The 57,671-nt window shown below is 65.8% G+C and carries 41 protein-coding genes and 1 pseudogene (1 of these 42 cut by a window edge); 25 read left to right on the top strand and 17 right to left on the bottom strand.

Features of this window, described 5'->3' with window-relative positions; genetic code table 11:
• Positions 1-98 precede the first annotated feature (98 nt).
• The 5 genes and pseudogenes from J8F10_RS41120 (at position 99) to J8F10_RS39070 (ending at position 1,589) form a co-directional block, all read left to right on the top strand.
• Positions 99-446 carry a transposase-like zinc-binding domain-containing protein gene (locus J8F10_RS41120; protein ID WP_449267461.1) on the top strand — a complete coding sequence of 116 codons (348 nt, stop codon included), beginning with the start codon at positions 99-101 and terminating at the stop codon, positions 444-446.
• Positions 362-658, top strand: coding sequence for an IS1 family transposase (locus J8F10_RS41115; RefSeq protein WP_449267460.1), 297 nt, complete (start codon positions 362-364; stop codon positions 656-658). The genes J8F10_RS41120 and J8F10_RS41115 overlap by 85 nt, the downstream gene beginning before the upstream one ends.
• A gap of 114 nt (positions 659-772) precedes the next feature.
• A pseudogene (locus J8F10_RS40865) lies at positions 773-859 on the top strand (transposase); the annotation flags it as partial.
• A 74-nt stretch (positions 860-933) separates the two neighbouring features.
• Entirely contained in the window at positions 934-1,086 is a 153-nt protein-coding gene (locus tag J8F10_RS39075) for a hypothetical protein (RefSeq protein ID WP_246523452.1), read from the top strand.
• Positions 1,087-1,394: 308 nt separating this feature from the next.
• Positions 1,395-1,589: a transposase gene (locus J8F10_RS39070; protein WP_246522963.1), complete on the top strand. Its 195-nt coding sequence runs from the start codon at positions 1,395-1,397 to the stop codon at positions 1,587-1,589.
• A 355-nt stretch (positions 1,590-1,944) separates the two neighbouring features.
• Here the strand turns inward: J8F10_RS39070 and J8F10_RS19810 are convergent, their stop codons facing one another.
• Entirely contained in the window at positions 1,945-2,391 is a 447-nt protein-coding gene (locus J8F10_RS19810) for a hypothetical protein (protein WP_210656605.1), read from the bottom strand.
• 81 nt (positions 2,392-2,472) lie between these two features.
• On the opposite strand from J8F10_RS19810, the gene J8F10_RS19805 reads away from it, so the two are divergent.
• A complete protein-coding gene (locus J8F10_RS19805) occupies positions 2,473-3,303 on the top strand; it encodes a metallophosphoesterase (protein ID WP_246524361.1) in 831 nt (276 codons plus the stop codon).
• Positions 3,304-3,305: 2 nt separating this feature from the next.
• On the opposite strand, the gene J8F10_RS19800 is transcribed toward J8F10_RS19805, so the two are convergent.
• The 3 genes from J8F10_RS19800 to J8F10_RS19790 all read right to left on the bottom strand — a co-directional run bounded on the left by J8F10_RS19800 (position 3,306) and on the right by J8F10_RS19790 (position 5,100).
• Positions 3,306-3,833 carry a hypothetical protein gene (locus J8F10_RS19800; protein ID WP_210656601.1) on the bottom strand — a complete coding sequence of 176 codons (528 nt, stop codon included), beginning with the start codon at positions 3,831-3,833 and terminating at the stop codon, positions 3,306-3,308.
• A 135-nt stretch (positions 3,834-3,968) separates the two neighbouring features.
• Positions 3,969-4,496, bottom strand: coding sequence for a hypothetical protein (locus J8F10_RS19795; RefSeq protein ID WP_210656599.1), 528 nt, complete (start codon positions 4,494-4,496; stop codon positions 3,969-3,971).
• Between the two features lie 79 nt (positions 4,497-4,575).
• A complete protein-coding gene (locus J8F10_RS19790) occupies positions 4,576-5,100 on the bottom strand; it encodes a hypothetical protein (protein ID WP_210656597.1) in 525 nt (174 codons plus the stop codon).
• Between the two features lie 164 nt (positions 5,101-5,264).
• Between J8F10_RS19790 and J8F10_RS19785 the strand changes: the two genes are divergently transcribed.
• On the top strand, positions 5,265-6,530 hold the full coding sequence (locus J8F10_RS19785) for an MFS transporter (protein ID WP_210656595.1): 1,266 nt from the start codon (positions 5,265-5,267) through the stop codon (positions 6,528-6,530).
• 10 nt (positions 6,531-6,540) lie between these two features.
• Here the strand turns inward: J8F10_RS19785 and J8F10_RS19780 are convergent, their stop codons facing one another.
• The gene (locus J8F10_RS19780; protein ID WP_210656593.1) at positions 6,541-7,578 is read right to left on the bottom strand and encodes a GGDEF domain-containing response regulator; all 1,038 of its coding nucleotides are present in this window, start codon (positions 7,576-7,578) and stop codon (positions 6,541-6,543) included.
• Between the two features lie 598 nt (positions 7,579-8,176).
• Here J8F10_RS19780 and J8F10_RS19775 point away from each other — a divergent pair.
• Positions 8,177-9,184, top strand: coding sequence for a sigma-70 family RNA polymerase sigma factor (locus J8F10_RS19775; RefSeq protein WP_052559479.1), 1,008 nt, complete (start codon positions 8,177-8,179; stop codon positions 9,182-9,184).
• 77 nt (positions 9,185-9,261) lie between these two features.
• Complete coding sequence (locus J8F10_RS19770) at positions 9,262-10,143, top strand: GNAT family N-acetyltransferase (RefSeq protein WP_210656591.1); 882 nt, start codon at positions 9,262-9,264, stop codon at positions 10,141-10,143.
• 96 nt (positions 10,144-10,239) lie between these two features.
• On the opposite strand, the gene J8F10_RS19765 is transcribed toward J8F10_RS19770, so the two are convergent.
• Both J8F10_RS19765 and J8F10_RS19760 read right to left on the bottom strand, forming a co-directional pair.
• The gene (locus J8F10_RS19765) at positions 10,240-10,764 is read right to left on the bottom strand and encodes a hypothetical protein (RefSeq protein WP_210656589.1); all 525 of its coding nucleotides are present in this window, start codon (positions 10,762-10,764) and stop codon (positions 10,240-10,242) included.
• The gene (locus tag J8F10_RS19760) at positions 10,761-11,474 is read right to left on the bottom strand and encodes a (5-formylfuran-3-yl)methyl phosphate synthase (RefSeq protein ID WP_210656587.1); all 714 of its coding nucleotides are present in this window, start codon (positions 11,472-11,474) and stop codon (positions 10,761-10,763) included. The genes J8F10_RS19765 and J8F10_RS19760 overlap by 4 nt, the downstream gene beginning before the upstream one ends.
• Positions 11,475-12,087: 613 nt before the next feature.
• On the opposite strand from J8F10_RS19760, the gene J8F10_RS19755 reads away from it, so the two are divergent.
• From J8F10_RS19755 to J8F10_RS19740, 4 genes are all read left to right on the top strand, one after another.
• Complete coding sequence (locus J8F10_RS19755) at positions 12,088-15,729, top strand: tubulin-like doman-containing protein (RefSeq protein ID WP_210656585.1); 3,642 nt, start codon at positions 12,088-12,090, stop codon at positions 15,727-15,729.
• A 378-nt stretch (positions 15,730-16,107) separates the two neighbouring features.
• Positions 16,108-16,680: a Panacea domain-containing protein gene (locus J8F10_RS19750; protein WP_210656583.1), complete on the top strand. Its 573-nt coding sequence runs from the start codon at positions 16,108-16,110 to the stop codon at positions 16,678-16,680.
• Between the two features lie 284 nt (positions 16,681-16,964).
• Complete coding sequence (locus J8F10_RS19745; protein ID WP_210656581.1) at positions 16,965-17,396, top strand: helix-turn-helix domain-containing protein; 432 nt, start codon at positions 16,965-16,967, stop codon at positions 17,394-17,396.
• Between the two features lie 224 nt (positions 17,397-17,620).
• Positions 17,621-17,935 carry a transposase gene (locus J8F10_RS19740; protein WP_210656579.1) on the top strand — a complete coding sequence of 105 codons (315 nt, stop codon included), beginning with the start codon at positions 17,621-17,623 and terminating at the stop codon, positions 17,933-17,935.
• Between the two features lie 177 nt (positions 17,936-18,112).
• Here the strand turns inward: J8F10_RS19740 and J8F10_RS19735 are convergent, their stop codons facing one another.
• Positions 18,113-18,916, bottom strand: coding sequence for an IS1 family transposase (locus tag J8F10_RS19735; RefSeq protein WP_210656577.1), 804 nt, complete (start codon positions 18,914-18,916; stop codon positions 18,113-18,115).
• Positions 18,917-19,032: 116 nt separating this feature from the next.
• On the opposite strand from J8F10_RS19735, the gene J8F10_RS19730 reads away from it, so the two are divergent.
• The 3 genes from J8F10_RS19730 to J8F10_RS19720 all read left to right on the top strand — a co-directional run bounded on the left by J8F10_RS19730 (position 19,033) and on the right by J8F10_RS19720 (position 21,148).
• On the top strand, positions 19,033-19,302 hold the full coding sequence (locus J8F10_RS19730; RefSeq protein WP_210656575.1) for a hypothetical protein: 270 nt from the start codon (positions 19,033-19,035) through the stop codon (positions 19,300-19,302).
• A 225-nt stretch (positions 19,303-19,527) separates the two neighbouring features.
• Positions 19,528-20,832, top strand: coding sequence for a DUF1015 domain-containing protein (locus tag J8F10_RS19725; RefSeq protein ID WP_210656573.1), 1,305 nt, complete (start codon positions 19,528-19,530; stop codon positions 20,830-20,832).
• 4 nt (positions 20,833-20,836) lie between these two features.
• Entirely contained in the window at positions 20,837-21,148 is a 312-nt protein-coding gene (locus J8F10_RS19720) for a zinc-ribbon domain-containing protein (RefSeq protein WP_210656571.1), read from the top strand.
• Positions 21,149-21,345: 197 nt separating this feature from the next.
• Here the strand turns inward: J8F10_RS19720 and J8F10_RS19715 are convergent, their stop codons facing one another.
• Positions 21,346-21,855 (bottom strand): hypothetical protein, encoded by a 510-nt coding sequence (locus J8F10_RS19715; protein WP_210656569.1) that lies wholly within the window; start codon positions 21,853-21,855, stop codon positions 21,346-21,348.
• A 139-nt stretch (positions 21,856-21,994) separates the two neighbouring features.
• Complete coding sequence (locus tag J8F10_RS19710; RefSeq protein WP_210656567.1) at positions 21,995-23,935, bottom strand: serine/threonine-protein kinase; 1,941 nt, start codon at positions 23,933-23,935, stop codon at positions 21,995-21,997.
• Between the two features lie 230 nt (positions 23,936-24,165).
• On the opposite strand from J8F10_RS19710, the gene J8F10_RS19705 reads away from it, so the two are divergent.
• Entirely contained in the window at positions 24,166-25,767 is a 1,602-nt protein-coding gene (locus J8F10_RS19705) for a sigma-70 family RNA polymerase sigma factor (RefSeq protein WP_210656565.1), read from the top strand.
• 92 nt (positions 25,768-25,859) lie between these two features.
• On the opposite strand, the gene J8F10_RS19700 is transcribed toward J8F10_RS19705, so the two are convergent.
• The 4 genes from J8F10_RS19700 to J8F10_RS19685 form a co-directional block, all read right to left on the bottom strand.
• A complete protein-coding gene (locus J8F10_RS19700) occupies positions 25,860-28,622 on the bottom strand; it encodes a cyclic nucleotide-binding domain-containing protein (protein ID WP_210656563.1) in 2,763 nt (920 codons plus the stop codon).
• A gap of 187 nt (positions 28,623-28,809) precedes the next feature.
• The gene (locus tag J8F10_RS19695; protein WP_261363205.1) at positions 28,810-30,906 is read right to left on the bottom strand and encodes an NAD(P)H-dependent oxidoreductase subunit E; all 2,097 of its coding nucleotides are present in this window, start codon (positions 30,904-30,906) and stop codon (positions 28,810-28,812) included.
• Positions 30,907-31,048: 142 nt separating this feature from the next.
• Entirely contained in the window at positions 31,049-32,677 is a 1,629-nt protein-coding gene (locus J8F10_RS19690) for a cytochrome c3 family protein (RefSeq protein ID WP_210656560.1), read from the bottom strand.
• 111 nt (positions 32,678-32,788) lie between these two features.
• The gene (locus J8F10_RS19685) at positions 32,789-33,670 is read right to left on the bottom strand and encodes a hypothetical protein (RefSeq protein WP_210656558.1); all 882 of its coding nucleotides are present in this window, start codon (positions 33,668-33,670) and stop codon (positions 32,789-32,791) included.
• Between the two features lie 662 nt (positions 33,671-34,332).
• Between J8F10_RS19685 and J8F10_RS19680 the strand changes: the two genes are divergently transcribed.
• From J8F10_RS19680 to J8F10_RS19670, 3 genes are read left to right on the top strand one after another with little or no spacing between them, the layout of a single operon-like run.
• Entirely contained in the window at positions 34,333-35,802 is a 1,470-nt protein-coding gene (locus J8F10_RS19680; protein ID WP_210656556.1) for a multiheme c-type cytochrome, read from the top strand.
• Between the two features lie 20 nt (positions 35,803-35,822).
• Entirely contained in the window at positions 35,823-37,370 is a 1,548-nt protein-coding gene (locus J8F10_RS19675) for a multiheme c-type cytochrome (protein WP_210656554.1), read from the top strand.
• Positions 37,370-39,145 (top strand): multiheme c-type cytochrome, encoded by a 1,776-nt coding sequence (locus tag J8F10_RS19670; protein ID WP_210656552.1) that lies wholly within the window; start codon positions 37,370-37,372, stop codon positions 39,143-39,145. The genes J8F10_RS19675 and J8F10_RS19670 overlap by 1 nt, the downstream gene beginning before the upstream one ends.
• Positions 39,146-39,215: 70 nt before the next feature.
• On the opposite strand, the gene J8F10_RS19665 is transcribed toward J8F10_RS19670, so the two are convergent.
• The 3 genes from J8F10_RS19665 to sppA all read right to left on the bottom strand — a co-directional run bounded on the left by J8F10_RS19665 (position 39,216) and on the right by sppA (position 44,499).
• Entirely contained in the window at positions 39,216-41,816 is a 2,601-nt protein-coding gene (locus J8F10_RS19665; protein WP_246524358.1) for a beta strand repeat-containing protein, read from the bottom strand.
• Between the two features lie 357 nt (positions 41,817-42,173).
• Entirely contained in the window at positions 42,174-43,328 is a 1,155-nt protein-coding gene (locus J8F10_RS19660) for an aromatic ring-hydroxylating oxygenase subunit alpha (protein WP_210656548.1), read from the bottom strand.
• Between the two features lie 136 nt (positions 43,329-43,464).
• On the bottom strand, positions 43,465-44,499 hold the full coding sequence (sppA, locus tag J8F10_RS19655; protein WP_210656545.1) for a signal peptide peptidase SppA: 1,035 nt from the start codon (positions 44,497-44,499) through the stop codon (positions 43,465-43,467).
• 336 nt (positions 44,500-44,835) lie between these two features.
• Here sppA and J8F10_RS19650 point away from each other — a divergent pair, with 336 nt between their 5' ends.
• The 5 genes from J8F10_RS19650 to J8F10_RS19630 form a co-directional block, all read left to right on the top strand.
• Positions 44,836-52,404 carry a type I polyketide synthase gene (locus J8F10_RS19650; RefSeq protein ID WP_210656543.1) on the top strand — a complete coding sequence of 2,523 codons (7,569 nt, stop codon included), beginning with the start codon at positions 44,836-44,838 and terminating at the stop codon, positions 52,402-52,404.
• Between the two features lie 234 nt (positions 52,405-52,638).
• Positions 52,639-55,983 carry a polyketide synthase dehydratase domain-containing protein gene (locus tag J8F10_RS19645; RefSeq protein WP_210656540.1) on the top strand — a complete coding sequence of 1,115 codons (3,345 nt, stop codon included), beginning with the start codon at positions 52,639-52,641 and terminating at the stop codon, positions 55,981-55,983.
• Complete coding sequence (locus tag J8F10_RS19640) at positions 55,983-56,258, top strand: acyl carrier protein (RefSeq protein WP_210656539.1); 276 nt, start codon at positions 55,983-55,985, stop codon at positions 56,256-56,258. The genes J8F10_RS19645 and J8F10_RS19640 overlap by 1 nt, the downstream gene beginning before the upstream one ends.
• A gap of 386 nt (positions 56,259-56,644) precedes the next feature.
• Positions 56,645-57,481, top strand: coding sequence for an alpha/beta fold hydrolase (locus J8F10_RS19635; protein ID WP_210656537.1), 837 nt, complete (start codon positions 56,645-56,647; stop codon positions 57,479-57,481).
• Positions 57,482-57,483: 2 nt separating this feature from the next.
• A protein-coding gene (locus tag J8F10_RS19630) for an ABC transporter permease (RefSeq protein WP_210656535.1) crosses the window boundary here: on the top strand, positions 57,484-57,671 show its beginning. It continues 973 nt past the right edge of the window; 188 of the gene's 1,161 nt are visible here — the first part of the coding sequence; the start codon lies at positions 57,484-57,486; its stop codon lies off the right edge, out of view.

Below are 57,671 nucleotides of genomic sequence, written 5' to 3'. Positions count from 1 at the left end.
CAAGTATGGAGGGAAGGGCGGAGATCAGCAGGGATCAGAGGGAGATTTGGGTTTCAGCCCCGGATGGGGTGTAAGCGGGTAGTGGCCCACCGGTTGGGATTGCTCTAAAGTGTTGGGATGCTGGACGCAACACCCCTCGTCCCCCGATTCCGCCGTGCCCCCGGTGCGGTGCGACCCATGTGGTGCGCAACGGTCTCACCCACTCGGGCACTCCGGGGTTCCGGTGCCGGGGTGCGACCGGCGGTTCGTTGCGGACCCGAAGACCGGACCGGTCCCGGAGGCCACGAAGGATCTGGTGCGGCGCCTGTTGGCCGAGCATGGGAATCCGGGCCATCGCGCGGGCCGTCGGGGTGTCCCGGTCGTGGCTCCAAGGGTTCGTCAACGAGCTGTATCGACAGGAGACCCCACGAGCCGGGACCGCCCCAAAAAGTGCGGCCCGGTCGTGATCGAGGCCGACGAATTGTGGAGCTTCGTGGGTTCCAAGGGTGATGTCCATTGGGTCTGGGTAGCCCTGGACTTGGGCACCCGGCGGGTGCTCGCAATGGTTCTCGGGGACCGGTCCGCAGCCACGGCCCAACGGCTCTGGGACGCGCTCCCGCGGGGTACCGGACCGGGGTCACCGTGTACACCGACTTCCTCGCCTCGTACCGTGGCGTGATCCCACGCGCCCGGCATCGACCCGTGGGCAGGACACGGGCCTCACCGCCCACATCGAACGGTTCTGGCTTAGTGACTGTCCCATAAGGGGCAGTTGGGGTGGGTAAAATGGTTCATGAGAACCCAATCCTACCCGAGCGATGTAAGCGACGAGCAGTGGAGGTTAATCGAGCCTCACATCCCGGTCTATCCGGGCGGTCGGCCCCGCACGACCGACCTGCGGGATGTCGTCGATGCCGTGTTCTACATCTTGCACCGGGTGCCAGTGGCGCTTGCTTGCCCAAGGACTTCCCGCCCAAGTCCACGGTCTGGCGGTACTTCGACGAGTGGCGTCACAACGGTACCCTCGACACCATACACGACCTGCTCCGCAAGAAGGTCCGCACCCAGGAGAAGCCGCATGCCGCGCACCACGGCGAGCGTCGATAGCCAGTCGGTGGACACGACCTCCGGCGGCGAGCAGCGGGGCGGGACAACGCCAAGAACGTCGACGGGCGGAGCGCCACATCGTCGTGGATTCCTTGGGGTTGCTGCTGGCCGTGCTGGTGACCGCCGCGAGCGTGGACGATGCCCAAGCCGCGCAGGAACTGTTCCCCGCTTGGAGGGACAGCCGGTCGGCAAGGTGGTGCGGATGTACGCGGACAGCAAGTACCACAACTTCGCCCTCTACGCGTGGGTCGAGGACAACGCCCGGTGGGATCTGGTCATCGTGCCGCCCGAGGGGGTCGAAGGGGTGGGTGAAGCTGCCGATCCGGTGGACCGTGGAGCGCACGTTCGCGTGGCTGGGCACGTGCCGGCGGCTCACCAAGGACCGGGAGGAAAGCGTGATGTCAGCGGAGGCGTTCATCAAACTGGCCATGATCCACCTCATGCTCAACCGACTCGAACCCAAATATGCCGACCCCGAATTCCAATATCACAAAGCCGCGTGACAACCCCTTATGGGACAGTCACTTACCCTGAGACAACGATGCGCCCGACTCGTGCAAGACTCTCACGTTCTCCAAGTGCCCCAGGAACCACCTCGGCGCGCTTGTGGTATTTCATACGCCTGTACAACGAATCCCGACATTAGGGCCACTACCGTAAGCGAGTAGCCAGGGGTGGAGCGCAGCGCAACCCCTGGCGAACTGTCGCAGCGAGAAAATACCCCAAAACATGGGTTTCGCAGGAGCCCGCCAGGGGTTGCGCTACGCCTTCGTCTCCGCGTCACCCCTGGCTACCATCGGTCGCCCCATCCGGGGCTACAATTCTGTCCTCTGTCCTCTGTCCTCTGTCCTCTGTCCTCTACTCCTTATCGCCCCAAACCTGGACACCGAAACCGTTTAGGTCGATGTCTTCGCCCTTTTCGGCCTCTCCGGGTCCGCCGCGATCGACCGACAACCGCAGGTACGCCCAGAAGCTCGTTTTCTCGCCCTGCATGTCGTACCCGCTCGCGTCCGTGTCGGCTTCTAACAGCCAGCGCCAACTTCTGCGCTCGTCCTTTCCGCCGTCGGTGGCTTCCTCCTGCCAGCCCTTCAGTACGCGCGACAAATTCTGGAGCGCGGATCGCCAGCTCTTGTTCTCGGTAATGTGGAGCCGCAATTCGTCCGGCGCGGCCTCAAGAGTGATGTTGGACACCGCTTTGAGGGCATCGAACATTTTGTGCTCGATCGCGGAGCAGCGCCACGGCGACCACAAATAAAAAGTCACGCTCGGCGCTTCCATTACTAACCCGAACAGGTCCACCCGCATGGCGGCTCTCCGCGTTTCAATCGAATAACATGCCTGTGTGCAATCTAGCTCGTAACGAACACGCGGAGAAGGTGAGAGGTGATGCAATTGCCCGCCCGGGTCGGTTACCCCGTTATTGCGATCGGCGATTTGCACGGGCGCGTCGAGTGGCTCGACAAACTCGTCGCGAAGTTGCGCGCCCGACCCGAGTGGCCGGACGCGAAGCTCGTCTTCCTCGGCGACCTCGTGGACCGGCACCCCACGGTGAAGGATCTCGTGTCGCGCGTGATCGAGTTGATCGCCGAGAAGCCCGGGAGCACGTGCGTGATGGGGAACCACGACCTCGCGCTCGTGAGGGCCGCCGGGTTGGGCGGTCCGCCCGCCGCCTCGTGGGTGCGCCGGTACGCGACCAACTACGACCACAACTGGACGTTCCGCAGTTACCTGGGGCGCACGGCGGACTACATGCCGCAAGGGAAGTGGGAGCAGGAACTCGCCGAACTCAGGGCCGCGATGCCGGAGGAGCACCGGGCGTTCCTCGCGAATTTGCCCTGGGTCGCAGAAGCCGAGGGGCACATCTTTCTGCACAACGGGTTGTCGCCGGAACTGGACTGCCCCGCAACAGTGCAACTCGCATGTGCGCACAACAAAATCTGGGACCGTGCTGTTGTGAACCCGCGGTTCGGCACCGATACGGATCGGATGTTCAACCCGGACTACCCGGTGTGGCTCGGCGCGGACAAGCGACTCTCGGAGAAGCCGCTGCCGTTACCCGGAAAGGTGCAAGTGAGCGGGCACATCAAGCTCGACGCGCCCGACGCGAACGGCGTCCGCATCCGCATCGACACGAGCGGCGGCGTGCGCGAGCCGCTCACCGCGTGTGTCCTCACCGGCCCGGGCGCGGAGCCGGTGTTCGTGTTCAGCAACGGGTGACCTCAACGCAAACCGGCTCCCGCGAAACCGATCAACAGGAGCGGAATGGCTATAACAATGGCGATCGCGAACATGATTAGGTATTGGAACAGTACCACCAAGCAGGCACGCGGGAACGTGGTCGGCAGCATCTGGGTCAGGACACTGGCAGCAATCAGGAAACCAAGTACGATTTGAACCCCTTGTATTAGCAGCATGGCCCCTTGGTTGTTGGCCAGTCCCCCGGCTCCCGCGACTCCGCTGAGCACGAGGCCGCCGACAAACCCCGCGAGCGCGTTCACGAGCACGATCACCACGGCTCGGTTGAAGGTCGGTGCCGGGATCGCTGTTTTCGTGTTTCGCTTCCGTGGCCGCTGGGGGTCCTCGTCCTCCCAGTCGTCTTCGTAGTCATCGTACCGGCTGGGCGGCACCGGCAAGCACTTGTTCGTGATCGCGACCGCCGCCATAAGAAGGGCGGCCCCGATCAGTAAGCCGATGGGGATCGCAAAAACCAAAACAACGCAAATTAAACCGAGGGCGGCTTCAGCCACGGTGGTCTCCAAACGGAATGTCAGGCCAAAGTTGGTACGGAGGGGCGCTGATTAATCATTTGATATGCACGAGACTGTAAGGTTCCACTGGTTCTGAGCAAGAGTCGGTCCGGGTTCCGCGTTGGCATTCGTGCGTCACGGCCCAACTGCGCTCCAGGCGAGGAGCACCGCGACGCCGGCGATGAGCGCGATGACGAGTGTGGCCGCGTAGTTCAGGAACGCGACCAGTGCCGCGCGCCTGAGCGTGGTCGGCAGGAGGCTCGTGAGGAGCGCCGTGAGAGCCAAATACGACGCGGGCAGGCAGAAGAATATCAGCGCGAAGGGAACCCATTCGTCCGGCCCGCCGAGGTCGTCGAACACGGAATACTTGATGAATACCACAAACCCGTAGCAGCAGACGTCGACGATTCCCGTGAGAAAAGTGGTGAGCATCCCGGTCGCGAACCCCGGCTCGGGGATCACGCGGTCCGGGTGCGTTCGCGCTTTCGGGGCCGGTTCGTCCGAGTCCCAATCGTCCCACTGACCGAACGTGTCGGGCGGCTTCACCGGGCCGATGATGCGATTGGCAAACGACACCGCCAATCGCAGGATGACCGCGCCGATCAACAAGCCCACGAGCACCCCGATCAGCACGCCCCCGCACCCGAGTAACTCCACGCCCATTTGCGGCCTCGCTGCGCGACAGAACGAATGGCGCATCGTACCCGGTGCGCTGCGCGCGGGCTATCGGATTCGAGCGCTCCTATTCTTCGCCGGCCAGACCCTTGATGAACGCGACGAGGCCGAGAATGAACAAGATCGGCGGGTAAAAGAAGATCCAGTCGTTCATGAGGCCGGCGATGAACCAGACGACGGCGATCAGCATCGCCAGAAGTCCACCGGCCACCCCTCCGGTGGCAACTCGGCGCTCGATCCTGAAATTGTCGTGTTGTGGCGGGCGATTTGATGACCCCCGCTTGAACTTCTTTCTCTTCTTTTGGGGCCGTTCTTCTTCCTCGTCGTCTTCGTCGCGGCGCGACTTCGCCACACTGTAGCCGCGCCGGTCGTCCTCGTCGTCCTCGATTCGGGACGCCACCGGTCTTGCGACCGGTCGGGCCTTCGGTGCGGGCGCGGGTGGTTCGGCCGGGTCTTCGACAATCTCGAACTGTGGTTCCGCTTCGGGCGCGGTACAGACGGCGTCGCACACGGGGCACTTCACCCGGCGCCCGGCGTGCTCGTCCGCGACGCGGAGAACTTTTCCACACGCGCAATCGAAGGTTATGGGCATGACGGCTTCCGATGGAACGCAGTAACGCGGGAGTGCTCAACAGTTGAACCCGTGGTGCGCGAAAATGCAAGCGCGGTCGGGCGCCGGGGCGCATCCCGGCGCGCGTTGTTCCGGGTGTGGTTGATACAACACCCGTGGGGACGCGGGTGCTAGCGGGAGATGTGATGCTCGGTTCGGTGCCAGGACGGCTCGCCGCGATGATGTTCCTGCAATACTTCGGGCTGGCGGCGCTGATCGTTCCGCTCACCCGGTACCTCCAAACTGCGGCGGGCGCGGGCGGACTGGGGTTCAAGCCCACGCACGTCGGCTACATCTACATGACGTTCTGCATCGGCGCGATCGTGGCGCCGATGGTCGTGGGGCTGCTCGCGGACCGCTGGTTCGCCGTGGACCGGGTGATCGCGGCCGCGCACACGCTGATGGCAATCCTGATGGGCGGCGCCGCGGTGTGGTGCGACACCTACGACGGCGCCACGGCGAATCCCGACGACGCGGTCTGGCCGCTGTTCGTACTCGTGCTCGGCTACGCGATCGGCACGCAAATCACACTCACCCTCGCCGTCGTTATCAGCTTTCGCAACCTGCCCGACGGGGACGGATCGTTCTGGTACGTGCGGCTCGTCGGCACGGTCGGTTGGGTCTTCGCGGGAATCGCGACGGGCTGGGTCATGAACCCGATCTCGCCGCAGCCGCTGTACCTGTCGGCGGTCACCTCGGGCGTGCTGGCGGCGTTCGCGCTGGCGCTGCCGCACACGCCGCCCAAGGGCCACGGGCGCCCGATCCGCGAGGTGATCGGGCTGCCCGCGCTCAAGATGCTCCGCGACCGATCGTTCGTGGTGTTCGCGGGCATCCTGCTGCTGTGCAACATGATGAACCAGTTCTACGGTCTGTTCGTTTCGCCGTACTTGAAGGATCTCGGTGTAGAAGTCGACCTCGGCGCATACGGGCGGCTCGCGCCGGAAGTGATTATGACGCTGGCGCAGGTGTGCGAGGTCGGGTGCATGGCGGCGACTCCGTGGCTCCTGCGCCGGTTCGCACTGAAGCACCTCATGTTACTCGGGCTGGCCGGTTTAGTTTTGCGCAACGCCCTTTTGTACATCGCGAACGTACCAGCGGTGGTGGCGGTAGCGCTCCCGATGCACGGGTGGGGGTACGCCTTCTATGGGCTGCTCGGCTCGTACTTCGTGGACCGCGAGGCGCCGCCGCACCTCCGCGCCGGTGCGCAGTCGTTGGTCACGTTCCTGGGCAGCGGCCCGGCCGTGCTGGTGGGTAACATCCTCGCGGGAAACGTGGTGCAGGCGAACCGAGTTGAGAACGCGACCAACTGGTCGGTGGTGTGGGTCGTGCCGCTCGTGGGATACGTCGTTGCGCTGGTGGTGTTCGCCGTTCTGTTCCGCGAACCGCCGGCAGGGGCGGAAGACGAGGAATGAGGGGCACTCGTTACGGCGCCATCGGGGGCAGAATGAGGCGGATCACGGCGCGGTTCCGGCCGGACTCCTTTGCTTCTTTCAGCGACTGCGCGGCGACCTCGCGGAGTTGCTCGTAGCCCGCGGACGTACTGGCCTCTGCGACCGCCACGCCAATGCTCACCGTCATGCGGATCGTGTTGCCCAGGTACACGGTCTGTGCGGCCTCGACGCTCGTCCGCAGGCGCTCCGCGAGAACCTCGGCCCCATCGACGTCCGTTCCCGGGGCGAGCACCATGAACTCTTCGCCGCCCACGCGCCCGAGCGAGTCGGTGGTGCGGATCGACGACTGCAGAATACCCGCGAGCCACACGAGCACCTGGTCGCCGGCGATCTGCGAATAGTCCTTGTTCACGCGCCCGAAGTGGTCCGCGTCGATCCAGAGGACCGCAATCGGGCCGGGGAGTCGCGTGCGGCGCTGCAGCTCTTTACGCGCGATCGCGTCAATCGCGCGCCGGTTGGCCAACCCGGTCAGGGGGTCGGTCGCGGCCATTCGCTCCAGAATCGCGTTCGCCTGTTGGAGCTGTCCCAGGGCGTGTTCGAGTTCCTGGGTCCGCGTCTGGACGCGCTGCTCCAGTTCGAGGTTCAGTTTGCGCAACTCGTCCAGCAAGTGCTCGTGGCTGCGCTCAAGGAGCAGGCCCCGGGAGATGGCCCGGAGCGTTTGAATTAAGTCTTCCGAGCGCCAGGGCTTGAGTACGAGCCGGTGGACCTGGCTGTGGTTGATCGCGTCCACCGCGTCCTGCATTCGGGCGGTGCCGGTAATCAGCACGCGGGCGGTTCGCGGCGCGGTCCGGCGCACCCAATCGAGAAGGGAGAGGCCCGTTTCGTCGGGCAACTGGAGGTCCGACAGGACGATGTCCACGGACCGCTTCGAGAGGATCGCGCGCGCCTGCTCGGCGCTACAAGCAGTGATAACGTCGAAGTCGCCCCCGAGTTGGCCCGTCAGAATGGCCAGGATCGCGGGATCGTCGTCGACGGCGAGAGCCGAGCACTTGTACCGGGTCACGTTCATGAACGGCCCCGCCCCCAGCGAAGCGGAAGCTCGCGGCAGCACGCGATGCATGTTTGGAATCTAGTACACAACTGGCCGCGAGGTCGCGCCGCGATCACAACTTTAAGCGAAGAGGTAGAAAAATCCGGTCAGGCGGTCTAGTGAAGTTTGCGAACTGGTGGGGTTTCTGGGAAGTCGCGCCACAGGAAGTAATGTTATCTGAGGTTGAAAATCGAGTGAAGGTGGCTTGGAGAAAAAGTCGATTTTGTGTGTCTTGCCGCTTGATCGGCGGAGAAATACCGCCTACAATCGGCTGACAAATGGGGGCGGACCCCCGGAATACCACGCGACACGAGCCGTACTGCCGCCGGCTCGAGTGAGCACTCGCGCGAAGCTACTCGCTCGACGGAATCGCCTTCGCCCGGCTGACTTATGACTCGCCGGATCGGAACGAGACCGTTGATTCGCCGAGACTCTCAACTCGAGTCGGGGATTTTTTTTCCCCTCGCCAAAAATTAATGTGCGAGGCAATGCTGCCGCTGTGTCCCGTTTGTAAGCTCCGGCGCGAAACCCGGTAACCATCCACGAACCTCATCTGACGTAACAGGAAACGGCCACCATGAAGACTGCCAGGCGTAAGCGATCCGGTCAATCTGCGAAGGTCGATGACACCTCACTGACGACCTTTTCCTCGGACCTGCTGACGCCCGAAGAAGAACGTGAATTGCTCACGAGCTTCTGGGATTGCAAGAGCGAACTGGTGCGTGTGCTGCTCCGCCATTACCCGAACGAACTCCGCGCCGTGCGCCCGCCGCTCGAACCGTGGCCGATGGCCCAGTTCATCCGCGAGCACTGCACGGACGCCCGCTGCGACGTGATCGCCGTCCGCCGCCTCCGCGACCGCTACGTCCACTACAAGCACCGGCTCGCGAGCGCCAACATCCGCCTCGCCGCCCACGTTGCCAAGCGGTTCCGCCACCACAGTCTGGCCTACTCGGACCTCCTCCAAGAAGCGGTTTGCGGCCTGATGCAGGCCATCGATCGTTTCGACGTGAGCCACGGTACCCGGCTCGCGACTTACGCGACGTGGTGGATTCGGCAGACGCTCCAGATCGCGGTCGCCCGGCAGTCGCACCTCGTGAGCCTCAGCCCGCACCACCTTCAGGAACTCGGCCTCCTTCAACAGGAGAGCGAAGCTCTTGCTCACGGCGGCAAGCACCTGCCCAGCCCGCAAGAACTCGCCAGCCGCACCGGGAGCTCGCTCGAGCACCTCACGCACCTCCAGACCGCCACCCGCACCCCCGTCAGCCTCAACGCCGTCCTCGACGACGACAGCGATTTCAAGCTGACCGAGGCCATGCCGGACACGGGCACCCTGGTGATGCAGGAGAACAACGAGCGGCAAGAAGCGCTCGGGTTCCTGATGGAAAACCTGCGCCCCCGCGAGCGCAAGGTGCTGGACCTCCGCTTCGGGCTCACTGGTAACGGCACCCACAGCCTGCGCCAGATCGGTCATCTGCTCCGTATTTCGAAGGAGCGGGTCCGCCAGATTCAGAACCGCGCGCTGGAAAAGCTGAAGGCCAACGCCGAGCGCGTGGGCTGGGAGCCGACTCTGCTGCTGGAGTAAGTGTTCGTGCTGTGATACTCTGAAGGCCCGCCCCATCCGAGTGAAGGGGCGGGCCTCCTTCGTTTCCGGAGCGCCCCGTGAACGATTCCTCGCCCTGTCAAGTCGACGAACCGTTCCGCGTGCGGTCCATCGCGCGCGACGAGATGCGGCTCTTTTTCGAGTGGGCCAACGGCGAGGGATGGAACCCCGGGCGGTTCGACGGCCCGTGCTTCCACGACGCCGACCCCGCCGGAATGCTCGTCGCCGAGTTACACGGCGAACCGGTCGCGTCGATCTCGTGCGTGCGCTATCCGGGTGATTTCGGGTTCGTCGGTCATTACATCGTGCGGCCGGAGTTCCGCGGGCGCGGGCTGGGGTTGCGCTTGTGGACTGCGGGCCTGGCCCGGCTCGCCGGGTGCAACGTCGGCCTTGATGGGGTGCTCGATCAGGTCGCGAACTACGAACGATCGGGCTTTCGTGCCTCACACCACCACGTCCGCTACGGGGGAAGTATCAGCGGATTGCCGCTGGTAATCCCTCCCGCTCTCAAACTGGTTCGGCTCGATACGGTGTCGTTCGCGGACGTGCTCGCATACGATCGCGAGTGCTTCCCCGTGGATCGGGCCGCGTTCCTCCGAAGTTGGGTCGCGCAGCCGGAGGCCGTGGCTCTCGGGGTTCTGCGCGGTGGGGAACTGGCCGGTTTCGGGATTGCTCGCGCCGCCATCACGGGGCACAAGATCGGGCCGTTGTTTGCGGATGACGTGCAGGTGGCCGAGGTTCTTCTGTTGGGACTGGCGAAGGAAGTCGGTGGGCCGGTGGTGATCGATGCCCCCGACACCTCAGTGCAGGCTTACGCAGAACCGCTGGTCCAAGGACTCGGGATGACGGAAGTATTTCGCTGTGCGCGAATGTACACACGCGGGCGCCCCGCAATGGCGGACCACAAAGTGTTCGGGAACACGTCGCTCGAATTGGGCTGAATGGTTTTGGTGCCTGGGACCGCGGGCATCTTGCCCGTTTTTTGCTGCCAGTGCCGGAAGAGTGGGCAAGATGCCCGCGGTCCCAGGGAAGGCCGTTCATCTTACCGCCACTTGCCACTTCTCTGTGTCGAAGAAGATCGTCACAACGCCGTCCGTTGCAACCAGACCGTCCGTGGGAAGATCCGCGTGGCGCCCGATCACGACACTGATGGCGCGTGAGTAGCCGCCTTTCGGGGTGTCGCGAAATTTCGTCAGAAGTGCTTGGTCCGCGCTTACTGCGTTCGGATTCGAGAGGAACGCGAACGACACGGCCGCGAGTCGTTCGTCCGCCGCGCCGCGCTCGCCGAGTTTCCAAAACAAGAGATCGGGCGTTCGCGAGCCCGCATCCGGGTCGCCCTGAATGAGAACGTGGCCGAGTCCGCGTTGCACGGGAGCGGCTTGGTCCCAGAGCCGGCGGAACTCGTGGTAGAACTCCATCACGAACGACCGCTCGCGGACTTTCCGTGCCGCGGGCGGTTCCTCCGCTTCGCTCGGCGAATACGTCAGCCCCTGTGCCGCGGCGAACCGCGGGTGCATCAAGTTCAGTGCTTCGGCGACGAGCGCGAGGAACGGGTCGGTCACGACACCTTCACCCCCGCGAGGACTTCTTTCCACTTCTTGACGCGGGTCGCGTCGATGACGCCGTCGCGCTTGCCCGCGGCGCAGGCCGAGGTCCGCACCGCGAAATAGTCCGGCGCCACGCCCTTGAGTTGCTTCACTTGTTCCGGACGCAGCGAGCCGCCGATCACCACGGTCGTGTAAACGCGCTTCAACCCGTCCACCAAGCCGGCGATCTCTTTCGCGGTCATGAAGTCGAGGAGCGTCTTACCGTCCTTGCCCCACGTATCGAGCAGGAACGCTTTGAACCGGAACCGCTTGGCGAATTTCGCGACTTCTGCAGGCGGGACCGACTTCGCCCGCTCCCAGTCTGCGTAGGCCACCGCGACCATTTCCGTGCCGATCGGCAGTTCGCGCCGCGTGTCGAGCAGGTCTTCGCCCCATCCCGGCGTCGGGGCGTACCCCGCGAGTCCCCACTTCACGTACTGAAGCGGCAGTTCCAGGTGCCAGTGGGCCTCGGTGATGGCGTTGGGCGACCACTCGCCCAGCGCGGCACTCACGGAGACCTGCCCGTCGACTGCATCAATGACGGCGGCCACGACTTCGGCCTCGGCCGGGGCGAGCGGTCCCTTCGCGGGTTCTTTCACATCGATCAGGTCGGCTCCGCCGGCCAGTGCCGCTGCAACTTCGTCCGCCGACCGCACGCTGACCAGCAATCCGGGCGTGGTACTCATGACAGGGTGATTCCTTCCGTGAAACCAAATTCGGACTTTGAAGCGCGAAATTTGAGAGCCACACCCTCCGCCTCGTTTCGGGTCTGGTGCTTCAAATTCCGCGTCTCCGGCGTCAGCCGGTGCCGGGTGATTCCTTCCACCGTGGGGCACAAAATCCGTCCGGGGCGGACATGATACGCGATCGGGCGTGCAACTTGGAACCCGAACCCGAAAAGCCCCTCGGGGCGGAACCCGAGGGCCGTATCGCGCGGGGGCATAGATCCCTTCAGGTCCGGAGCGATCATTCGCGCCCGATCTTCGGGTTGATGGTTGAAGAATTTCGTCGCGGGGGACAAAATCGGTCCGTGTTTGTGAATCGGCCGAGTTCGGAATTGAGTTGTTTTCATGCCAGACACGAGGACCACACCCCGGGGTTACTTCACAAAAAACGCGAGATACTACACAAAAGCGGAGCGGCATTTAGATGTGGCGCGAACGAGTTCCGACTCGCCGGGCACATTTTTGCCAAACCTCACACCCTGAACTACAAACTAGTAGCCCCCCACCCCGCAATCCGTCCGCGCCGAGCGCCGGTCGGCGGTTACGGTTTGGTCATTCAAGGCGGCCCCCAGTCATGCCGGTTCGCTTGGTCAGCCAGGAAGAACTCCCACACCCGCTTAACGGGTACCGGCTGATCGAGCGCCTCGGTCGGGGCGGGTTCGGCGAAGTTTGGAAGATCGAAGCGCCGGGCGGGATGCTCAAGGCGGCCAAGTTCGTTTTCGGCGACCTCGACGCGATGGACGAGGACAGCCGCCCGGCCGAGCAGGAGCTCAAAGCGCTCGAGCGGGTGAAGCTCATCCGCCACCCGTACATCCTCACCCTCGAACAGTTCCGCATCATCGACGGCCAGCTCATTATCGTAATGGAGCTGGCCGACCGCAACCTCTGGGACCGGTTCCGCGAGTGCCGCGGACAGGGTCTGCCGGGCGTCCCGCGCGACGAGCTTCTCCGGTACATGGACGAAGCCGCCGAGGGGCTCGATCTGATGAACAACTACTATCAGATCCAGCACCTCGACGTGAAACCGCAGAACCTGTTCCTCATCTTCAACCACGTGAAGGTGGCCGACTTCGGTCTGGCGAAGGTGCTCGAAGGCGTCCGCGCGACCGTGACCGGCGGTGTCACCCCCGTGTACGCGGCCCCCGAAACGTTCGAGGGGTGGGTGTCGCGGTTCTCCGACCAGTACAGCCTCGCGATCGTGTTCCAGGAACTGCTCACCGGGCACCGGCCGTTCAACGGCGCGAACACTCGCGCGCTGCTGATGCAGCACATCAACGGCACGCCGGATCTGAGCGCTCTACCCGTCGGGGACCGGGCGGTGATCGGGCGGGGGCTTTCCAAGAAGCCGGACGACCGGTGGCCCACTTGTACGGACATGGTCCGCGCCCTGCGGACGAGCGGCTTGCCGCCCGCGCCCCCGACGCCGGTGAGCCCCTCGCGGTCCGGGCGCGCTGTGCCCGGGTCCGGCGCCCCCACGATGCCCAACCCGTCCGGGCACGCGCTCGCCGACTCGATCCAGGCCACCCGGATGGCCGGGCAGGGGCGCCCCAGCGCCGAACACGCCCCCCCGTTCCGCGAACAGACCCCGCCGCCCACGAACTTACCGCCGCTCGTCAAGCCCGGTCAGAACTACACGCCGCTCCCGGGGCTCATCCCGCCCGGGTCCGGCGCCCGGCTCGTGACCCCCAGCTCGGTGTCCACCCAGCACCCGGCCCAGACGCTCAACCGCCCCGTGATCTTCCAGACCGGGCGCATGGGGAGCATGGGTATCGCGCCGCCCGAGAAGTCCGGCGACGGCGCCCTGTTCCCCGCGCTCGTGATCGCCCTGGGCCAGACCGGGTACCGCGTCGCGGAGCAACTCAGGCGCGTGATCGCCGACCGGTACGGGTCGGCGGACCGGGTACCCAACGTGCGCATCCTGTACATCGATACGGACCCGGAAGTAGGCGCCCAACAGTCCCCGGACGTCCCCGCGGGGCTGACCGCGCGGGAAATCATTCCGGCCCGCCTGAACCGCTCGACCCACTACATGCAGCGGGACACGCTCCCGCCCGTCGAACAGTGGATGCCGACCGGCTCGCTCTACAAGCTCCCGCGCAACCCCGGCCCGGCCGCCGGCGTGCGCGCGTTCGGGCGGCTCGCGCTCTTCGATCACTACCGCACCGTCGCCCAGCGGGTGCGCCAGGAGATCGAGACGTTCCTGACCGACGACGCGCTGATGCAGGCCGATAAGATCACCAAGCTCGGGCTGCGGACCAACCGCCCCCGCGCCTACGTCGTCGCGGGGCTGGCGGGCGGTACCGGCAGCGGGATGTTCCTCGACATGGCGTACCTGGTGCGCCACGAGATGCGCCAGGTCGGGTACTTGCGGCCGGAAGTGGTCGGCATGTTCTTCGTTCCGCCGGCCGATGTGACCTCGCCGCGCTCGACGGCCCTCGCGAACACCTACGCGGCGCTCTCCGAACTGTACCACTTCCAGGCGCGGAAGACGCGGTATCAGACGGTGTTCGACAAGTCCGAGGCCCCGATCACCGACAGCGAACCGCCGTTCGCGCGAACGATGGTGTCACAGCTCCCGAAGGGGGCGGACGCCAATGCGTCGCGCCCGGTCCTCGCGTCCGCGGCGCGCGTCCTGTACCACGAACTGCTCACGCCGGCCGGCCGCGTCGCGGACGAGGGCCGGGACGTGTACCGCCACGCCTACCCGACCGATGCGCCCGCGTGCCAGACGTTCGGCCTGTTCCGCCTGAGCTGGCCGCGCCCCGAGGTGCTCGGGGCCGCGACCCGGCGGTTCGCGCAGCGCCAACTCCAGCGCTGGACCGGCAAGGACGCGGGGCACCTGCGGGAGCACATCGCCGGCTGGCTGGCGCAACAGTGGGCCGAGCGGAAACTGTCGTTCGAGTCCATCGTCGAATCGCTCCAGGAGTCCGCCCGGGCCAGCTTGCGCGAGGACCCCGAGCGCGTCTTCGATGCGTTCATCGACCCGCTGCGGACGCGCACCCCGTCCGGCGGGCGGCTGGACGCCACGTCCGCGTGCGCGGTCCTCGATCAGCTCATCAAACTGGTCGGCAAACCGGACTGTGAGAACGACCCGCAGCCGAGTTCGCTCCAGGCCGCGATGGGCATCAAGTTCGAGGAGCTGGTGAAGGAGACCGAGGGGCACGTCTCGGTGATGGCCGCGACGTTCCTGGAAGTGCCGCAGTACCGGCTGCCCGGCGCGGAAGAAGCCGTCCGGCAGATAAGCGAGAAGCTGAAGCTCCAGGTGGAAGCGCTGGAGCCGGTGCGAGTCGATCTCGACAAGGAGGTGCGCTCGATCTACGCGCGCCTGTTCCACGCGATCGGCGGGCTGGGTGGTACGGGCCTGGGCGCGATGGCGTCGCGCAAAGCGAACGCCGCGGATGTTATTGATCTGCTCCGAGTGTACGCCAAGAAGCGCCTGCAACTGCACGTTCTGGACCTCGCACTGTCCGTGTTCCGCAAGCTCGCGGGGAACGCTCCCGAGTACCTGCGCGAGATCAACTTCTGCCGGTCCACGCTGGGCGAGATGCACGCGGCCCTCACGAAGCTCGGCGCGGCGAGCAACACGGACGCCTCGCCGGGCAAGTTGATCCTCCCGGACGGGTGCAAGAACCTGGACGAGGCCGCCGACCAGTTCCTCGCCGCACTCGCCCCGGAAGACCTGCTCGCCTTCGACCAGTCGCTCCAGAAGGACATCACGCGCAAGTTCCGCGGGCTCGGGAACGTGTGCCTCAAGCCGCTCGAAAAGGGGCCGGTGTTCCGCGACATGCTGCTGAACAAGGCCCGCGAGTTCCTCGACGCGAAGCTCGACCACTCCGACGCGGCCGCGGTGTTCTTCCGCTCGCGCACGGAGAACGGGACCGCGCAGCCGCTCCTGGGCGAAGCGTTTGAAGAGGCCGCGCCGGAACTCGTGCCGAACATTTATCCGCGGCCCTACGAGATGGTGGTGCTGGCGGCTCCGCCCGGGACCGACGGCGACCGGCTGAAGGAACTCGCCAAGATCGTGCTCCCCAACACGGAGTTCGTCGGCGCGCCGCTCCCGGACGACATTTGCTTCTACCGCGAGTACCCGCAGATCACGCTAACGGACCTGCCGCAGTTGGGCGATTACGCGCGCGACGCCTACCAGCTCATGCTGGCGGCCGGCTCGCCGACCCACGCGCGCGTCGATGTTCCCTGGCAACAGCCGGTAATGTAAGGGCGGCTACACATCTGCAAAGTCCCGCGCGTGTCAACGCGCGGGGGGACAATCACTTCCAAAAAACTCAACGGCTTTGTGGGGGGCGAGATCGCGGATTGCGGCAATCGCGTTAGCTTGTTAAACTCGACGTTGTGGTAATCTGTTCATGTGGCGTGATGGTTGCTGTAAGTTCTCGCCGCCGGACAGTACCGAAAGCGGTACGGCCGGGCATACTATGATGGTGACGGAAGTTAACCGATCCCGGAGAAGGTTCCTCTACATTTGGTAAGAACTGTCGAACCTTATTTGCCGACTCTTACTCTAAACTGGGGCGGCGTGTTGGAGTTGGCACGCTCTCGATTTTGGTCGCTCTGTTGCGTTGAGCGGTGTATAGCCATGCTGACGTTTAAGTTCAAATTTCCGAAGGCGTTTCAGGCGGCGGCGGTCGTTCTGCGTGAGCACGGCGGGCGGGCAAACTTCATTCGTCTGCTCAAGCTCCTCTACATCACCGACCGAGAGTTGCTCGCCCAGACCGGGCGCACGTTGACGGGTGATGAGGCGATTGCACTGCCAAAGGGACCGGCTCTGAAAACAGTTCACAATCTCATCAACGGGCGGGGGCCGAACGACGAGCAAACCGAATGGAACGGTGCGATGCACCGGGCCGGCGACGATGTTCTCCTGGACCGGCTCGTTCCGACCGGGAAATTGACGAAGGCCGAGGAACGGAAGCTCCATGAGGTTTGCGAGCGCTTCAGGGAAACCAGCACCGAAGCCCTGTGGGAGCAGACCCACACCTACGGTGAGTGGAAGGAAGCCTACGCTGCAGAAGAGGCCAACCCGATCAACTGGGAAGTGGCGCTAGCCGATCAGGGCGCGGGCGCCTTGGTGGGAGAGGTGCGCCACATTCAGCACGAAGCGGAATTGATTGCGGCGACATTCTCGGAGCCGTCCGTTGGACGCCGGTGACAGTTTCGTGCGCAACGCGGGGAAGGACGGTCACCATCTCTGGGTGGTGATCTCCGACCCCTTCCAAGACACCAAGCAACTCCTCATCGTCAACTTATTCTCGGCGTCCCCTGAAGTGACACAAGTCGTCCTTGCGGGTCAGCGCTCGTCAGCAGAGGATAGGCCTGTCGCCGTAATCCGTATTCGGGAGGCCGATGATGCGCCCCACATATTCGTTTCCCGAGGCCGTGGTCGAAGCGATCGCGTGATCGGTATGGGCACCCGGACCCGCGCGTTCAGGAGCCATGGAGATCCTTTGGCTCAAGAGCAAGAACCAGACCCACGGGTGCATCGCCGAGCTGGCCAATGTGTCGCGGTCCACGGTCCAGCGGGTGCTGCGGATCTTCGCGGTCAAAGGTCTGGACGGCGTCCGGTCGTTCGGTTGGAAAGGCCAGCCCAGCGCCCTGACGCCGCACCGGGCCACGATCGAAGAGGAGTTCCGCGCGTCCGCCGCACACGGCTCGACGCGCGCGCGGCGGATCGAGGAGCGGACCGGCGTCCGACGGAAGCCATCACGGGTCCGTAAGTTCCTGAAGGACGACCTGGGGATGAAGTGCCTGAAGGTGGCCCCAATCCCGGTCCCACCGAAGAAGACCGTCGTGGAACACGCCCGAACGCAGGCGGACTTTTTAAAAGGCGGAACTGGAACCGAAGCTGGCGCAGGCTCGGGGCGGTAACCGGACCGTGTATTTCGTAGACGCGTCGCACTTCGTGTTGGCGTCGTTCCTGGGGTGGGTGTGGTGCTTCGTGCGGCTGTATGTGCGGGCGGCGAGTGGCCGGCAGCGGTACAACGTGCTGGGCGCGCTCAACGCGGTCACGCACGAACTGGTGACGGAGATCAACACGACCTACATCACGGCGACCTCGGTGTGCGTTGCTCCGCACGATCGCGAACCGAGGGATGCCGATACCGGTCACGTTGGTGATGGACAACGCCCGGTACCAGCGGTGCGCGTTGGTGCAGGGCGCGGCCAAGGAGTTGGGTATCGAGTTGCTGTTCCTGCCGAGTTACTCGCCCAACCTGAACCTGATCGAGCGACTGTGGAAGTTCGTCAAGATGGAAGTTCTGAACAGCCGCCACCATCAGGATCAAAAGTTTCAGGACGCCATCGACGGGTGCCTGGCTGATCTGACGACCAAACACCGCCAGAAGCTGGCCACTCTGTTGACGCACAACTTCCAGACCTGGGGCAATGTGTCACTCCTGAATGCGTAAAGCATAACAACCGTTAGGGGGGCACTATCTACGACGATCTCTCTTGTGCCTTTGATGTCGGCGAGCACGGTTGGGTAACGCACAAGTCTTTTGTTGATTATTACTACCCGAAGTTCACACTGAGGGGTACTTGACGGGGGCTCATCAGATCCGGTGCGGCAACAGCATGGCCCCAATTCACTGGTGAACTCTTGGAACGCATCCGGCGAGGGGCCGACGTAACGGAAAATCTGGTAGTGGCCCTAATGTCGGGATTCGTTGTACAGGCGTATGAAATACCACAAGGCGCCGAGGTGGTTCCTGGGGCGCGGAGAACGTGAGAGTCTTGCGCACGAGTCGGGCGCATCGTTGTCTCAGGGTAAGCCAGAACCGTTCGATGTGGGCGGTGAGGCCCGTGTCCTTGCCCCACGGGTCGATGCCGGGCGCGGGGATCACGCCACGGTACGAGGCGAGGAAGTCGGTGTACACGGTGACCCCGGTCCGGTACCCGCGCGGGAGCGCGTCCCAGAGCCGTTGGGCCGTGGCTGCGGACCGGTCCCCGAGAACCATTGCGAGCACCCGCCGGGTGCCCAAGTCCAGGGCTACCCAGACCCAATGGACATCACCCTTGGAACCCACGAAGCTCCACAATTCGTCGGCCTCGATCACGACCGGGCCGCACTTTTGGGGCGGTCCCGGCTCGTGTGGGGTCTCCTGTCGATACAGCTCGTTGACGAACCCTTGGAGCCACGACCGGGACACCCCGACGGCCCGCGCGATGGCCCGGATTCCCATGCGCTCGGCCAACAGGCGCCGCACCAGATCCTTCGTGGCCTCCGGGACCGGTCCGGTCTTCGGGTCCGCAACGAACCGCCGGTCGCACCCCGGCACCGGAACCCCGGAGTGCCCGAGTGGGTGAGACCGTTGCGCACCATGGGTCGCACCGCACCGGGGGCACGGCGGAATCGGGGACGAGGGGTGTTGCGTCCAGCATCCCAACACTTTAGAGCAATCCCAACCGGTGGGCCACTACCGAAAATCTGATCGGAGAGCATCTGCAAATTCTCAGGGATCAAGGATTAGTGTGACGAGCTTGGTAGTAGATAGTAAGTCGAAACATGCGCCAAATCTCGGGATACCCGCTGTGGGTCGGGAGCGTTGCGGACATACGCGACCTCCGCGGCGTGCTGTCCGCGGGTATCGAAGCAGTCGTTGATCTCGCGCTGAACGAGCCGGTGGCGACTGTCACGCGGGAGTTGGTGTACTGCCGGTTTCCGCTGGTCGATGGCGCGGGGAACTCGCCCTGGGTGCTGCGCGCCGCGGTGGAAGCGGTCGCCGGGTTCGTGCGTGCCGGGTTCCCACGCTCGTGTTCTGCGGTGCCGGGATGAGCCGGTCGCCAACGATCGCTGCCGCCGCACTTTCGGTCGCGGGTGATCGAATGCCGGGCGAGTGCCTGCAACTCGTTACGGGTACGGGGCCGCATGACGTTTCGGCCGGTTTATGGAACGATGTTATTACGGCACTTCGACGGGACTGATCGCGTTTCCTACCCTTCCGCGCAAGATCAGTACAATGATTTCCATTCTCTTTCGCGGGGTAGGAGCGTTTTTGCAATGGCTGATATCCGAGGGTTTCGTGGGTTCCGGTACGATTTGGGCTCCGTCGGGACGCTCTCCGATGTGGTCGCGCCGCCCTACGATGTGGTCGATCCCGCGCTCCAGCAAAAACTCTACGACAGTAGCCCGTACAACGCGATCCGCCTCGAACTCACCCGCGACGAACCGGGCGACGACGAACACACGAACAAGTACACCCGGGCCGGCAACACTCTCCGCGAATGGGTCGTCGAGAACGCCGTGCGCCAGGACACGGCGCGCGGGCTGTACGTCTACGAGCAGGAGTATACGGTCGAGGGGCAGACGTTCGTGCGCCGCGGGTTCCTGGCCCGCGTGCGCCTCGAACCGTTCGGGAGCGGGAAGATTTACCCGCACGAACAAACGATGTCCGGCCCGAAAGAGGACCGGCTGAAACTCTATCGCGCGACCGGCTTCAACCTGTCGCCGATCTTCGGCCTGTACCCGGACGACGGCACCGTGTTCGCCCCGCTGGAGCAACTCATCCGGTCCGCGCCGCCTATCGTCGCACGCGACCACCTCGGGGTGATTAACCGCCTCTGGACGGTCACCGATTCCGCGACCATCAGCAAAGTCATTGGCGCGATGGGGCCGAAGCCGGTGTACATCGCGGACGGTCACCACCGCTACGAAACCGGCCTGAAGTACCTCGAAGAACGGCGCGCGGTCGGTGAAGTGGCCGACGACGAGGCCGCGCCGAACTTCTGCTTGATGATGCTCGTCGGGATGAGCGACCCCGGCCTGCTCATTCTGCCGACGCACCGGCTCGTGAGCGGGCTGGCCGCGGACCTCACCGCGCCGCAACTGGAAGGCGTGCTCGCGGAGCACTTCGACGTCCTGGAGCGCACCGGCACGAACGCGCAGGCCGCGTGGGAACACGTGCTGATGGACGGGTCGCAGTCGACGTTCGCGTTCGGAACCGTGGCCGACGGCCTGTGGACGGTCGCGAAGCTCCGTGACAAGGACGTGATGGCGTCGCTGGCGCCGGACCAGAGCGATGACTGGCGCGGGCTGGGCGTGAGCATCCTGCACAAACTCGTGCTCGACCGCTTGCTCCGGGACAAGATCGGCGGGACGCCGGTTTGCAAGTACGTCCACCTTCTGAGCGAGGCGACCGACGCGACCGCGAAGAAGGAGTGCCAGCTCGCGTGTCTCGTACCGCCGGTGGCGATGAGCCACGTCGAGCAGATCTCGGAGCACGGCGAGAAGATGCCGCCGAAGTCCACGTACTTCTACCCGAAGTTGCTCACCGGGCTGGTGTTCAACTCGCTCAAGAAGGATTGATGCCGTGGCCCGCACGCGACCCGGTGCGCCGGATGAGGACGAAGACGACGAGTTCGACGGCGACGACTACGACGCCGATACCGACTACGACCCGGAAGACCCGGAGACCTATCCGGCCGGGTTGTACGTCGATGACTCGCGCGCGTTCGTACCGTGCCCGCACTGTCGCGCCGAGATCGACGACGAATCGGAACAGTGCCCGAAGTGCGGGATGTTCATCTCCCGGGAAGATGCACCGAGCGGCCCGAAGTCGCCGGTGTGGATCGTGCTAATGGTGCTCGCCCTGCTCGCGGTGCTGGCAATGACCCTGGGCTGAGCCGGGCGTTTCAGATCGCCGTTTGTCAAATCGCAATCCGAGTCCGGGATGCAAAATGCGCAAAAGATGATTAGCGAGCCCTCACCGCGTTACGAAAATCGGTAGTGCCGGCGAAATCGTGGTGTCGGTTCTGGGGCTAAATACCTCCCGCCAAATGGAGCGGTGGTAACAGAATGAATGGCTCAACTCACCCGCATCTACTTCCGCACGGGATTCGAGGCGTGCACGGTGAGATGACGGCGGTAGTGAAAACCATCGTTCGCAATCATCAGAGGGCCCTCAATGCCCAACTCCTTCGGTGGAGTGACCACTCCATCAAACTCTCCGTACTCATGCACGTAGTAATCGATTTTTTCACCTGCCTTCGGTTCTTTCACGTCCTTCGGTGCGCGCAGGAACTCGAAGACAACCGGCTTCGCCAACTCCTTGCCGTTCACCGCCACGATTCGCAGCAGGGTCTTGCCGGCATCAGCCTTCGCTCCCGTAGTGCTCCCGTCGAGTGCCTCTCCAGTGACGCGAACAACTGTTCCCAGCGGCACACCGAGATGCCCAACCGGTAGCTGATCTTCGAGCGAAGCGACCGAGACCGGCGTTACATCCATGCGAGGCTTGGCTGGTGCTGATGGGTGCGCCCAAGAGAGCATGACCGAACCCGCGGCTGCGATCGGCAGAACCAACCGCCATCCGATATACGTGTTGGTCTTCATGACAACGCTTTGCCTCCCTTCTCCGAACTCCTGATTAGCTCGACCAAGCTATCATCCCCGAACACTGCGGTCTTTGCAATCTAACGCGGGAGTGGTGGAACACTTCTCCATTTGGCGAGATATTTAGAGGTGCTGCCGTTCACCACGTCCAATCGACGCGGTAGACGTGGTTCGCTTTCGGGCTGGGGATCTCCCAGTACAGCCAGCTCTTGTCCTCGGCCGCGACGGTGATGAGCGGGCCGGTGTACGGCTGCGGGGCTTCGCGCTTCGTCGGGTCGTCGCTTTTCGTCGGCGCGTAGAGGAACTTGTGCTCGCGGAACGGGTGGTCCTCGGGGAACAGCATCAGCATGGAGGCTTTCACCGAGCCCTCGTAGCCGATCACGCCGAACCACTGCTCGTCGGGCGACTGGAGCGAGTTCCAGTAAGTGCTGGTGTACCGCAGTGTAAATTCCTGTTTCACTGGGACGTCGCGCACGTCGAACACGAGGTGCCGCACCTTCATCGCCTGTTGGCCCACGAACCCGGGCCGCTCCGTGCTGAACGCGCGGACCTTTTTGGGTGTCGGCAGTATCGCCCGGTTCACCACGTCGCGGCCCGTCGTTCGCGTTTCGATGCGCAGTTCGTCGGCCGGAGCGATCTTCATCATCTCGCGCCGGGTGGAGTACAGCACCGCGCACTCGTCCTTCGGGTCGTTCGGGTCCACGTGCCGCCACCCGCGCATGTCGATGACCCGCTCGTCCTTGAACACGTTGAACCGCGAGTAGTCCGTCGGCGGCAGTTCGGCCAGCGCCCCCATCTTGTGCGGGGACGTGCGGTCCGGTTTGGGGGCCGACATGCGGAGCGCGTTGACCTGATTGGTCACCTCTTGGCGCAAGAGCACGAGCGCGGCGTCCGCTTCCTTCTCCTTTTCCGAATCGTCGCTCGGCGCGGGCCGCCGGTCCAGTGGCGACGGCAGGAGCCAGGCCGCGAGGACCAATCCGAGGAGTACGCCGACGACCGCGACCGGGCGCCACCACCGGTGGGCCAGTTTTCGGCCCGCGTACCACACTCCGGTGCGCGGACCGAGGAGCGCTTCGCCGTTGAGGTACCGCTGGAGGTCGTCGGCCAGCGCCGCGGCGCTCGCGTACCGTTCGTGCGGCTCCTTTGCCAGACACTTCTGGCAGATCAGGTCGAGATCGCGGGGCACGCCGGGCGCGCGGCGCGCGGCCAGTTCCGGTTCCTCGCTAATCACCTGCCGGATCACGGACCACGCATCGCTGCCCTTGAACGGCACGGACCCGCACAGGCACTCGTACAGGATGACGCCCAGCGCGTACACGTCGGACGCGGGGCCGATGTTCTTCGTCTCGCCCTTCGCCTGTTCCGGCGACATGTACGCCGGGGTGCCCATTACGGCGCCCGTCTGCGTGAGTTCGGCACCGTCGCGCTTCGCCAGCCCGAAGTCCATCACCTTCGGCTCGCCCCACGCTTCTGTCGTGGCGCCCCGCGAATCGAGGAGCACGTTGTGTGGCTTGAGGTCGCGGTGAACGATACCCCTATCGTGTGCGGCCTGCACGCCGCGTGCGATCTTGGCAACGAGTTCGGCGGCGGCTCGCGGGGCCATTTTCCCGGATGCGCGAAGGCGCTGGGCGAGGCTCCCGCCGTCCAGACACTCCATCGCCATGTACGGGCACCCGTGCGCCTCGCCGCTATCGAAGATCTGAATCACGTTCGCGTGGTGGATGTCGGCGACCGCCTGGGCCTCGGTGACGAACCGGGCGATGTCGCGCGCGTCGGCGTGTCCGCTGTTCAGAACCATCTTGAGCGCGACAATGCGGTTCAGCTTGAGGTGCCGGGCCTTGTAGACGACGCCCATGCCCCCGCGCCCGAGTTCGCCGATGATCTCGTACCCCGCAACGGCGCTACCTAAACTCGGCGGCGCGATTGCCGCGGCCGTGCGCTGGATCTGGTCGGGCGTCTGCGCGAGCGTCTCGGCGTGCGGCACAGACTCGGCACTGCCGGTCGCCGTGCCCGCGGCCGTGAGGGTCGGGTCACCGGGAGGCGCGAAGGCGCGCGGGGCGTGTTGAGTCTCGTCACTCATAAAGTCGATACGCGGGGGACAGAGGCACTAAATGCCAGTCTACCTTATTCGTGCGGGGCAGGGTGCGAACTCACCCGAGATGGCGGAACTTATTTCACGAGAACTGTTTAAGCGAAGTCGCGGCCGGGGGAATCTTGAATCTGACAACGCGCCACAAAAAAGCTGTGTGCGGTGCGACTTCCACCGGACACTACATCGGTGAAAGTGGGTACTCGTCTGGGGCTTCAGCCATGACCGTTCGGACCGCACGCTTACTGGATCACCTCAACCGTTTATCGACTTCGATGGATTTGGAGGCGCTGAGCGACAGCGCCTTGTTGACTCGCTTCGCCCGGCAGCGCGACCACAGCGCGTTTACAACGCTGGTCGCGCGACACGGGTCGATGGTTTACAACGTCTGCTACCGTCAACTCGGGAACGTCCACGCGGCCGAGGATGCGTTTCAGGCCACGTTTTTGGTGCTGGCCCGCAAAGCCGGTTCGCTGCGCTGCAACTCTCTGGTGGCTTGGCTCCACGGCGTTGCTGTGCGCGTCGCCCGCAATGCTCGGCGGACCGCCCAACGCCATCCCGTTCGTAAAGAAGCTCTCACCGCCGACGAGGTACCCGGCTCCCACACCGATCCGCTTTCCCGACTGAGTGTTCGCGAACTACTTCAGGCGCTGGAGGAAGAGGTCCGGCGCCTACCGCAAGTCTACCGACTCGCGGTGGTGCTGTGCTGTTTCGAGGGCCTCAGCCAGGAAGAAGCGGCGCACCGGCTCGGCTGGAGCGTCGGTTCAGTGAAGGGGCGGCTCGAGCGCGGCCGGACCCGATTGCGCGAATTATTGACGCGCCGCGGGTTGGCCCCGGTGGTGGTCGCGACCGTTCTGCACACCACGCGGAACGAACTTTCGGCCGCTCTGACGGCACGCACAGTCAAAGTCGCCCTGGCCTTCCGGGAATCGGAGTCCCCGCACCAAGCCGTTGCGTCCGGCGAAGTTTTGCGCCTGGCCCAACACGCTTTGAAAGGAATGACCATGTTCAAATGGAAATTGGCCCTGGCCCTGGCCCTGTTCCTGAGTATCACCGCGCTCGGCGCCTTCGCGCCGCGGGACGGTCAGGACAAGGAAGGTGCTGACAAGAAGCCGGCGCCGGTCGCGGTGGCCGTGGACCTGAACGACGGCTCGCGGGTAGTGGGGAAGTCGGACAGTCTCAAAGAACTGCGGCTGCTCGCGAGTTTCGGCGAGGTGCGCATCCCGGTCGAACAGGTCGCGTCCGTGCAGTTCAAAGACGATCGGGGCACGGCTGCGGTCCGGTTCCACAACGGCGATCAGTTGACCGGAACCCTCGATCTGAAGGCGCTCGGCGATCTGAAGGTGGTAACCGCGCTGGGCGAGACCACGGTGCCGCTGAAACTCGTGACGCAGTACAAGATGGAAGCCCCGTCCAGCCGGGCGACCGCTTCGGCACGGGCCAGTAGCACCGGCGACGAGGCCGACGGCCCGAGCAACCCCTTCGCGTCGCTCGACAAAGTGAGCCGCTGGAATTCGGGCGGCTACGCGCCGGGCTGGATCGAGGCGGACCTAGGCACCTCGCGGAAATTGGACCGCATCACGTTGGTGGCCAGCCAGACTCCCAAGGGAGAAACGGTCCACGAGGTCTGGGTGTCCGATGTGCCGATTGGTAAAGATCGTGCGAAAGCCAAACTGGTCCACACGTTCGTAGGAGAGACGGATAACCTGCAAGAACTGAAGTACACGTTTACCCCGGGTCTCACCGCGCGATACGTACAAATTCACACGACGGAATCCCCGAGTTGGGTGGGGTGGGCCAACATCGATTTGCAGGTCCGGTAGCAACGGGCAGAGTTGGAGAACGCGAGATGGCGGGCCGGGCGCGCCATTCCGTGCGCCCCGATCTCATTTACGACGTTCGCAAAGAGCGCGGTTCAATCGTGCGTGTCGAGCCGGTGAAGGATCTCGTCGAGCAGCGCGGGGCCGGTCTTGCGGTAGGCGGCCTCGTGCGGGCACGCCTGCACGCAGTACGGCTCGTCGCCGTTGCACAGGTCGCAGTTCACCGCGCGCCGGGCCGCGGTCATGTGCGGGTTGCCGCCGGGGATTTCGGCCGCGGCCGGGTTCGGGGTACCGCGGGGCACCATGTGAATCGCCCCGTAGGGGCAGTTCCGCTCGCACAGCCCGCACCCGATGCAGTGGTTCTCGATGACCACTTCCAGGTGGTTACCGCGCCGGTGGATCGCGTCCACCGGGCACCCCTCCATGCAGTACGGCTTGTGGCACGACCGGCACGAGGTCGCCACCAGGAAGTCGCCGAACCGCAGCCCCTCGCGCAGCAGGCGCGCGTTGCCGTCGTGGGAGTCGGCGCAGGCGCGAGTACATTCGTCGCACCGGGTGCAGCTCTTCAGGTCGAGCACCAGCAACTTTTGCCCCTGGTACAACCCCTGGCGGACGTAGTCGCGTAGCACTGCGGGCGGCGGGGCCTTCTCGACCCCCGGCACCGCGGGGCGCGGCGCGGTCTTCATGCCCTCTTTCAGTGCCGGGAACCGGTCGCACAGTTTGCGGAACACGGGACCGGGCACGCGCACGACCTCCACCGGGTCGAGCGCGGCGATGGTCGCGGTGCGGATGCCGGGGCGCTCGGACAGGAGGCCCGCCTCGCCGAAACCGTCTCCGACGGACAGGATTCGGAGCACCTGTTCGCCGCCGCCGGCCGTGGTGAAAACGCGCACGGTGCCGAGCCGGATGATGTAGAACGCCGCGGCCGTGTCGCCCTCGGCGATGATCGTTTCGCCGGCCGCGACGCGCCCGAACTGCACCCCTTCGGTGAGCAGGAACGTGACCGCCTGTTGGCGCTCCATCGTGTCGAGCAACTGGAAGAGGCGCCCGCTCTGCACGCCCGTCTGGATCGCGCGCAGGGTGTACATTTCCTGAATGTCTTCCCGCGCGGACGCGGCCCGCTGCATCATGTCGAGCATGTTGCGCGTGATTTCGTACACGACAACTGGCGCGGATTTCGTGGGGTGCGGGGTGGCGGTCGGCCAGCCGTTTTCGTCGGCCCCGAGCACGAGTTCGCGGTTGTCATCCTCCGCGACGCCGATCACGCTCGCGACGCGCGGGCGCTGGGTGACGCACGTCATTTCCCCCAGAACCAGTTCGTTGCCCATCGCGACCTTCACTAGGTCGCCGTACCCGGCCGCCTTCGTGTTACTGGGCTTCTTGCCGAACAAGCTCGCGAAGAACCCGGGCTTCTGTGTCGCCACCGCGCCGCGGACGTAGATCTCGAACGTGCCGGACCCTTGCAGCAGGAACGCGGTGCTCCCGTACTCGCCCTCCTCGCACAGCACTTTCTTTTCGCCCGGGGCGATCTCCCACTTGCGGACCGCGCCCTCGTTCCACTTCAGGTACGAGTACGGGATCGAGCGGAACGGGAACACGACCCGCGGGCCGCGCGTCGGGCTCTCGTAGAGCAGCCACACCTGCAGCATCTCGTCGGCGGTGAGGAACCCGGACGATTTGGGGAACGACGTGTTCGGGTTCACCGGGATCTGTTCCGGCGAGTCCTCCCACGCCCGCGGGCGCACGCGGCGCCGGAGCGAGAGCGCCCCGGTCGGGCAACTGTTCATGCACTCGCCGCACTGCACGCAGGTGGAGTCGCGCATGATCGAGTCGAGGTCGAAGCTGATGCGCGTGCCGTACCCCTTACCGGTGTGCCCGATCACCTTGAACGGCTTCACCTCCGAGCACGCGCGCACGCACCGGTCGCACAGGATGCACCGGTCGTGGTCCACCACCACGGTGCGCGACGAGTACGGGTAGTTGTCGTCGATCAGCGCGTTCCACTCTTCCCACGCGGGGCGCAGGTCGGAGCGCTCTTCGTTCAGTTCTTTGGCTTCGAGCGTCGGGAGCAGCGGGAGTTCGATGCGCCGGGACTTGGGAATCGCTTCCTGGGCGGTGTTGCGGCTGGGCAGTTCCGGGGCGCGCCGGAGGCTCTCGCGCACCTTGAGTTCCACCTCGTCGTCGTGGACCTCGATCACGCCGAGGGACCGTGCGACCGTACTCAGTTCGTCTTCGTACCGGCGGGTGGGAGTGAGCGGTTCGTGGCAGTGGTCCGCCACCAGGAATTCGGCGAGCATCCGAATGGACGAGTTCACGTCGCCCGCGGCGCGCTCGACCACTTTTTCCTCGGCCGTCGTCCGCTTCTCCGGGTTGTACCCCTCGAGCCCGGCGCGCGTGGTCACCACCATGTTCGTTTCGACGCGGTGCTGGCACGCGGGCACCAGTTTGCGCCCGGCCGTCAACTTGCCGCGCTTCATGCTGCTGATGTGGACCGAGCACATGCGGCACACGGCCACCGGCGCGACGTGGCGCTGGTGGCACAGCACCGGGATGCGGGTCTTCAGTTCCTCGTCGGACCACGCGCCCTGTTCGACGAGCGCGGCCGCGGCATCGTAGATGGTCGTGGTGCGCGGGATCTCCTTACCGTCCGGGTCGCGGAGCACGTTGCCCTGCGAGTCGGTCTTCGGGACCGCGCGCGGCACCTCGACCGCGTACCCGTCGATGACGATGGTCACTAGGTCGTTGAACCGGTCGCGCGTCTCCTTTTCGCGGCGCACGAGGACGTCGTTGTCGTCGCGGGCGAAGAGGGATTCCTCTTCACGGCCGAGAGAGATGTCGGGATCGGCGAAGTCGGGCATGGTGGAAACTCACGCGAGCGAGAACGAGTTCGACGATTTCGGGGCGAACAATTGTCGTGTGGGCGAGCTTAACGAGCCGCGACCGCAAGGGAGCGGGAGGCACAACAGATTGTTTGCGATCACTGTTCAAAGTCTGAGCCGCAACCGCTCCCTTGCGGTCGCGGTTCGCTAACGAGCCGCGCCACTCTCAGCCCCGCGGCTTCTTTTGGGTGTCGTCCATGAAGTACGAGAGCGCGGTGGCGAGCGGGATGGGAGCGACGTACCCCAGCCCGCAGATGGACGTTAGCTGCAGCGTCTTGGTGATTTCCTTCACGTCGGACTTGATGCGCTCGGCCTCTTCCCCGACCATCGGGCGGCCCGCGTCGCGGCGCGCGAGCAGCTCCTGGCCGATCTGCACCAGCTTCTGTGACCCGAGCCGGCACGGGATGCACTTTCCGCACGACTCGTTGCGGTAGAACTCGGTGTAGTTCACCGCCTGATCGAGCAGGTCCACGTTGCCCGCGTACACGGCGATCGCGGCCCCGAGCATCGGCTCCACCGGGAACCGCAGTGTGCCGTTCATGTGGCGGAAGAAGTTCAGGTCCAGCGGCACTTTCAGCAGGTCCAGTTCCGTTGCGCCGAGTGGTAAGTGGGTTCGGAGGAACCATGCCATGTAGTCCGCGTCCTGCGCGGAGCGCTCGCGGATCTTGGCGACCGCGTCCGCGCGCTTTTTCTCGTCGAACTTGGGGTCAACGGGGATCTTCGCGGGTAACAATCCACCGGACGGCCCGGACGCCGCAACCGCGCGGAGCGGCCCGGTGATGCCGCCGCAATACTTGTCGCCGGTGAACAGTTCGCCCAGCGTCAGGCCGACGGCCACTTCGTAAACACCGGGGCGCACCACGTCGCCGCTCACGGAGAACAGTCGGCGCCCGCCGAACTTGATCTTCGGGTCCGCGGAGAGGCGCCAGCCGCCCATCTCGTACTTGTCGCCGCCGAACAGCACGATGCCCGGCGCCCACGCGAGCGTCTCCACGTTGTTCACCACCGTGGGGCGGTCGCGTAGGCCGTTGGTGGTCAGTTCGGGCGGCCGGTTCCGCGGTTGCCCGCGGCGGTCTTCCATCGCTTCGATGAGTGCGGACTGTTCGCCGCAGATGTACCCGCCGGGGCTCTCGAACACTTCGACCGAGAAGTTGCGCCCGGAGCCGAAGATGTTCTCGCCGCACGCGCCCATTTCACGCGCCCGCTCGATCTCCTCGCGGACCGCGTGGATCTGCTCGTGGTACTCGTGGCGGATGAAGATGTAACCCGACGATCCGCCGGTCATCAGCCCCGCGAGGATCACGCCCTCCACGACGAGGTGCGGCATCCGCAACAAAATCTCGCGGTCCTTGAACGTGCCCGGTTCGCTCTCGTCGCCGTTACAAACGACGTACTTTTCCGTCCCCGACTCGCGCCACACGTCGAGCCACTTCTGGTACGCGGGCGCCCCGGCGCCGCCCATCCCGAGCAGGTTCGCGGTCTTCAGTTCCCACAGCAGCGGGTGGAACCGCTGGACGTAGTTCTCCAGATCCTTACCGCCCATGTCGCGGGGCGGGGGCACGAGCGGCCGGATCAGCTTCGACAGGTAGTCCGTGAACCGCTTGATGGCGCGGTAGTCGCGGGGCCAGCGCTGGCGCCCGTACACGTCGAGCGACCAACCGGCCGCGGGCAGGGGAGGGTGGGCGCTGTCGCCGTCGGCCGGGGGCGTCGAGTACCCGCGGTTCGAGTTCGTGTGCGGGGGGTATTCGGCGTCCGGGTCGGGTGCGGGCGGGTCGCGGTCCTCGGACAGCGCGCGGAGCACCTCTTCCAGATCCTGCCCCGGGCGGTTCGCGTACACCCAGGCGTGAACGCCCTCGGGCATGGGGCGCTTCTCGACCCACACGGCCGGCGCCCGGTCGCACCGGCCCAGGCACGACACGCCCTCGACGCACACCTTCTTCCCGGTGCGCTCCGACAGTTCGGCCGCGAGCACGGGCAGCCCGGTCTTCTCGTTCAGGAGCGCCGCCGAGCCGCGCAGGTGGCACGTCATGTCGCGGCAGACGCGCATCTCGACGTCGGGCGGGTTGGTCCGCTCGAGCTTGAACGCCGGGAAGAAGCTGCTGACCTCTTCCAACCGGTACATCGGCACGTCGATTTCGCGCGAGAGCTCCTTCAGCTCCTTGTCGGGAAGGAAGCCGAACCGGTTTTGGATGTCGCGGAGCCGCTGGACGATCATCGAAGAACCTGATGGTTGGCGCCTGGAGTTCCAGAGGACAGAGGACAGAGGACAGAGGACAGAGGACAGAATCGTGCTTTCGTGGAGTCGAGCCTACCTCTATCTGGGTCTCATGTTTTCCTGTTCTCTGTTCTCTGCCTTCTGATCGATCTCTGCCTTCTGGCCTCTGATCTCTGTTCTCTGTTCTCTGCTACTTACTGCTGCCCTTGAGCCAGTCGAACAGGTCGAGCGGCTTGCTCGCGTCCCGGGCCGGGGCGCCGCGCCCCTGGAGCGGGTGGTCGCCGTTGTGATAGCGGTGGCAGTCGGTGCAATTGTGCCGCGCGCCGCCGCCCAGAATCTCTACGTTGTCGGGCGTCTTGATCTTCGTGCCGAGCGGTGAGTGGCACGCCCGACACGTGTTAATGCCCACGATCTGCACCGGTTCGGGCTTATCCGCCTCCACCTTGGAGATGTACTCGGCGCCCGTATTCGGATGGCACGTGGCACACGTCGCGCCGCGGTGCGAGGCGTGGTTGAACTTCGCGTGCTTGAACCAAACCGTGCGGTCCGGTACCGCCGCGACGCGGGGCTTGGCCTTCGGGTCGGCGCCCGGTGTGACCGTGTGGCACTTCGCGCAACTCCCCGCGGGCTCGAAGAGTAGGCCCTCCGCGAGTCCGGCGAGCCGCTCGGCCTCTTCCCCCAGGGTGCGCGGCGCGAGGTTCTTCGGTGGCGCGTCGAGTTTACCACCGAGTTCCGGCGGCTGATTCAGTGCGGGGTGCCCGCTGTCGCTCAGCCCCTTGAGATAGCCGGCTTTTAGATCGGCAATGAGGTCCGCCGGTTGCTTGCGGTGCGGCACATCGAACCGCGGGACTTCATATTTCTTCCCGCCGGCCTCGCTCACGCCCTCATTCGCCTTCTGCGGATGGCACGAACGGCAATGCGCCTCGAAGTTGACCGGCAGGAAGTACGCGCCCTCGGCCCGCGGCGGGAGCAGGGCGCGCGTCGGGTCATCCTTCGCGAGCGTGTCCTTGAGCGAATTGAAGCCCGGGGAACCGGTGCCCGAGTCGAGCGCGTGGCATGATGCGCACTGGAGTTGCACCTTCGCGTCGGGCGCTGCGCCGGGGGCGTACCGCGCAACGGCGGCGTCACCGCCCAGTTCGCGGAGGCGCTTCGCCGTTATCGCTTCCTTGCCATCGGCGGTGTACGCCTGGCCGGGACTCATGTGAACGGCGTGGCTGAACTTCAGCGTGCGCGGGTTCGCGCTGGTATCGAGCGACCGGAACTCGGGGTGGTCCTTCACGAAGTTCGTGATCTCGTTCTGGTACGGCTTGCCCGCCTTGGACTTGGCCGAATCGTGCCACTTGCCGAGGTTCGCGTGGCACTGGTTGCAGTCTTTGTCGGCGAGCCGGACGAGCGAATTCAGCCGCCCGTTGTGGTCGTGGTGGCAGTTGGAGCAGCGGTCGTGGAACGCGCGGGCGTCCGCCGTCGCGGAGTCGTGGTGCTTGGGACCGGAGTGGCACTTTTCGCACGTCAGGTCGTGCCAGCGGTCGCGCGCCTTGAAAATGGACACCGGCCCCAGGTCGCTCAGCCCGTGCGCGACGTGGCACGCGGCGCAGTTGTCGTCGAACGAGGCGTGCGGGTTCGCGAGCGGCCCGTGCGAGTGGGAATACTGGACTCGCGCAGCAGGTTTGGCGACGTCCACTGCCGCCCACGTGCCGGCCGCGAACAGCGCCACCCAACCGAGGGCGATCTTCCCGCGGCGCAGCGCGTCAGGCCGGCGGAAGTAGCCGCGCTTCCCGGTGAACCGGTCCGACAGGTCGCGACTTGGTGAGCGAGGCATCTTGCACCCAGAAGACGGTAAACAGTGTTCGGTATTGCCAGCGCCTGCGAGAACGCTTCGTGAACCAATTTAGGCCGGGTTGCGCACCGAAAACTGATTACGGAACACGAATCACCAATATTTCAGCGCGCGGACCGCGTGGAGCACCATCAGCGCGGTCATCGCCACGGAGAGCGGGAGGTGGACGAGGAGCCAGTTGTGCAACCAGAAGTACAACCGGGCCTGGGCGTCCCACCGGCGGCGCAAGTTGGCCAGCTCCTGGAGCCGGTCGAGGTCGTTTCGGGCCTCGGGTGGCACCGCTTCGCGGAGCCGGGCGAACCGGCGCTCGGCCTCGGCCGGGGCCGTGAGCGGCGACCGCGAGTGGCTGCCCCGTTGCAGGTACGGCAGGAGCACGTCGTCCCGGAACGCTTCGAGTTCGACCGCGAGCGGGCCGCCGATGATGGGATCGACCGCTTCCGCTTCCGGGGGAACGGTGGTCAGCCCGGTCACGATGCGCCGGGCCTCGTCCGCGTGGTACTCGCCGAGCCGGTCGATCTGCGAGGCGATCGTTTCACCCGGGATGTCCGCGAGGATCTTCTGCGGGAGCCACTGCTGCATGATGAGGCCCCACACGCCACTGAACGTGACTAGCAGGAACAGCACCAGCGTAACCGTGGCGAGCGGCCCGCCGAACCCGAACCCGGCGTGGATCAGAATAATCGGCAGGCAGACCAGCCCCATCCAGATGTGGAGCCGCATCCACAGCCGCGTGCGGCCCAGGCGCCACCGGCGCCAGCGCTTGCGGAGGACGATCGCCATCTCGAAGAACACGATGGCCCCGCCCACCACCCCGCACAGCACGCCGAACCCGCTGCTCGGCAGGGGCGGCCAGTCCCACAGCGTGACCAGCGCGCCGAGCCGCGCGAGGGCCACCGCGACGAGTGTGACCCCGATGGTGGCGATCACGATGGTGGTGATGCGCCGCTGCACCGTCTTCGTCTTGCCGAGAAGCACTCGCTGCTCCGGTTAGTTCGTCGCGCCTTGGGGTTAGGTTCAGGATAGTAACCCACCGACACGGGGCGGTCAACAATTCAGAATCCGGGAAGTCGGATCAGTGACACCGGGGCGTCACTGTGATTTCGATTGCGCCGTTGGTCCCGCTACGGCCAGTACCTTAGAACCCACTTTGGCGATTTTCTCGCTCCGATTGAAGTTATTCGCGCCCGCGCCCGGTGCTCAGGCCGTAAGGTCGGACCTCGTGAGGTGGTGACTCGATCGAATCGAACTGTTTCATGGTGCGTAATCTGAAAGATCAATTGGCCGAATGGCACCCAGGGCGAGGATATTAGCCGCACGGCGGCTTTGCGTTTTGAAATCGGCGCGCGGCGTAGTGTAGAGTTGCGGTACGGCGGCCGAACGGTTTGCGGCGGGAGGCATTGATCTTCGCCCCGGAGGGGCCAGCGTTTGTAACACACGGCGGGAGCCCGTGCTGCGTCGCAGTGGCCGCAGGCCCGAAATGTTAGCAAATGTTAGTGCCGCATGCGGCACGGGTGCGGCGCGTTCGCGTTGAATGGCGCTTGCTGTTATACCCGAAAACGCCGAACATGGTGAACGCGCCGGCGGGCGCACCCGATCTCGTTGGTTTCTCAAACACTGATCCACATTCTCGGCTGACAATGAATCTCAGCGCGCGTACAGTTTTTCTCACACTCGCCGGCGTGGTCCCCGGCCTCGCGCTCGCGCTGGCCGCCGCACGGGTCGCCCCGACCGCCACAGTCAGCATTGCTGCGCCCGAACCGCGGGCGGCGAGTAGCGACAACGGAGGGGCCGGGAACCTCAATCGGCAGGCCATTGGGATGTCCGGGTGCCTCGCGGCGGCGTGTCACGGCGCGCCCGCGGGCAAGGCGCTCAACGGCGAGCGCGGGGCCGACTGCTGGCAGAGTTCGGGCAGTTGCTGGGCCGCGGCCGATCCGCATGCCGCTGCGTACAGCCTGCTGACCGACAATCCGCGGCGCCAGTTGAAGGTGACCGCCGCGAAGATCATGGCGAAGTACGCCCCCGGGAAGAAAGCCACCGAAGACGCCCGGTGCCTCGCGTGCCACACCAACCCGGCACTAGCGAGGGACGAACTGATTCCCGACGCGAACGCCCGCGTGCTCCGCGAACAGGGCGTGAGTTGCGAGGCGTGTCACGGGAACGCCGGGGCGTGGCTCCAACCGCACACCGCGTGGAAGGGGGACCGGGCGAAGGTCTACGCGGACACCGGTATGAAGCCGCTGTACGACCTGGGCGAGCGGGCGCTCGCGTGTGCCGGGTGCCACGTCGGTGCCCCGGCCGAGAACGGGCTGCCGGTTCGCGACATGAACCACGACATGATCGCTGCCGGGCACCCGCGCCTGAACTTCGACTTCGCCGAGTACCAGCGCCGGCTCCCGCAGCACTGGCAGGAGAAAGACCGCACGCAAAGTCGGTACGCGCCGATTGTCCCGAACGAAGCGAAGGTGTGGTTCGTCGGGCGCGTGGCACACGCAGAAGCCGCGTGCAAGTTACTCGAAGACCGTGCGAGGCGGTCGCGCGAGCCGAATGAACATCGGACGCCGTGGCCGGAGTTCGCCGAGTTCAACTGCGCGTCGTGCCACCACACCCTCCGCGTACCGGAGAGCGAGAAGTACGGCGACTGGCGGAAGAGCGCCGGGTACCTCGGGGATCGCCCGCCCGGTGTTCCGCCGTGGCAGACGATCTGGCCCCTAACTTCCGCGGCCGGGATCGCGAGCCCGAAGCGGGACCAGTCGCTGCTGAAGACCGTGGTTCTCGCGATGGAAACCCCGCGCCCCGCGAAGGCGGACGCCGCTGAAGGGGTCGCGAAGACTGCGGCGAAGTTGTCCGGGGACTTGCGGCGCGAACTCGTGTCGCTGCCGGGCGAGCAGGTCGAGGGGCGGGCTCGGGCGTACTTCCCTGGAAACGCGCTGGCCGTACCGGAATGGGACAGTGCGACGCAGTTGTTCTTCGGCCTCGCCGCACTGGAGTACGCACGCGGTAAGCCGAGCGATGCCGCGGTGAAGAAGTACCGCAGCGGCGTGACCGCGTTCCGCGACCAGGATTGGGACCGACTCGAAAGTGCGTTCCAAGCGATTCGCGAGAAGTGACACCTAAACGGATTTCCCGCATGGATGCGACGGACACGAACCGCGGATTTATCGTGCGTGCCGTTCCCATCATTGCGGTGGCACTCGCCGCTGTCGTCGCGGGCGTGTTCAACACGGCGCAGTCGCACCAGCCCCCGACCGCGGCGACCGCGATCGTGACACCAGCCACCAAACCTTACGGTGTCGATAAAGCCGATTTTAAGGAGACGTTCGCGTACCGTGCGAGCACGTCGTGTTCGGCCGCCGCGTGTCACGGGGGCGGCGCGGTCGGTAAGGTCGGCAGCGAGCACTCGACTTGGGCACGCGAGGCCGTTTCCGCCGAGACCAGCGATCCACACGCGAAGGCCTACAGCGTCCTCTTCAACCCGGTCTCCGTGAAGATGGGCAAGGCGCTCGGTATCAGCGCGCCGCACAAAGACGCGCGGTGCCTCGCGTGCCACGCGGTCGACAGCGCGAAGGACTCTTCGACGCGCGACCAGATTTTGTCCGAGGGGGTCGGGTGCGGCGCCTGCCACGGACCCGCGGACAAGTGGATCTCGGAGCACACGCTCCCGTCGTGGAAGGCACGCAGCAACCAGGAGAAGTGGACCGCGTTCGGGTTCGTGCCGACGAAGAACCTCGTAGCCCGCGCGCTCAACTGCGCGAGCTGCCACGTCGGGGACGGCGAGCGCGACATGAACCACGACTTCATCGCGGCCGGGCACCCGCGGCTCGCGTTCGAGCCGGCCCGGTTCCACTTTCAGCCGGATTATCGCAAGCACTGGACCGAAAAGGGCGACGGGCTCAGCTTTGAAGTCCGCACGTGGGTGATCGGGCAGGCCGCGACGCTCCGGGCGTCGGTGAACTTGCTCCACGAGCGCGCGAAGAAGGCCGACGCTCCGAACGAGAAGGCCCCGTGGCCGGAGTTCAGTGGCTATAGTTGTTACGCCTGCCACCAAACGGTCGGCGACACCGAAACGCGCGGGAGCCTGAGCGCGACTCGGCGCACTCCAGGACTGCCGGGGTGGGAGGTTTGGTCGAACGCGACGGTCGATGTGGCGGCGAAGTCTTGCGAACTCGCGTTCCCCGGGATAAGCTCGCCCGAACTGCGCGACATCAAACTGCCCGCGGTCGATGAGCTTCGCAAATTAATGGGGGCGAAACGGGCGCCCGCGCCGGCCGAGGTCGCGAAGCGGGCCAAGGCCGCCGTGGACGAACTCGACGGGTGGCTCGCGAACCTGCAAGCCGCCGAGGACCGCGGGTCGGGCACCGTTGCACGCGACGTGCCCGAGAAAATCGCGCACCGGCTCGCGGCCAATGCTCTATCTTCGGACGGGAAGACGCTCGCGGACCACGACTGGGACGCGCTGGCCGCGAACTACCTGGGGACGGCGGCCATGTACCACGCGACCGGCGGGAAGACCGGGACCGGGGCGCGGTGGCACGACCCGCTGCTCGCGATCGACAAGAACCTGCGGTTCCCGCCGATCGCGAACGGCCCGGTGAAGTTCGACCGGTTCAAACTGGACCCGATCCGAGACAGCTTCGAGTCACTGCGCACCAAGACGAGCACACCGGAGGGGAAGTGATGACGACGGGATACGCGGGTCGGACCGCTCGAGCGGTCGGGCTAGCGGGGGCGTTCGCCGGCCTCGTTTTTGGGCTCGTCGTCTCTTCCGCGCCGTCGGGCACCGCGGCCGCCGCGCACGCGCAGCCGAAGGAGAAGGAGTACGTCAAGCCCCCGGCCGGGCAGAAGACGGAACTCGTCGGCGCCTCCGTGTGTCAAAAGTGCCACCAGGAAAACGCCCCGCAGAACGTCAAAGAGTACAAGGAAACCCAGGGGTTCAAGTTCATCCGCCTTTGGGAAAATAAGGTGTGGGACATCCACGACCTGCACCGCACCGCGTACCTCAACTTGCTGACCAAGAAGACGGCGACCGAGCCCGGCGACAAGCCCAACGCGACCGCGCAGCGGATGGAGGACAAGCTCCGCAAGTACAAAACGAACCCGAAGTACGCGGACCCGAACTACACGGTCGCGTCCGATCCGTCATGTCTCGCTTGTCACGCGAGCACTAACGAGCCGCCGACCAAGGAGTCGCACAAGAACTGGAAGGCAGACTCCTTCCTGACGAGCGACGGTGTGGGGTGCGAGATGTGTCACGGGCACGGCTCGCTTTACCGCGACAAGCACCAGGAGAACAAGCTGGACAAGGCGAACGCCCCGGACGGCGCGATCCGCACCGTCGCCTGGCGCGAGTGGTCCCCGGCAGCGAAGAAAGAGTGGGGCTTGGTGAACCTCCGGTCGCACGTGGAGGCGACCAACCGCTGCGCGTCGTGCCACATCGGGAACACGGACGAGGGGCGCTTCGTCACCCACGACATGTACGCGGCCGGGCACCCGCCGCTCCCGCCGCTCGACCTCCTCGCCTACACCCGCGAGCAGCCGCGCCACTGGGGGCTGCCGTCCGAAATGCCCTACCTGACCGCGCTGGCCGAAAAGAACCCCGAGAAGGCGTTCGCCACGTTCCACGTCCGCGCCGGCGAGTCGCACGTCGCCCGGCGGTTCGCCGAGTCCTCGCTCGCCACCCTCGGCGCGACAGCGAACCTCGGCGCGCAACTCGCCGCCGACGCGAAAGCGAAAGACGACGGCCTCGATTACGCCGCGTTCGACTGCTACAGTTGCCACCACAACCTGAAGTACCCGAGCGATCGGCAAGACCGCGGGTACGTCGGGCGCCCCGGGCGCCCGCTGTACCGCCCGGCCGCGTTCGCACTCGCCCGACTCGTCCTCGACCACGCCGCCGGGATGAAGGGCGCGGACCTCAAGACCGCGGTCGCCGAACTCGACGCGGCCGAACTCGCGCTGGCCGATGCGTTCACGGCCAAGACCTACGGGGACCCGGACAAAGTGAAGGTGGCGACCACGAACATCGCCAAGTGGAGCGAGGGGGTGCGGACGAAGCTCGATGCCGTTCGGTACACGCCCGAGGAGACCAAGCGGTTGTTCGAGTTGGTCCGCGCCGCGGCGACCGACGAGAAGAAGCCGGTCGGTGACCCGGAAGTGGCACAACTCTACACTTGGGCCATCGAAACTCTGTTCATCGAATTGCAGCCGAAGGAGAAGACGGACAAGAAGGAAGAGCCGAAGGCACTGACCGAGATGCGGACCAAACTCGACGGGACGATCGTGACTCGGCTCCGCCCGAACGCGGCCTTCTACTACGAGCAGGGGATCACCGGCGGCGTCCCGGGGCCGTCCGTTGAGTCGGTCGATAACCGGCTCAAGGTGCGCATGGAAACCTTCAATTCGTTCCGCCGCGAACCATTCCGTAAGGCACTGGGAGAAATCAAGCTCCCGTAAGACGGCGCGAAAGTGCGAGGGGTGCCCGCAGACTTGGTGCGGGCACCCCTCGCGGCGTTACACCTCAGTCTCAGCTCACTACGACCGATTGCAGTGAGCCGATGGTTCCCACGTTCCCGGCGCCGTCGGTCGCTTTCGCGTTTACGGTGTAGGTGCCCGGGGGCAACCCGGCGAGTTCCCAGGTGTCGAGCGCGGTGCCTGTGTTCGTCGCGGGCAGGAACACCTCCGTCATACTGTTGAACGCGGTGCCGTCCCAGTACATCGTCGAGCCCGTATCGAATACGCTCACTTCAACACTCGTCACGCCCGTGGTGACGTCGCTCGTGGTGCCCGTGATGGTCCCGGTTACGGCGGCGGAGGCGTCGACGGAGACTAACGGGGTCGTGGCGTCGTACACGAAGTTGAACGACCCGACCGCGTTGGCGTTCCCCGCCGCATCGACCGCGGTGCTCACGGCCGCGGTGACCGTCACCTGTCCGTCGGCTGTCGGGGTAACGGTGACGGCGTAGTGCCGCGCGTCGACTGCTGCGAACGTGAACGTGCCGTTGGTCACCGTGACGTCCGCCGCGTCGAACCCGGTCACGTCTTCGCCGAAGTCGATGGTGACTACGACCGTGGAGGCGTTCGTCGGATCGGGCTGGTTCGAGGTGAACGTGGCCGCGGGTGCGGTACGGTCGGAAGTAATGGTGAATGGTGTGGAGACGTTCCCGTTCCCGCTCAGGTCGGTGACGGCACCAGAGGCGAGGGTGAACGTAACGGGGCCGTCCGCGGTCGGGACGATCTCGAAGGTGTAGGTCCGCGCGTTGGTGGACTGGAGGTTGGACGCGGTCCCGTTGGTGGTCGCACCCGTCAGGTCGCTCGCGGTGAAGTCGGTCACGTCTTCGTCGAACGTGACGGTGACGTGGATCGTGGCGGCCCCCGTCGGGTCTGTCTCGGTCGCGGTGATCGTCGCCACTGGTGGGGTCGTGTCCGCCGCCACGGTCACCGGTTGGGGCGTGGCGATCGTGGCCACGTTGCCGGCGTTGTCGGTCGCTTTCGCGTTCACAGTGTAGGTGCCGGCGGGCGCGAGGGAGTAGCTCCAGGTCGCGTAGCCGTCCGTTGTCGAGGTTTGGAGGAACACTTCCGTGGCACTATCGAACGCGGTGCCGGAGTAGTACATCCCGGTACCGTTCACGTCCAGAATGCTGATCTCCACTTTCTGCACGCCCGAGGCGCCCGTCGTGTCGCTGCTCGTTCCGGTGATCGAACCGGTGCCGGTCGCGTCCACCGACACCGCGGGCGGAGTCGTGTCGTACACGAAGCTGAGCTGGTTCGCCGCGCTCGGGTTGCTCGCCGCGTCGAGTGCGGCGCCGGCCGCGACCGCGACCGTCACGGTACCCTCCGCGGTCGGGGTCACGTCGATCGTGAAGACCCGGCCCGCGGTCACAGTTTGGAAGTTCGACTTCGTCCCGTTCGTGACGGTGACGTCGTCCGTGGTGAAGTCGGTCACGTCCTCGCTGAAGGTGATCGTCACCGTCACGAGGTTCTGGTTCGTGGGTACGGTCGGGCTGGTGCTGAAGGCGAGTGTCGGCGCCCCCGCGTCCACCGTCAGCCCGGTCGCGTTCGACGCGGTGCCGACGTTGCCGGCCGCGTCGGTGGCGGTCGCGGAGACCGCGTAAGTGCCGTCGGCGAGCGTGTCGGTTACGGTTACGCTCCAGGTAGTCCCGGACACGTCCGCGGTGTAGGTGGTGCCGTTAACGGTCACTTGCACGGTCGCCGTCGAATCATCCACGGTGCCGGTGACGGTCGGGCTCGCGCTGCTGGTCGTCACGGAATTGATCGCGAGCGCCGGCGCCACGCTGTCGAACGTGAGGACGACCGTGTTCGACGCGAGGTTCCCGTTGCCGGCCGCGTCGGTCGCGCCGTTCGCGTTGATGGTCGCCGTGACGGTGCCCTGGCCCGTGGGCGTGACTTCGAGCAGATACACCCGCGCGTCCTGTGCGGTGAACGCCGTGACGGTGCCGTTGGCCACGGTCACGTCCGACGTGTCGAACCCGGTCACGTCCTCGTCGAAGGTAACCGTCATCGCGATCGGGCTGGTGTTGGTTTGGGCCGGCGCCGTGGTGGTGATGGTGGGCGTCGGGGCTGTTGTGTCCGTTGTGTCGGCGGTCGGTCGGGCGCCGCTGGTGACGCCGATCGTCGCCGGGCGCGCGATGGTGGAGCCGCGGTTCTCGAAGTAATCGTTGCCCGCCGGGTTGAAGACCCCGAAATCCAGGACGCCGATGCTCGAGGCGATCACGTTGTCGTCGCCGGCCCCGGTGTCGAGGTACACGTACCGGCGGAACACGGACCCGTTGAGGATCACGTTGTCGTCGCCGGCCCCGGTCGCCAGGGTGGTTTCGGAGCGGTGCCCGGCGTCCGAAATGCCCAGGATGTCGTTCCCGTCGCCCGTGTCGATGTTGAGCGCGCCCTTGTTGCGCGTGCCCGTGACGAGCAGTTGGTCATCGCCCCCGTACATCCGGATGTAGAGGTCGCGCTCGATCCCGCTCACCGAGATCGGACCGGCCTGCCCGTTAATGGTCGTCGTCGCGTCGAGCGCGCGAATCGTTACGCTGTTGCTCCCGGTGCCCGCGATCCAGATCTGGTTGCCCAGATCATCGCCCGCGACGTAGAGCGTGCCGTCGAACAACATGATTTGCACATTGCCGGCTGGAACCGTGCGGTCTTCTAACCACTCCACACCGGGTACGAACCGTCGAGTCCCCAACTGCCCATCGCGCTCGCCCGAATTCATGTTGACTTGTCCTGATGAGAAACGGCTTCGGGCGACCCGGGGCGGGATCGCTTCCCGGAAGCTAAACGGAGGCGCGGTCCAGACGTGGACCGCGCCGGCAGCGATTTAACTGTTCTGTTAGCACGGAGTATCGTGCAGAAATGATGAGAAATGATCCGCGACCAGCAATTGCGTTGATCGCGGAGTTTTGTGCAACGAAACGGAATGAGAATGGTCAGTTTCTGTCCGGCGGGGACAATTTCTGAACGCGCCGCGCTACCCGGCGCAGACGCCGTTCGCGTGCGCTTCCACGGGTGCCGAGAGCTGGGGCAGCTCGCGCGGGCCGCGGGTGTGGTCGAGCACGAACTTCTGGAAGTGGTACACGCGCTCCTCGCGCGTGCCGATCACCCCGGCGTGCGGGCTGACTTCCATCCCGCGCTGGACCCCGGCGTAGATCGACCCGTCTTCCCCGAACACTTTCTTGGCGATCACGGTCGAGATCGATCGGAGCGTGTGGTACAGCACCCATGCCATCGGGTTCCGCCGGTGCCCGCGGAGCGTGAAGAAGATGCACCGGTAGCGGCACGACGTCGGGCCGGTCGGGAACACGCACTGCATCATGCGGAACGAGTCGAGGGAGCTGCCGGTCGCGTGCGGGTGCAGCACGCGGTGCCAGTATTCGTTGGAAACGGGCGCACCGAGTCGGCGCACGATCCAGTCCTGGGCGCGGGTCGCGAACTCGCGCGGCGGGACCGTCTTGAACGACGTGAACCGCTCGGTCAGCTCGTGCCACGCATTCTCTTCTGGTGGGAAGTCTTTGAACGTGTAGGGGTGAACTTCCGGGATGTGGTACGACTCCAGCGAGTTCTCGAGCACCACCTTCCAGTTGCACGGAAAATCCTTCTCCCACGTCCCCGCGTGCCGGTACGCGCCGCCGTACTCCTGCCACACGTCCCACAGCGGGCCGATCCACTCGCGGAGCGCCGGTCCCTTCTCGCTGAAGTTGACGAACACGAGGTCGCCGCACGTTTCCACGCGGAACCGGCGCAGGCACGAGTTGTCGCGGTCCCAGGGGCGGAACGCCTTCGCGTCCGGGATCTTTCCCGTGCCGCCCTCTTTGTTGAACTCCCACCCGTGGTACTGGCAGCGGAGCTTCTCCGCGTTGCCGCGCGCCTTGTCCGTCAAGCGACTGTGGCGGTGCGGGCACACGTTCAGGAACGCGCGCAACTCGCCATCGAAGTTGTGGACCAGGATCGGCGTATCGAGCAGATCGAACGTGAGGAAGTCGCCCGGTTTCGCGAGGTCGCTTTTTACCGCGAGCGGGTGCCAGGCGGGGTGGAAGAGGTGACGCAGCTCGGCCCGGTACTGTTCTTCGGACGTATAGTGGTGCGGCCGTAGCAGGTGCTGGAGGTGGTGCTGGTTCGTGAACATCTTTGTGACGCGGAGCGCGGAATTCGGAACAAAGACACCCGTAATCGGTACGACTGGGATACTGCCTAAAACCCGCAGTCTTTGTGTCTTTCTATTTATTGTTCCGAATTCTGCGCTCCGCGCCAGGCATTTCTGCTTACTTACCGCCGAGTTTCTCGATCGAGAGTTCCGGCTGCCACAGGCTCAGGAACGTGGGCATTTTCGCGCGATCGAGGCCCGGCAGACTCGGGAACAGCCCCGAGCCCTGGAGCGGCACGTTCGCGGTGACCGCGTAGATGGAGCGGGCCGGGTCGTTGGTGCGGCGGTACATCACCACGCCGGGCCGGACGTTCGTACCGGGGCACCCGATCCCGGTCGCGAGCTGGAGCGCTTCGTCCAGGTCGCCGATGTGATCGACCAGCCCGCGGGCCTTGGCCTGCGAGCCGGTGAAGATGCGCCCGTCGAACACGACCGCGTCCGTTGCCGCCGGGCGCGCCCGCTTCATATCGGCGATGAGCTGGTTGTGGAACTCGGTCGCCATCGCCTGGAGGATCGCCTTTTCGCCCTCGGTCAGTGCGCGGGCGGAGGTTCCGATGTCGGAAAACTCGCCCGACTTGATCGCTTGCGGGATTACGTTGAACTGCGCCATCAGGTCGCGCAGGTTGAACAAATTGAGGATCACCCCGAGCCCGCCAGTGACAGTAGCAGGCCCGGCGACGATCTGATCGGCACCGGACGCCAAGTAATACGCGCCGCCCGTTGCGGTATCCATCAAGCACGCGACCACCGGGAGGCGCGTGCGTTCTTTGAACCGTTCGAGGTCGTGCCGCATCGAAATACAGGCCGCTACGCCCCCGCCGGGGCTGTTGATGCGGAGCACGACCGCCTTCACACACGAATCGCACGCGGTCGCTTCGAGCTTCTCGCGAAACAGCGCGACCGGGTTTTCGCCACACGATAAGGGACCGACGAACGGGGTGTTCAGGATGAGGCCGTCGACATCGATGATCGCGATCCGGCTCGCCCCGGCCTGGACGACGACCGGCTTGAGCGGGCCGGCGCTGGGGCTGACCGGTGGGGTGTCCAGTCGCGTTTCGACCTGTCCGGCGACTCGCGTTTTGACAACAAAGCGGTCGCTCCCACAGCCCGCGAGGAGCGGAATTGTCAAAATTGCAAGAAAGATGCTACGCATGTCCCGTCCCCGTCTTTCGGCCCGTGAATCGCCCCGATCGCCCGTGTTATCGGTACAACCGCCCTTGCCGAATCACCCTAATTCCGGCACAACAGATGCACTTGTTACAACCAGCCCCAAGCGAGTGTTTTGCGGAGACCGCCTTGAGCTTCTGCTTTGAACTAAGTCCTAATGTGCCATAGGTCTCCACACTGCCCAGTTTGCCAAACCGACGTTGACTTACGATACTGACGGTTAAGGCGCGGCCGAATTTCGGCCCTTGCGCCATTGGTGCCGGAGCGTGACCCGGCGAATCGACATCCCCGGACAGGGAGGTCCAGCCCTTCGAGGCGAGTGATGGAACCGCGCGACCTCATCGTTTTGACCCCTTCGGGAGCCGCCGACCCGTCACTCGCCATTGCAGCCTGCCGTGCAGGCGCGCGTGGCGTGTTGGACTTGGAGTTCGGCTCCCGCCCTTTTGCGTCCCAAGCACTCACCAAACTCGCCAGGTTCGCCACCGGGTTCGGTGTTCAACTCCGCGCCGATGCCGCGGACCTATTCGACCTCCTCGGTCAATTCAAACCCGCTCTCGTTATCCTCGCCGGGGCGGATCACCCCGCGCTCGCGACCCGCATTCGGGATTTGAAAGCGGCGGGCGTTGAAGTCTTGCGCGAGGCCACGAGCGTCGCCGAGGCCGCGCACGCGGTCGAACTCGGGGTCGCGGGTGTCGTCCTGAAGGGCCACGAGGCCGGCGGGCGCGTGGGCGCGGACACGTCGTTCGTGCTTCTCCAGCGGTGGCGCCAGTTCGCGGACAAGAACCGCGTGACGGTTCCGTTCTGGGTGCGCGGGGGGATCGGCGCGAATACGGCGGCCGCGTGTGCCGCGGGCGGCGCGCGCGGCGGCGTCCTCGATTCGCAAGTGCTCCTCACGCGCGAAACGCCGCTCCGCGAAGCCGCGCGGAAGCGCATCACCGGGCTGGACGGGAGCGAGACGCTCGTTCTCGGTGCGAAGCTCGGCGAGGGGTACCGCATTTACGCGCGGCCCGATTGCGCCGGCGCACAGGAACTCGCGAAGGAAGACGAGCGCCTCCAGCACGCGACCCTCTCCGCGGACGAGAAACTGGCCGCGTGGCGCGAGGCGGTTCGCACGCGTGTCGCGGCGGACCCGGCCGCGGGCGTGTGGCTCTGCGGGCAGGACGTGGTGAACGCGGCGCCGCTCGCGGCGAAGGGGCTCACCGTCGCGGGCGTGGTGCAGGCGATTTGTGCGCGCGTGACGCACCAACTGGAAACGGCGAAGCGCCTGAAGCACCTCGCGCCGGACGCGCCGCTCGCGAAATCGCACGGCACAAAGTACCCGATTCTGCAAGGCCCGATGACCCGTGTCAGCGACACCGCCGCGTTCGCGGACAGCGTGGCCGCGGGCGGGGCGCTGCCGTTCCTGGCGCTCGCGCTGCTGCGCAAAGCAGAGACGGAAAAGTTGCTCGCCGAAACGAAGGCGAAGCTCGGCGCGAAGCCGTGGGGCGTCGGCATCCTCGGGTTCGTGCCCAACGAGATCCGCAGCGAACAACTCGAAGCGATCCGCAAGCACAAGCCCCCGTTCGCGATCATCGCCGGGGGCCGGCCGGACCAGGCGCGCGAGCTGGAAGTGCAGGGCATCCCGACGTACCTGCACGTTCCGTCGCCGGGCCTGCTGAAGATGTTCCTCAAGGACGGTTCCCGGAGGTTCATCTTCGAGGGCCAGGAGTGCGGCGGTCACATCGGCCCGCGCGCGAGTTTCGCGCTGTGGGAAGCGATGGTCGAAGTCCTGATCGAGAGCATCGGCAACAAGCCCGCGGACGACCTGCACGTCGTGTTCGCTGGCGGCATTCACGACGCGCTCTCTGCGAGCATGGTTGCCGCGCTGAGTGCTTCACTCGCCGAGAAGGGCGTGAAGGTCGGCGTGCTGCTCGGGACCGCGTACCTGTTCACGAAGGAAGCGGTGCGCGGTGGGGCGATCACGGAGCGCTTCCAGAAGGAATCGCTCGCGTGCGCTGATACCGTGTTGCTCGAAACCGGCCCCGGTCACGCGATCCGCTGCATCCCCACGCCCTACGCGGACGTGTTCGATGCCGAGAAGCGGAAGCTGAAGGCCGAAGGCAAGACGCCGCTGGAAGTCGGCATCGCGCTCGAGCGCATGAACCTCGGGCGCCTCCGCGTCGCGAGCAAGGGCGTGGACCGCGCGCCGTCCGTGAACGGCAACGGGAGCGGCCTCGCCGATGTAAGCGCGGACGAGCAGTTCGCACGCGGCATGTACATGATCGGGCAGATCGCCGCGCTCCGCGATAAGGTCACGACCGTCGCCGAGTTGCACGCGAACGTGACCGACAGCATCATCCTGCCCGAATCGGCCGCCCGCACCCAGGACTTGGAGCCGGACGCGCCGCCGCCGTGCGACGTCGCGATCATCGGGCTGTCGTGCTTCTACCCCCAATCTGGCTCGCTGTGGCAGTACTGGGAAAACATCCTCGCGAAGACGAACGCGGTCATCGAGATCCCGCCGTCGCACTGGGACTGGCGCCCGTACTACGACCCTGATCCCCGCGCCAAAGACAAAATGGTGTCGAAGTGGGGCGGGTTCATGTCGGACATCACGTTCGACCCGCTCAAGTACGGTATCACGCCCAAGAGCATCCCGAACATCGAGCCGCTGCAACTGCTCCTACTCGAAGGGGTGAATCAAGCGCTCGGTGACGCGGGCTACCTGGACCGGCCGTTCGCCCGCGAACGCACCTGCGCCATCCTGGGCGTGGGCGGTGGCGGGATGCCGCTGTCCGTTTCGTATGGCTTCCGCGCCTGTATGCCGCTGCTCGATTCGATTCCCGGTGTGCCGGTGAAGTCGGGCGAGATCGTCGCGCTGGGCGAGGGCATGTTGCCCGAATGGACGGAAGACTCGTTCCCCGGCATCCTGCTGAACGTCGCGGCCGGGCGGGTCGCGAATCGGTTCAACCTCGGCGGCCCGAACATGGCGATCGACGCCGCGTGCGGGTCGTCGCTCGCCGCGCTCTACGCGGGCGTTCGCGAACTGAACGACGGAACGAGCGACGTCGCCATCGTGATGGGCGGCGACGCGGTGCAGACGCCCTACGCCTACGTCGCGTTCTCGAAGACGCACGCGCTCAGCCCGAAGGGGCGGTGCCGGCCGTTCGACGCGGACGCCGACGGTATCGCACTCGCGGAGGGTGTGGGCGTCGCGGTGCTGAAGCGCCTCGCCGATGCCGAGCGCGACGGCGACCGGATTTACGCCGTCATCAAGGGCGTGGGGGCTTCGAGCGACGGCCGCGATAAGGGGCTCACCGCCCCGCGTGCGGAAGGCCAACTCCGGGCGCTGCACCGGGCGTATGCTCAGGCGCGAGTGAACCCGTCGAACGTCGCGCTCGTGGAGGCGCACGGCACCGGGACCGTGGTCGGTGACCAGACCGAAGCCCGCGCGATCGGCCAGTTGATGCGCGAAGCGGGCGGCGATCCGCAATCGTGCGCCATCGGCTCGGTGAAGTCGATGATCGGGCACAGCAAGTGCGCCGCGGGGCTCGCGGGGCTCATCAAGACCGCGTTCGCGCTGCACCACAAGGTGCTCCCGCCGACGCTGGTAGAGAAGCCCAACCCGAAGGCCAATCTGGACGGCGGACCGCTGTACCTGAACACCGAAGCGAAGCCGTGGGTCCACGGGGCCGAGTACCCGCGGACCGCCGGCGTGAGCGCGTTCGGCTTCGGGGGCACGAACTTCCACACGGTGCTCGAAGAGTACACCGGTGACTACCTGAACCGCCCGAACACCGGGATTCGTCAGTGGCCGACGGAACTCTTCGTGTGGCGCCGGGCGGACAAGGCGGCGATCACCACGAGCCTGAAGAACGTGCGCGACGCGATCGTCGCGGGCGCGCGGCCCACGCTGGCCGATCTCGCCGCGAGCGTGTGGCAGAGCAGTAAGGGCGTTGCGACCGGGAGCGCCACGCTCGCGGTGGTCGCGTCCTCGCTCGATGACCTCAAGGAGAAGATCGACGCGGCCCTCGAGGCGCTGCCCAAAGCGACCGAGACGCACGCGGACCCGCGCGGGATCTACTTCGCCGCCAAGTCCGCGTCCGCGGGCAAGGTCGCGTTCCTGTTCCCGGGGCAGGGGTCGCAGTACCCGGACATGCTCGCGCAGGTCGCGATGGCGTTCTCCGAAGTGCGCGACGTTCTCGACCGGGCGGAAGCCGCACTCGAGGCCGATCTCGACAAGCCGCTGAGCCGGTTCATCTACCCGCCCTCGTCGTTCACGCCGGAACACGAGGCCACGAACCGCAACGAACTGCGCCGGACGGAAATCGCGCAGTCGAGTATCGGTGCGACGAGCATCGGCATGTTCCGGTTGCTCGCGGCGCTCGGCATCGAAGCCGATTTCTTCGCGGGGCACAGTTACGGCGAGTACGCGGCGCTCACCGCGGCCGGGGCGCTCTCCGAAGACGACCTGATGCACCTGTCGTTCAAGCGCGGCTTGGCGATTCGCGAAGCCGCGGTCACGGCCCCTGGGGGGATGATCGCCGCGGACAACACCGCCGAAGCGATCGCGCCGGTGCTGAAGGGCATCGCGGATGTGTGGATCGCGAACCACAACTCGCCGACCCAAACCGTGATCGCGGGCACCGAAGACGGTGTGAAGGTCGCTGCGGAGAAGCTCCAGGCGGCGGGGATTCGCTCGCAGCGGATCGCGGTCGCGTGCGGGTTCCACTCGCCGCTGATTGCGGGCGCGAAACCGGCGCTGGCCGATGCACTGGCGCGGGCTAAGTTTGCGGCCCCGAGCAAGCCGGTGTTCTCGAACACGAGTGCCGCGCCGCACCCGGCCGACGGCGGGGTGATCGCGAAGCAACTCGCGGAACACCTCGTTTCGCCGGTGCGTTTCGCGGACGAGATTCGCGCGATGCACGAGGCCGGTGCGCGGGTGTTCGTGGAAGTCGGACCGCAAGCGGTTCTGACCGGACTGACGGGCCAGATTCTTGCGGGCCGACCGCACCTCGCGCTCGCGAGCGATGCGAAGTCGCGCCCGGGCCTCGTGCAACTCGCCCACTTGCTCGGCCAGTTGCTCACGGCCGGGGTCGCTGCCAACCTCGACCGACTGTTCGTGGGTCGGGGCGTGCAAGCGTTCGACCTCGCGAAGCTCAACGCCGAAACGGGTAAGCCGAAGCTCGCCCCGACAACGTGGCTCGTGAACGGCGTTCGCAGTAAGCCGCTGAACGGACCCGAGCCGCGGTTGCTGGGCCAGGCGCTTCCGGCCAACGCTGCGGCCCGGAGCGAACCCGTGCGACCCGACGCAAACGGCAAGGCCAAGTCGAAGCCGCCGAGCCCCGAAAGCTCGACCAGGCCGGCGGCCCCGCCCGCGCCGACCCCCGCTCCCAAACTGCCCGCGCCCAGCGCTGCCGCTCTTCCGCCCGCTGTCACCACGCCCTCACGAGCGATGATGCACAACACCGAAACTCAACCCGCTCTCCCGGTCCCCTCCACGAACGGGCACGCGCACCATCACGCCGCGCCCGACGGCGCCGCGGCCGTGATGATGCGGTTCCAGGAAGTGATGGGGCGCTTCCTCGATACGCAGAAGTCCGTGATGCTCGGGTTCCTCGGTGCGTCCAATGGGGCCGCACCCGCGCCGCAAACGAACGGCCACGCCGCCTACCCGGTCGTGCCGCACACGAACGGACACGCTTACACGAACGGAAATGGGAACGGCCACGCCCACACGAACGGGCACGCGACCCCGATGCCGGTCCCCGCGCTGGCGACCAACCGCATCGCGACGCCCGTAGTCGCCCGGCCGCAAGCGCCGGCGCCAGCCGTCAGCAACAAGGCCGAAACAAACGGGAAGCACGCCCCGGCGCCGGTTGTCGAAGCTGCGCCCGTGGCGGCTCCGGTGAAGAAGCCCGCGGGCGGCGCGTTGGATCGCGAGGCGCTCCTCGCCCGGTTGCTCGACCTCGTGAGCGAGCGCACCGGGTACCCGAAGGAAGCGCTCAGCATCGACCTCGACCTCGAAGCCGACCTCGGGGTCGATTCGATCAAGCGCGTCGAAGTGTTGGGCGCGCTCGCGGAGAGCATTGAGGCCGGCGCGGACGGCAAGCAGCCGAACTTGGAGATGGAGAAACTCTCCGTCATCAAGACGCTCCGCGGGATCGCGGATTACGTGATGGGCGCGTTGAACGAGGCCGCGCCCGCGCTGCCGGCTCCTTCGACGAACGGCAAGCACGAAACGCCCGCGCTACCCGCGGCCGGCGGCGACGCTCCCGCGGCCCGTGCGAGCACGAACGGCGACTTCCACCCCGGTGCGCGACAGGGCGAGGTCCAGCGGCTCGTGGTGCGACTGATCGACGCGCCGCTCCCCATCCGGCCGAAATTCAGCCCGCCGACTGGCACCATCGTCATCACCGACGACGAACTTGGTACCGCACGCGAACTGGCCGACCGGCTCGCGGAACTCGACATCAAGACCGCGCTCGTTCGCGTGGGCAAGAACGAGGGCTTCACGGCCGACCTGACCGATCCCGCGGCCGTGACCGCTCTCCTCGGCCGCATCCGCGAGAAGTGCGGCCCGGTGTCCGGCCTGGTTCACCTGCTGCCGCTCGCGGAACCGCCCGCGGGCGAGACCGACGAGCAGCGGATGCGCCGCGAAGTGAAGTCGCTGTACCTGCTCGCCCGCGGGCTGGAGACCGACATCCGCGCCGCCGGGACGAACGGCTCCGCCGTTCTGCTCGCGGTCACCGCGATGGGCGGCGCGATGGGGTTCGGCGACGACCTGCCGGGCGACTTCTTCGCCGGGCACGGGGGCGTCGCGGGGTTCACCAAGTGCCTCGGGTACGAGTGGCCCGAGGTCACCGTTCGCGTCGTGGACGTGAACGCGGAAACCGCCGCCCCGCGCCTCGTCGAACAACTGCTCGGCGAACTCGGCGACCCGGACGGCCCGTTCGAGGTTGGTCGCGACGGCGAGTTCCGCAAGACGTGGCAGGTCGACCCGGGACCGCTGGAGAAGGACGTTCAGGCGATCGAGCTCGACGCGAACAGCACGGTGCTCGTCACCGGTGGCGCGCGGGGCATCACCGCGAAGGTCGCACTGGAAATCGCGTCGCGCTACAAATCGAAGCTCGTACTGGTCGGCAGTTCGCCCGCGCCGGCCGCCGAGAGCGCGGACACCGCTTCGCTCCAGACGCCGGCGGAGATCAAGGCCGCGCTCCTGAAGCAGCAACCCGGCGCGAAGCCGGCCGTGATCGAGACCGCGTACAAGCGGTTGCTCAAGGACCGCGAGATCCGCGCCAACCTCGACGCGATCCGGGCCGCGGGCGGTACGGCCGAGTACCGCTCGGTCGACGTGCGCGACGCCGCGGCGTTCGGCGGCCTCATCGACGAGTTGAGCGCGAAGGGCGGCATCGCGGGCGTGATCCACGGCGCCGGCGTGATCGAGGACAAGCTCCTGCGTGACAAGACGCCGGAATCCTTCGATCGCGTGTTCGGCACGAAGGTCGAAAGCGCGCTGACCCTGTCCCGGAAGCTCGACCCGGCGAAGCTGAAGTTCTTCGCGCTGTTCGCCTCGATCACGAGCCGCTACGGGAACCGCGGGCAGTCGGACTACGCCGCCGCGAACGAGGTGCTCAGCAAACTCGCGTGCGATCTGGACCGCAAGTGGCCGGGGCGCGTGGTGTCGGTCGCGTGGGGGCCGTGGGCCGAGGTCGGCATGGTCGCGGACCTGGAGAAGCACCTCGTGTCCCGCGGACTGAAGCTCATCGAGCCGTCCGTCGGCGCCGGGTTCGCGGTGGACGAAGTGATCTTCGGCACGAAGGGCGAGCCGGAAGTCGTTGTGGCGGGTGGTACCGAGTCGGCTCCGAAACAGCGTGCCACCGCACAGCCCGTGGGCGCCGGCGCGGAGTAGCCAAAGAGAGCCAGGGGTTGAAACCCCTGGCTATTCCCGGTGACCCCTTCGGGGTCCAAAGGCAAAAGACTAGGCCACTCGTTGTATTTGCGGCCCCAACGGGGCCACCGGGAATAGCCAGGGGTTTCAACCCCTGGTTCTATTCTCGTCGTTTTCGCGGCCCCAACGGGGCCGCCGGAAATAGCCAGGGGTTTCAACCCCTGGTGCTTCTATTTAACGCGAACAATTTCTCCCATGACTCAAACCCTCGCGCACCCGCAACCACACGTCATTCCGCCCGTGGTCGGCTGGGATACGGAAGTATTTGTGTTGCGCGGTGCGGACCGGGCCGCGCTGCGCGAGCGCGTGCTGGCTCTGGTGGAGCAGATCGAGCAACAGCCCGACGCCGCGCTCGTCGATTTCGCAGCGCCTCTCTCTCGCGAACTTCAGCCCGGCGGGGCGCGGCTCGCTGTCGTCGCGGGTTCCCGGGCCGACCTGCTCACGCGCCTCAAGCGGGCGGCGGAGCGAATCGGCGATCCGAAGACCAAGCAGGTCCGTGACGCGAACGGCATCTACTTCTTCGAGCAGCCGCTCGCGGAGCAGGGCACGGTCGCGCTCCTGTTCCCGGGCGAGGGCGCGCAATACCTGAACATGCTCGCGGACCTGTGCGGCGTGTTCCCGGAAGTGGAAGAAACCTTCGCGTGGTGCGACCAGCTCGCGGCCGAAGCCGGGCGCCCGGAGACTTCGTTACGGCGCGTGCTGCACCTCCCGGTCGATGCGACGGCCGAGGACAAGGCGGCCGCTGAAGCCGAATTGCGCGGCCTGGGGCCGTCCATCTTCGGCGTGCTGCTCGCGGACCAGGCGATCCTCCGCGTGCTCCAGAACCTTCAGATCCCGGTTTCCGCGATGGCCGGGCACAGCGCCGGCGAACTCGGCGCGCTGCTCGCGAGCGGGGCGATGCGCGCCCAGGACCAGCACGAGTCGCGGCTGCCGGAAATCATGGAGATCATGCAGCGCCAGGAGAGCGCGGTCGGTGGGCCGGAAGTCGTGCTGCTCGCGGTCGGCGCGAGCAAGGCGACCATCATGGAGGTCGCGGACGTGGTCGCGGGCGGCGCGGTGATCGTCGCGATGGACAACTGCCCGCACCAGTGCGTCGCGGTGGGGCCGGCGCACCCGATCGCCGCGGTGGAAGCCGCGCTCACGGAGCGCGGGATCATTTGCGAGCGGTTGCCGTTCAAGCGGCCGTACCACACGCCGCTGTTCGAGCCGTACATGGGGGCGCTCCGCGAGCTGTTCGTGAACGTGCCGTTCAGCCCGACGCAAACGGCCGTTTACTGCTGCTCCACCGGCGAACTGTTCCCGACCGATCCCGACGCCATGCGCGACCTCGCGGTGAACCACTGGGTCACCCCGGTCGAGTTCACGCGCATGATCGAAACCATGCACCGGGAGGGCGTGCGCCTCTTCGTGGAATGCGGCCCGCGTGGGAACCTGTCGGCGTTCGTGGAAGACATCCTCCGCGGCAAGTCGTTCGCCGCGATCCCCGCGAACGTGACGCGCAAGAGCGGCCCGACGCAGATCAACCACATGGTCGCGCAACTGGTCGCGCACGGCGTGGACCTGAACCTGGGCTACCTGTACGCGGGGCGAGAAGAACCTAACCCCCCAACCCCCTTCCCTAAGAAGGAAGGGGGAGAAATCCCAAGCATCAGTGAATACACGCTGCAAGCGCCGGTTTTAAGCCCCTCTCCGTTTAGGGGAGGGGTTGGGGAGGGGTTACAGGTAGGTTCCTCCATCATGAACGGTTACCTCGACGTGATGGAGCAGTTCCTCGACACGCAGCGCGAGGTGATGACGGCGTTCTTCCGTGGGCGCGGGCAATCAGCTCCGCTGCCGCCGGAACTGCTCGCGCTCGCGGACCTCTCGCTCCCGATCGATTCGGCGCCCGTTGCACCCGCTGCTCCCGAACCCAAGCCGTTCGCGCTCGTCGAATCCATCATCCAGTACGAACCGGGGCGCGAGATCGTGTTCCGCCGGGTGATGGACGAGCGCGAAGACCTGTACGCGGACGACCACACGCTCGGCGGGCGCGGCGTCAGCCGGGAGAACCCGGCGCAGAACGGGCTCCCCGTACTCCCGATGACATTTAGCCTCGAAGCGATGTCCGAAGCGGCGGCCATGCTCGTACCGGGCAAGGTCGTGATCGGGCTCCGCAACATCCGGCTGTTCCGGTGGCTGCCATTTGATGCCGAAACGACCACGCTCGAGGTGCGCGCCACGGTGTCGTCCGTGGACGAGGCGACCGGGACCGTCGAGGTCAAAGCGAACGTGCGCGACCTCGGCAACTCGTTCCTCCGCGAGGGCGCGAACAAGGCGTCGTCCGAAGCGGTGATCGTGCTCGCGGACCGGTACCCGGACCCCGCGCCCCCGCTGCCGTTCGACCTCACCGACGAAGTTCCGTGCAAGTCTACCATCGAAGATTTGCGCCGGAACATGTTCCACGGCCCCGTCTTCCAGATGATTCGCACGCTCGATCGGACCGGGCGCGAGGGGATCGAAGGGACGCTCGAAGTACAGTCACGCGAGACGTGGTTCCGCTCGAACAAAGATCCGCACTACGCGATCGATCCGGTGCTGATGGACGCCGCGATGCACATCCTCGGCGCGTGGCACCTCGAGCAACCGGACTGGACCGGGCGCATCCTCCTGCCATTTGAAGTGCAGAAGGTCGAATACTTCGGCCCCACGCCGGAAATCGGTTCGCACCTGGTCGTGCGCGGGCACAACGAGCAAGAGTCCGCGCGGCACTACCGGCACGGGCTCGAGGTGTTCGACACGCAAGGCAACCTGTGGTTGCGGCTCACGGGCGCGGGCTACTGGCGCTTCTATCTGCCGTTCGGTCACGTGAACTTCTTCGGCCCGAAGGACGAATACTACCTCAGCCGTTCCTGGCCCGAGGCCGCGGGGACCGATCCGAATTCCGAGCCCGCGGCCCCGTTCGCGCGGTGCCACTTCCTCGACCCGCCCGCGGACCTGAAGCAACCGGTGCTGCGTGCGGCGGGCGCGTATGTGACGATGACGCCGACCGAGCTCGACACCTTCGGGAAGTGGACGGGCACCGATGCGGGGCTGAACGACTGGTTCTTCGGCCGGCTGCTCGCGAAAGACGCCGCCCGCGCCGCGTGGGTGCAGAAGTACGGCGAGACGATCTTCCCCGCCGACATGGAAACCGAAGAGGCCGACGGCCGCATCGTGTGCCGCCCGCGCGGGGCCGCGAAGGGCGAGGCGTTCCCGCCCGTGAGCGTGGCCATTTCAGAAGGCACCGTGGCCGCGTTCTCCGCGTTCGCGAAGTACGTTGGCGTCGCGCTCCAAACGATTCCGAAGAGCGCCGCGGCCGAAGCCGAACGTGACGCGCGGTCGCGTGTGGCGTGCCTCGCGGTCGCGGACGCACTGCGCGTTCCCGCCGAGGGTTGCACGCTCCATTCTCTCGACGCGCTCACGGGCGCGGCGCTCGTGAGCGCAAGCGGCCAACGGTTCCGCGTTCAGACGGCGCGACAGAAGGAATCGGTCGTCGCTACCACTTTGTGCGAGGTAGCGTGATGCGAACGACTGACGAACTGCTCGCTGCACTCGGGGACGTGGTGCGGCAAACGTTCTCCGATCGCGATTTCCCGGAATCCGTCGATCTCGAGACGCGAGCCTTCGGCGACCTCGGCCTCGCGTCCATCGACCTCGTTGTGCTGGCCGAACGGCTCGACGCGCACTTCGGGCGCCGGTTGCCGTTCGGGGTCTTCCTGAAGGGCTTGCGGGATCGTGGCGCGGAAGACCTCGCGCTGGGTGATCTGGTCGCGTTTTTGCAGAAGTATGTGGATTGACGGGCGCTGGTTGCCGCGTCGTTCGCAAGATCTCAAAGGTGTGGTTGGCCCACCCGCTCGTTAACACTCGCGGTTCGCCCGAGTCTCCAGGCGAACCGCGAGTGTTAACGAGCGGGTGGAGTTTCTCGGTGTTAGCCTAAGACTTGCAGAATGTTAGCCGATGTTAGCCAAAGTGAGCATCCGACACGGAGCCATTCGAGGCCGCGACAGGACCAAAAGCCTTGAGGCGTCAGCAGTTGGCGCGATGTTCGCCCGGCGATAACACCCCAGCCGGCCCAAAACGTTAGCAATTGTTACCCACGGCAGGAGAAGTGGCCGATCTCGCCGTGCGAAGTCACTCCGACAATACGCCCGATCCACAGACCGCAGATCCAAGACGAGAAATCATGCCCGAAGTCGAGGTAAACGGAACGCGGCTCTTCTACCAGCAGTCCGGCGAAGGCCCGGACGTCGTACTGGTTCACGCGGTCACGAGCAACCAGGCCGTGTGGGTGTTTAGCGGACTGGTGGAGGCGCTTGCCGCCGACTTCCGCGTAACCGCATACGACATGCGCGGGCACGGCGCCAGCGCGCGCCCGGCGACCGGGTACACGTCCGCGGTCATGGCCGAAGACTTCCGCCAGTTGCACGCGACACTCGGGCTGAAGCCGGCGCTCTTGGTCGGCCATAGTTTCGGTGGCGTGGTGAGTATGCACGCGGCCGTTGTCGCGCCCGAGTGCGTCGCGGGTGTGTTGCTCTCGGATTCGTTTTTCCCCGGGTTGAAGCACGTCGAACCGAACTTCGGCAAGATGAGCATCTGGGTCGATCTGCGCGAAACGTTCGCGCGGGTCGGCGTCGAACTCGGGGACACGGTAGACTTCACCCGCCTGTTCCGCGAGACCGCGGCGCTAACGCCCGACAAGATGAAGGAGCTCGAAGATATTTACGGCGCGTTCGGGCGCGGGTGGTTGCGTCAGTTGCCGAGGCTCGCGGAAACCACGTGCGGTGATGAGGTTCTGGCCGAAGCCGGTCTCACGGAAAGCGTGCTCGCGGGCATCGCTCAGCCGGTTGTCGCACTGTACGACGAATTCTCCCCCTTTCTTGCCACCTGCCGGTGGCTAGAACAACATCTTGCCAGGTGCTCGGCCGAGATCATCCCGGCCGCGAAGCACCTGGCCATGCTCGATAACACGGCGGGCTTCACGGACGCCGTGAAACGGCACCTGACGCGGCTCTCGCAGTAACTATGTATTTTGTCGCATTCATCCTGAAGAACCTCACGCGGCGGCCGATCCGCACCGCGCTCACCGTACTCGGTCTCGCCGTCGCGGTGGGCAGCATGCTCGCCCTGCTCGCGGTGAGTTACAACGTCGAGAAGTCGGTCGAATCTGCATTCGACCGGCGCCGCGTCGATCTCGTTGTCATGCAGGCCGG

It is taken from the genome of Gemmata palustris (genome assembly GCF_017939745.1).
GTDB classification, from domain to species: domain Bacteria; phylum Planctomycetota; class Planctomycetia; order Gemmatales; family Gemmataceae; genus Gemmata; species Gemmata palustris.
The sequence above is the reverse complement of the archived record's forward strand: the minus strand, read 5'-3'. Positions and strand labels throughout refer to the sequence as shown.

Coding starts and splice junctions, on each gene's coding strand:
- J8F10_RS19810 (WP_210656605.1), bottom strand. CDS start 2,391: ATGCGGGTGGACCTGTTCGGGTTAGTAATGGAAGCGCCGAGCGTGACT.
- J8F10_RS19805 (WP_246524361.1), top strand. CDS start 2,473: ATGCAATTGCCCGCCCGGGTCGGTTACCCCGTTATTGCGATCGGCGAT.
- J8F10_RS19795 (WP_210656599.1), bottom strand. CDS start 4,496: ATGGGCGTGGAGTTACTCGGGTGCGGGGGCGTGCTGATCGGGGTGCTC.
- J8F10_RS19790 (WP_210656597.1), bottom strand. CDS start 5,100: ATGCCCATAACCTTCGATTGCGCGTGTGGAAAAGTTCTCCGCGTCGCG.
- J8F10_RS19785 (WP_210656595.1), top strand. CDS start 5,265: ATGCTCGGTTCGGTGCCAGGACGGCTCGCCGCGATGATGTTCCTGCAA.
- J8F10_RS19780 (WP_210656593.1), bottom strand. CDS start 7,578: ATGAACGTGACCCGGTACAAGTGCTCGGCTCTCGCCGTCGACGACGAT.
- J8F10_RS19775 (WP_052559479.1), top strand. CDS start 8,177: ATGAAGACTGCCAGGCGTAAGCGATCCGGTCAATCTGCGAAGGTCGAT.
- J8F10_RS19760 (WP_210656587.1), bottom strand. CDS start 11,474: ATGAGTACCACGCCCGGATTGCTGGTCAGCGTGCGGTCGGCGGACGAA.
- J8F10_RS19755 (WP_210656585.1), top strand. CDS start 12,088: ATGCCGGTTCGCTTGGTCAGCCAGGAAGAACTCCCACACCCGCTTAAC.
- J8F10_RS19750 (WP_210656583.1), top strand. CDS start 16,108: ATGCTGACGTTTAAGTTCAAATTTCCGAAGGCGTTTCAGGCGGCGGCG.
- J8F10_RS19745 (WP_210656581.1), top strand. CDS start 16,965: ATGGAGATCCTTTGGCTCAAGAGCAAGAACCAGACCCACGGGTGCATC.
- J8F10_RS19740 (WP_210656579.1), top strand. CDS start 17,621: ATGCCGATACCGGTCACGTTGGTGATGGACAACGCCCGGTACCAGCGG.
- J8F10_RS19730 (WP_210656575.1), top strand. CDS start 19,033: ATGCGCCAAATCTCGGGATACCCGCTGTGGGTCGGGAGCGTTGCGGAC.
- J8F10_RS19725 (WP_210656573.1), top strand. CDS start 19,528: ATGGCTGATATCCGAGGGTTTCGTGGGTTCCGGTACGATTTGGGCTCC.
- J8F10_RS19715 (WP_210656569.1), bottom strand. CDS start 21,855: ATGAAGACCAACACGTATATCGGATGGCGGTTGGTTCTGCCGATCGCA.
- J8F10_RS19710 (WP_210656567.1), bottom strand. CDS start 23,935: ATGAGTGACGAGACTCAACACGCCCCGCGCGCCTTCGCGCCTCCCGGT.
- J8F10_RS19705 (WP_210656565.1), top strand. CDS start 24,166: ATGACCGTTCGGACCGCACGCTTACTGGATCACCTCAACCGTTTATCG.
- J8F10_RS19700 (WP_210656563.1), bottom strand. CDS start 28,622: ATGCCCGACTTCGCCGATCCCGACATCTCTCTCGGCCGTGAAGAGGAA.
- J8F10_RS19690 (WP_210656560.1), bottom strand. CDS start 32,677: ATGCCTCGCTCACCAAGTCGCGACCTGTCGGACCGGTTCACCGGGAAG.
- J8F10_RS19680 (WP_210656556.1), top strand. CDS start 34,333: ATGAATCTCAGCGCGCGTACAGTTTTTCTCACACTCGCCGGCGTGGTC.
- J8F10_RS19675 (WP_210656554.1), top strand. CDS start 35,823: ATGGATGCGACGGACACGAACCGCGGATTTATCGTGCGTGCCGTTCCC.
- J8F10_RS19670 (WP_210656552.1), top strand. CDS start 37,370: ATGACGACGGGATACGCGGGTCGGACCGCTCGAGCGGTCGGGCTAGCG.
- J8F10_RS19665 (WP_246524358.1), bottom strand. CDS start 41,816: ATGTTGTTCGACGGCACGCTCTACGTCGCGGGCGATGATCTGGGCAAC.
- J8F10_RS19660 (WP_210656548.1), bottom strand. CDS start 43,328: ATGTTCACGAACCAGCACCACCTCCAGCACCTGCTACGGCCGCACCAC.
- sppA (WP_210656545.1), bottom strand. CDS start 44,499: ATGCGTAGCATCTTTCTTGCAATTTTGACAATTCCGCTCCTCGCGGGC.
- J8F10_RS19650 (WP_210656543.1), top strand. CDS start 44,836: ATGGAACCGCGCGACCTCATCGTTTTGACCCCTTCGGGAGCCGCCGAC.
- J8F10_RS19645 (WP_210656540.1), top strand. CDS start 52,639: ATGACTCAAACCCTCGCGCACCCGCAACCACACGTCATTCCGCCCGTG.
- J8F10_RS19640 (WP_210656539.1), top strand. CDS start 55,983: ATGCGAACGACTGACGAACTGCTCGCTGCACTCGGGGACGTGGTGCGG.
- J8F10_RS19635 (WP_210656537.1), top strand. CDS start 56,645: ATGCCCGAAGTCGAGGTAAACGGAACGCGGCTCTTCTACCAGCAGTCC.